Source organism: Kitasatospora sp. NPDC092039 (assembly GCF_044756065.1).
GTDB lineage: Bacteria > Actinomycetota > Actinomycetes > Streptomycetales > Streptomycetaceae > Kitasatospora.
In genome coordinates this window covers 1-56,013 of sequence record NZ_JBIVSD010000033.1, presented here as the reverse complement: position 1 = coordinate 56,013, position 56,013 = coordinate 1, and the positions used below count along the sequence as shown (strand labels likewise).

Below are 56,013 nucleotides of genomic sequence, written 5' to 3'. Positions count from 1 at the left end.
CCAGCACCAGCACACCGCAACCCTCACCGAACCCCGTCCCCTCGGCCCCCTCACCGAACGACCGGCACCGACCATCAGGCGACAACGCACCCTGCCGGCCCATCTCCACCAAGGTCGCCGGAGTCGCCATCACCGTCACACCTCCGGCGAGCGCCATGGAGCACTCGCCCCGCCGCAACGACTGCACCGCCAGGTGCAGCGCCACCAGCGACGACGAACACGCCGTGTCCACCGACACGGCCGGCCCCTCCAACCCCAGCACGTACGCCACCCGACCCGACGCGACACTGGTCTCGTTGCCGGTCAGCATGTGCCCTTCGAATCCCACCGGGACCCGGGAGGGGGCGGGCCGGTAGCCGTTGGCCATCACGCCGGTGAAGACGCCGGCGGGGCTGCCCTTCAGCGCCTCGGGACGGATCCCCGCCCGCTCCAACGCCTCCCACGACACCTCCAGCAGCAACCGCTGCTGCGGATCCATCGCCTCCGCCTCACGCGGCGAGACACCGAAGAACCCCGCGTCGAACAGATCCGCGTCGTGCAGGAAACCCCCGCCGCGCGTGTACGTCCGCCCGCTCTCGCCCGCGTCCGGACCGGCGTCGTGGAGGTGCTCCAGGTCCCAACCGCGCCCCTCCGGGAGACCGGAGATCGCGTCGCGCCCCTCCGTCACCAGCTGCCACAGGTCCTCCGGCGACCTCACCCCGCCCGGGTACCGGCACCCCATCCCCACGATCGCGATCGGGTCGTCGTCGTGGGAGCGGGGGCCGCGGACGGGTGCGGCGCCGGCGTCGGTGCGTTCGTCGGCGAGTTCGGTGCGCAGTCGCTCCGCCAGGAGGGCGGGCGTGGGGTGGTCGAAGATCAGGGTGGGCGAGAGGAGGACGCCGGTGGCGGCGGTCAGCCGTTCCAGGAGGTTGACGGCGTCCAGCGAGTTGAAGCCGAGGTCCTTGAAGCGGCGGGAGGTGTCGACCAGCCCGGGATCCGGGTGGCCCAGCACGGCCGCGGCGTGCTGGCGTACGAGGTCCCTCAGTTCGCCGTGCCCGTGTCGCGCCGGCTCGGGTGCCGGGGATCCGGTCTCCGCACCGGGCACGCGCCGGTCCGCGGTCACCGACTCCCGCCGGTCCGCCGCCGCGGGCTCACGTCGGTCCGCCCCCGCGGGCTCCCGCCGGTCCTCGCCGTCGAGCCAGTACGACTGCCGCTGGAACGGGTAGGTGGGCAACCGGAGCCGGCGCCCGGCGCCCGGCCGGAGCGCGGGCTGCCAGTCGACCCGCACACCGCGCACATGGAGCCGGGCGACGGAGTCCAGCAGACGGCGCGGGCCGCCCTCGCCCCGCCGGAGCGTTCCGGTGACCGCCGCCGCGGCACCGACGGTCTGCTGGAGCGCCACCGTGAGCACGGGGTGCGGGCTGACCTCGACGAACGTCCGGTGCCCGGCTTCCAGCAGGTGCCGGGTGGCGGTCTCCATCCGTACCGGTCGGCGCAGGTTGCGGTACCAGTAGTCGGCATCCAGTTCCGTGGTGTCGGTGATGGCGCCGGTGACGGTGGAGCAGAACGGGATCCGCGAGCGGTGCGGGGTGATCCCGGCGAGTTCCGCCAGGACCGTGTCCCGCAGGACCTCCACATCGCTGGAGTGCGAGGCGTAGTCGACCGGGATCGCGCGCACCCAGACGCCCTCGGCCTCGTACTCCGCCAGCAGCCGGTCGACGCTCTCGGGCGAACCGGAGACCACCGTGGACGCCGGACCGTTGACCGCGGCGATCTCCACCCCGTCCCAGCCCCGTTCGAGCCGGTCGCGGACCTGCTCCAGGGGCAGGGAAACGGTGGCCATGGCGCCGGTGCCCGCCAGTCGGCCGAGCGCGCGGCTGCGCAGGGCCACGATCTTCGCGGCGTCCTCGATGTCGAGGGCGCCCGCGACGCACGCGGCGGCGATCTCGCCCTGCGAGTGCCCCACCACCGCGTCGGGACGCACCCCGAAGGAGCCCCACACCTCGGTCAGGGCGAGCATCATGGCCCACAGCACGGGCTGGACGACGTCGACCCGTTCCAGCGACGGGGCGCCGGGCGTCCCGCGCAGGACGTCGAGGAGCGACCAGTCGACGTGCGGCCGCAGCGCCCGGTCGCACTCCTCGACCCGCTCCCGGAAGACGGGCGAGGATTCGAGCAACTCCTGTGCCATGCCGTCCCATTGGGAGCCCTGGCCCGGGTAGACGAAGGTGATCCCGCCTTCCGCACCGACGCTGCCCCGGACCAGTGCCGGATCGACTCCGCCGGGTTCGGCGGCGGCGGTCAGTGCCCGGAGGAACTCCTCGCGGTCGGCCGCGACCAGCACCGCGCGGTGCTCCCAGGTCGCGCGCGTGGTGGCCAACGAGCGGGCCACGTCGGCGGGGGCGGCGTCGGGCTCCTCGGCCAGGTACGACCGGAGGCGGTCGGCCTGGGCCCGCAGCGCCTCCGGCGCGGCAGCGGACAGCACCCACGGCACCACGCCGGAACCGCCGTCCGCCGTCGCCCGGGCGCCCTCGGCGGAGGCGGGCGGCTGGGACAGCACGACGTGGCAGTTGGTCCCGCCGAGGCCGAACGAGCTGACGCCCGCGAGGCGGGTGCCGTCCGCCTCGGCCCACGGCAGGCCGTCCGTCACCATGCGCAGACGCAGCGCGTCCAGGTCGATCAGCGGGTTGGGGGTGCGGAAGTTGAGGCTCGGCGGCAGCGTCCCGTGCCGGAGCGACAGGGCCACCTTGACCAGGCCGACCACACCCGCCGCGGCCTCCAGGTGGCCGACGTTGGTCTTGACGGAGCCGATGTGCAGGGGGCTCCGGCCGGCCGGCCGGCCCGCGCCGAACACCGCGCCCAGCGCGGCGGCCTCGACCGGGTCGCCGACCCTGGTGCCCGACCCGTGCAGTTCGACGTACTGGACGTGCGCGGGGTCGACCCCCGCCCGCTCGCAGGCCCGCCGCATCACCTCCTCCTGGGCGGCGCGGGTCGGCACCGTCAGCCCTTCTCCGCCGCCGTCGTTGTTCAGGGCGCTGCCGAGCAGGACGCAGTGCACCAGGTCGCCGTCCGCGAGGGCCCGGCTCAGGGGCTTGAGCACCACCATCGCCCCGCCCTCGCCGCGTACGTAGCCGTTCGCCCGCTCGTCGAAGGTGAAGCACCGGCCGTCGGGCGAGAGCGCGCCGAGCCCGGCCATCGCATGCGCCGTGTCGGGCAGCAGGTTGAGGTGCACCCCACCCGCCACGGCGAGGTCGGAATCGCCGCGCCGCAGGCTTTCGCAGGCCAGGTGGACGGCGGCCAGCGAGGACGCCTGGCCGGCGTCGACGGTGAGGCTGGGGCCGCGCAGCCCGAGGGCGTACGAGACGCGATTGGCCGTCATGCCGCGCTGGGTGCCGGCGACGGTGTGCGGGGTCCGGGCGGCCGGCCCCTGGCGGTCGAGCAGAAGGGTGTAGTCGCCGGACGCCACGCCGAGGAAGACGGCCGTGTCGTGGGACCGGAACGTCTCGGGGCGCATGCCCGCGTCCTCGAAGGCCTCCCAGCTCAGCTCCAGGGCCAGGCGCTGCTGCGGATCCATCGCGGCGGCCTCGCGAGGGCCGATCCCGAAGAATCCCGCGTCGAACCGGTCCACGTCCGCCAGGAACGCCCCCCACCGCAGGGCGGACGGCTCGTCGCTCCCGGAGCCCTCGAGACCGCCCCGGCGATCACCGGGAGTTTCGGTGACGGCGCTCCGGCCGTCGCGCAGGAGGTCCCACAACTGCCGGGGCCCCGCGGCTCCCGGCAGCCGGCAGGAAATCCCGATCAACGCTATGGGCTCGTCCGGCACCGATCGGTTTCCCGCGGAATTCACGGAGGCCTCGGAATGCCCATGGCGGAGATCAGACATGACGCCCCCTGTTATCGCTTGGAACCGAACGACGGCACGACGGAACGGCTTCCGAAAACCGAGGAAAGGAATGGGAGCCCCGGAATGGCCCGTCAAAACAATGTGGAACACGGCACACGGCTCCCTGAACACTGACATACGCACCGCACCGACCGACAAGCCTGTTCGACGGTCGACCGTACGTTTTCGGCCCATCTGGCAGAAGACCACCGGTCGACGCCCGCCCCGGCCCCATCCGGCCGAAGATCACCGGTCAACGCCCGCCCCACCTGCCGGTACCCGGAACCTCACGGTCCGGCGCGGCCGGTCGCGGAGCCCGTCTCCAGCGACGACACCTGAGCGATCTCGGCAAGAAATCGATGGGACATGTTTGGGCACACATGGGACTCCCGCACCCGGGACATCAGCCCGTTCGTCCGTAGTCTGCGGGCATGACGAGCCCAGCCGCCGCCCCCGTTCCCGTCACGCACCCCACCCCGGCCCACGCCTCGTCCGTGCGGGAGATCCTCGAGCTCACGGCGCGGCCCGAGGTGATCTCGTTCGCCGGCGGCATGCCCGCCCCGGAACTCTTCGACGTCGCCGGCCTACGAGCCGCGTTCGACCACGTCCTGGCCACAGCCCCGCACCGCGCCCTCCAGTACTCGACCACCGAGGGCGACCCGGCGCTGCGGGCGGCCGTCGCGGACCGGCTGAATTCCCGTGCCCTGCCCACCCTGATGGACGACCTGCTGGTCACCTCGGGTTCTCAGCAGGCACTCACGCTGACCGCGACGGCGCTGCTGGCCCCCGGCGACACCGTCCTGGTGGAGAATCCCACCTATCTGGCGGCCCTGCAGTGCTTCGCCTTCACGGGGGCGCGCGTCGTCCCGGTCCCGTCCGACGAGGACGGCATCGACCCGCTGGCACTGGCCGACCTGGTGGCCTCCGAGCGGCCCAAGCTCCTCTATCTCGTCCCCAACTTCCAGAACCCCACCGGCCGTACGCTCTCCGTCGAACGCCGCCGGGCCGTCGCGGAGGTCGCGGCCCACCACGGCCTGTGGATCGTCGAGGACGACCCCTACGGCGAGCTGAGGTTCGACGGCGCACCGCTGCCGTGGATCGCCTCGCTCGACGGCGCGGCCGACCGCACCGTGACGCTCGGCAGCCTCTCCAAGATCATGTCCCCGGGCATGCGCCTCGGCTGGCTGCGCGCCCCGGCCGCACTGCGCCGGGCCTGCGCGACGGTGAAGCAGACCACCGACCTGCACTCCTCCACCATCGACCAGGCGGCCGCCGCCCGGTACCTCACCCACGCCGACCTCGACGCCCACCTGACGCGGGTCCGCGCCGCCTACCGGGAACGCCGCGACGCCCTGCTCGACGGCCTGCCCGACGCACTCCCGCACGAAAGCACCTGGAACCGGCCGGACGGCGGGATGTTCGTCTGGGTGCGCCTGCCGGACGGGCACGACGCCACCGCCCTGCTGCCCCGGGCCGCGGCCCACGACGTCGCCTACGTGCCCGGCGCACCGTTCTTCGCGGCCCAGGCCGACCCGGCGACCCTGCGCCTCTCCTTCACCGGAAACCCCGCCGGGACGATCAGGGAAGGACTGGCCCGCCTCGCCGAAATCTTCAGGTGACCGGGGAGGCCCCCTTGTGGCAGTGCGCCCCCGTTCTCCGGACCTCTCGCGCGCGACCCACCGTCACCTACAATGCGCCCATGACTGGCTTACTACGCCTACGGGTTGCGCGAGGAGCTTCCTTGACCAGTGACACGCCTCGACGACTGGGCACCATGACAGCCGTAGCACTCGCGCTGCTGGCGTCGGATTTCATCACCAAACAGATAGCACTGACAAATTTCTCGAGGACCGATCCGACCGAGACCCTCGGTGGGCTTCTGAAATTCACGCTGGTCTTCAATTCGGGTGGGGCGTTCTCCATCGGCGAGGGGGTGACCTGGTTCTTCACCACAGTGAAGATCCTGGTCATCGTCCTCATGCTGGTGATGTCCCCCCGCATCCGCACCCCCCTCTGGGCGGTCTCCTTCGGGCTGGTCATCGCCGGAGCGGCCGGAAATCTCATCGACCGCCTGTTCCGGGCCCCCTCCCCCCTGGAGGGACGCGTCGTCGACTGGATCCAACTGCCGCACTGGCCGGTCTTCAACCTCGCCGACTGCGGCGTGGTGTGCGGCAGCGCCCTGGTGATGTGGGCCTCGACCCGCGGCATCCGCCTGGACGGCACACTCGCCTCCACGGCGCCGACCGAGCCGGACGGAACGGAGCCGACCGCCGAGGGGAAGAACCGGTAGGACAACGGGCCTTCCGACCCGGCCGTACCGATGCCGAACGGGCGCGGACTGGGGCCGTACGAGCCGCGGGAACGGCCCCTTCGAACGGCTGCGACGGGCCGTCGACAGGGACAAGGGTGAAGCCAGGGAACGGGACCGGACCGGCCTCACGGTGCCGTTCCCGCCCACGGTCCCGGCGTTCACGCGGCGGCCCGTCCCCGGTGTCATGTTCCTCACCCGACCCCGCCCCCAACCTCGCGGCCCGGCTGGTCGAGCGCCGCCTGGAGCGCCTCTGCAGAAGGCCGCTCCTCCGGGAGCCGAGCCGACGGCCCGCCGCCGGCATGGCATCCGGCCGGAAGATCCCCACGGGCGCGCCGGCGCCCGCCACCACGGCGGGAGTTCTCAGCCCCGCCATCGCGACGGCGAACTCGCTCACGGGATGGTCTGCCGGCAGCATCCACGCGCAGGACCCGCACAACGGCCCAGCAGCAAGCCCGACACGGCCCAGCCGCGCACCGGGCCCCAACCGGCGGCATGCCCGGTCACCGTGAAGCACAGCCCGGCCCCCGGGGACGCTGTAGCAGTCCAGGAGGAGAGAACCCAGCGAACCCAGGGGCACGTCATCGCCGAAGATCTGCCCCAGCCGCACCCGGCGCGCCCCACCCCTCAGCACACCGTCTCCCGAAGCCTGCGGCTTGCCGGGCCCCTTTGCGCCCGAGCAAGGAGGACCGCCCGGCCAGGGCGGCTCCCGCCCGCGTGGTGGTCGCATGGTGGTCGCAGACCTTCGCCTTGCGGGGCCGCCCCCACGCCGACATCCGGCCCAGAAAATGCGGACAGAGCGGAAGAAAGCTCATAAATTGAACGATGCTCACGCCCGACCGCGTCAACCCCGTGACGCGAGGTCACCCACCGCGGGACACCCCAAGCGGTCAACGATCTGGCCGCCGATCGGGCCATGTACGCCAACTCCAGCCATACAGCGGCGAGTTGACGAGGTCAGCCGGCGCCCGGCTGCGCTCCGCGGCCGGACGAGATGCGACCGCCCTGCGACCACCACCCCGCGACACGCACAAAAAGGCCGTCCCCATCCTCAGATGGAAACGGCCTCCGACCTGCGAAAACGCTGGTCGGGACGACAGGATTTGAACCTGCGACCCCTTGACCCCCAGTCAAGTGCGCTACCAAGCTGCGCCACGTCCCGTGGTCTCGGTGCCTGCAGCGGGGCCTGGGGGCTCTGCTGTGGGCTTCTCGACCTTGTCTCCGGTTGTCCCGGCGACGTGGAAAACAATACAGCACGTCGGGGGGTGCTCGCTGCCAGGTTCGGGGGTGGGTGGGGTCAGGGGGTGGGGTGGCGGGCGTCGTAGGTGAGGAAGGCGGGGCGGCGGGCGGCGAGGAGGAGGACGGCGGCGACGCAGGCGAGGCCGCCGGTGATCACGGAGGTGGCGGGGTTGGTGAGGGCGGCGACGGTGCCGGACTCGAAGTCGCCGAGGCGGGGGCCGCCGGCCACGACCACGATGAAGATGCCCTGGAGACGGCCGCGCATCTCGTCCGGGGCCGCGACCTGCATCATCGTGTTGCGGAAGATCATGCTGACGGTGTCGGCGCAGCCCGCGACCGCGAGCAGCAGGAGGCCGAGCCAGAGGTTGTGGAGGGCGCCGAAGGCGGCGATGGCCAGGCCCCAGGCGGCGACGGCGGCGAGGACGGCGACGCCCTGGCGGTGCACGCGGCCGACCCAGCCGGAGAAGAGCGCGCCGACCAGGGCGCCGACGGCGGGGGCGGAGACCAGCAGGCCGACGGTGCCGGCGTCGCCGCCGTAGAAGGTGACCGCGATGGCCGGGAAGAGGGCGCGCGGCATGCCGAAGACCATGGCGGCCAGGTCGGCGAGGAAGCTGGTGCGCAGGTTGGGCTGCTCGCGCAGGAAGCGGAGGCCGTCGAGGACGGAGGCGCGGCCCTTGCGGTCGCCGAGCGGCCGCATGGCGGGCAGGCGCCACATCGCGTAGAGGGTGCCGGTGAAGGCGACGGTGTCGATCAGGTAGGCGGCCTGGGGGCCGTAGGCGCCGATGAGGACGCCGCCGAGCATCGGGCCGACGGTGAGGCCGAGGTTCATGCTCACGGTGTTCAGCGCGTTCGCGGCCGGGAGCTGGTGGCTGGGGACCAGTCGGGGGATCATCGCCGAGCGGGCGGGCGAGCTGATCGCGAAGAAGCCGGCCTGGACGGCGACGGCGGCGTACAGGACGGCGACCAGGCCGAGGCCGGCCAGCGCCTGCGCGGCCAGGACGGCGGAGACGGCCGCCAGACCTGCCGAGCCGATCAGGCCCAGTCGGCGCCGGTCGACGGTGTCGGCGATCGCGCCGCCGTAGAGGCCGAAGGCGACCAGCGGGACGAGCGAGAAGATGCCGACCAGGCCGGTCGCGAAGGCGGAGCCGGTCAGGTCGTAGACCTGGACGGAGACGGCAACGGCCGTCATCTGCTGGCCTATGGAGGAGACGGCCTGCCCGGCCCAGACCCGGCGGTAGTCGGCGTGGTCGCGCAGCGGGCTGAGGTCGGCGAAGGCCCGCCGGTACCAGGGTGAGTCGGCGGCCGCCTCCGGCTCCGGTCCGCCCCCTGACGAAGGAGTGGAGAGTGGCGCAGAGGAGGCGGAGGAGGGAGACGTGGAGGCGGAGGAGGGAGACGAGGAGGCGGAGGAGGGAGACGAGGGGGCGGAGCCGAACGGGGCGGGTGAGGGGGACGGAGTGGAATGTTGATTGTTCGACATAACCCCCCATGCTCCGCTCCACCCCGGGACGCCCCCGCACCGGGGCCCGCCCCAGCGGTCCCGCCGCCCCCCACCCGCTATCGGTTCAGCACCTGCTTCTCCCCCGCCTCCACCGCGAAGTCCAGCCGGTTGCCCGGCGGCGGGAACGGGCAGATGAAGTGGTCCGAGAAGGCGCACGGCGGCAGGTAGGCCCGGTTGAGGTCGAGGACGGTGCGGCCGTCGGCGTCCGGCGCCGGCAGGGTGATGAAACGGAAGCGGTAGGTGTCGATGCCGCTGGTCGCGTCGGCGATCACGCCGCTGAGCCGCCGGCCCGACCGGCTGACGGTCAGGGTCCGGTGCTCGCCCGCCACGGTGAAGGCGATCTGCCCGGACACGGCCAGCGGACGCTCCCGGCCGTCGGCGTTCGGGACCACGACCGACCGCGCGTCGCCGTCCTCGAACGGGGTGAAGACGGCGGACACGGCCCACTCGGGCGCGTACGGGTAGGCGGAGATGCCCGCGAACGCGGCCCGGCGCGGGGAGGCCGGGTCGAAGACCCGCAGGGCCAGCTCGCCCTCGCGCTCGATCGGCACGAGCAGCAGGGCGCCCAGGGTGGCGGTGTCGGCGGCCGGGTCGCTGTCCGGGCGGAGCAGCGCCTCGCCGTCCACCGGGGCGTCGGCGCCGTCGACCGTGATGCCGTCGGACGTCTCCGCCCGGACCCGTACGCCCTCAGCGTCGGCCCACCAGCGCCCGGGCAGGCCCGGGACCTCGGCGGGCTCGGGCTCCAGCCAGTGCGTGCCGGTGAGTGCGAGCTGGCCGTGCGGCGCGCTCACCGTCGCCGCCCGGCCGTCGCTCCAGTGCTTCCAGTCCTCCGCGGCAGTCGCCGTCATCGGTTCACCCTCCCGGTCGGTCCGCGGACGGCCCGCGGTTCGGGCCGCCCGTCTCGGTCATCCACAACACCGTCCACGCGGACGGATCATTCCCGTCGACCCGAAGCCGCCGAAACCGCAACACTGCTGCGGCGCGCCGAAACGGGGCACAACACGAGGCAACGCCAGGCAACACCACGGCCCCACGACCACCTACCCGTCGCGGCGCTTCAGCGGCCGGAACAGCCCCTCCTGCACAACGGACACCACCAGCCGGCCGTGCCGGTCGAAGATCTGCCCGCGCGCCAGGCCGCGCGCGCCGTGCGCGATCGGGGACTCCTGCTGGTACAGCAGCCAGTCGTCCGTCCGGAACGGCTGGTGGAACCACATCGCGTGGTCGAGCGAGGCCATGTCGAAGTTCCGCTCGCCCCACAGCGGCTCGACCGGGGCGCGGACGGCGTCCAGCAGCGTCATGTCGCTGGCGTAGGTGAGGGCGCAGACGTGGATCAGCGGGTCGTCCGGCAGCGGGCCGTTGGTGCGCAGCCAGACGCCGCTGCGCGCCTCGACGCCCTCCAGCTCCTCCTCCGTCCAGCGCAGCCGGTCGACGTAGCGGATGTCGAAGGGCTGGCGGCGGCTGATGAACGGGGGCAGCTCGCCGAGCCGGGAGCCGACCTCGTCCAGGGCACTGGGCAGGTCCTCGGGGGCGGCGACGGGCGGCATCGGGTACTGGTGGTCAATGCCGCCCTCCTCGGGTCTGTGGAAGTCCGCGGTGAGGGCGAAGATCGACCGCCCGCCCTGGATGCCGAGCACCCGGCGGGTGGTGAAGGAGCGGCCGTCGCGGATCCGGTCGACCTGGTAGACGATCGGCACGCCGGGGACCCCGGGGCGCAGGAAGTAGGCGTGCAGCGAGTGGACCGGGCGCTCGTCGTCCACCGTGCGCCCCGCCGCGACCAGCGCCTGCCCGGCGACCTGGCCGCCGAACGTCCGTTGCAGCGCCTCCTCGGGGCTGCGCCCGCGGAAGATGTTGAGTTCGATCTGCTCAAGGTCGAGCAGATCGACAAGGTCGTCGACGGGGGTTCCCATGCGCACGCTTCCTCTCGGACTCCGAACGAATTCTCCAGCTCACTCGAATTCTCCGGCGACCCGGGTCATTCCCGCGCATCGGTCCGAAGCCTCCAGTTCACTCGAACGAGTAAACGAGTAAACGGGTAACCGCGTGAACGGGTAACCGAGTGAACGGGTAAACGCGTGACCGAGCAACGGAACCCCACCCTCCCCCTACTCCCCCAGCCCCGACTCCCGCACCGTGATGTTGAGCCGCCCGACCAGGCCCAGTGCCGGATCGGCCGTCCCCGGCAGCGTCCGCACCACCCCGTGGTACGCGAACCGGGCCGGGCCGCCGAACACCAGCAGGTCCCCGCTGCGCAGTTCCAGGTCGGTCCACGGCCGGGTCCTGGTCTCGGTGTTCCCCAGCCGGAACACGCAGCCGTCGCCCAGCGAGAGCGAGACCACCGGCGCGTCCGCCCGCTCGTCGCGGTCCTGGTGGAGGCCCATCTTCGCGCCGTGGGCGTAGTGGTTGACGATCGCGATGTCCGGCTCGTACGACGCCGCGCCCGCGACCTCCCCCAGCGCGGCCCCGTACGCCTCGGCGACGGCCCTGCGCGCCAGGTCACGGAGCAGCGGCGGGAACGGTTTGACGGGCGCGCCGTCCTCGGCGACCCGCCGGTACCCGTACGGGTACCAGTGCAGGCCGAGGCTCACCATCCGGACGGACATCAAGCCGCCGGTGGGCATCCGCACGGTGTGCAGGCCGGCCGGCGGACGGGCCCACTCCCGGCACGCGGCGACCAGGCGGCGCTGCGCGTCGAGGTCCAGCCAGCCGGGGAGCAGGACGGCGCCGGGGGCCGGCTCGGAGCGCTCGCGCGCGCCCGCGGACCCGCCCGGATCGCTGAACAGCTCGCCCTGGATCACCCCACCATCCTCCCGCACCGCGGCTACCCCGGCCCAGCCCCGGCGCCGGCCGCGGGGGCGCCCCCGAGCAGCCCCAACTCCCGGGCGCAGGACGGCCAGGCCTCCCACCCCTGACGGCGGACGATCTCCTCGCCGACGGTCGTCTGCTCGCGTCGGCTCGCGTGGTCCGGCCGGTCGGCGAAGCGCGGACCACCGGCCTCAGCCCAGGTGGACGGCCGGATCTGCAGGCCGCCGTAGAAGCCGTTGCCGGTGTCCGCCCGCCAGTCGCCGCCGCTCTCGCAGTCGGCGAGCTCGTCCCACACCAGGTCGGCGACCCGGACGGCCGCCCGGGCCCGTACCCCGCCCGACGGGACGGCCAGCAGCACCGCCACGGCGGTGCCCGCGCTCACCACGAACCGGCCGAGACCTGAGCGTTCATCACATGAATGTGGCATGGCAGCCGACCCTAGGCGCACCGCCCGCCCCTCGCCCACGCACTCGGCCGAACGCCACGAACGTGGTAGAGCTCGAAAACGCCGCAAGCCCCGCAAGCACCGTGAATGACGTCAACGATGCGAAACACCGCACAACGCCCCACAGAGCCGCGTAACCCGCGTAACCCACGCAACGCCGACGGCCGCTCCCCCGACCGGCGGGAGGAACCCGCGCGGCGGAGAAGCGGCCGTGGAAGCCGAGCACATCACCACGTCAGCACATCGCCGCCCGAGCGGGCAGCACCGCAGGGCGGCGCCGACGTACCGCCGGAGCCCGCGCAGCCGATACCGGCTACGCACCGGGCCCCAGGCGCACGGGCGGACCTCAGATGCTGAGGGTCTGGCCCGGGAAGATCAGGTCCGGGTTGCCACCGATGACCTTGGCGTTGTTCTGGTACAGGTCGTGCCAGTCCAGGCCCTGCGCGGCGGCGATGGAGCTCAGGGTGTCACCGGCCTTGACGGTGTAGCCGCCCTTGGCGGCCGGCTTGGCGTCGTTCGAGCGGTTCCAGGACTTCGCGCCCTGGTCGGCCTTCGGCGCGGACTTCTGGGCGTCGGCCTTGGGGGCGGCCTTCGGCGCGACGGCGTCGTTCTTCGGCGCGGTCTGGGCCTTGGGGGCGGCCTTCGGGGCCTCGGCCGGCTTGGCGGCGGCCTTCGGGGTCTGCGCCGGCTTGGCGGCGGTGGAGCCCGCCGAGGTGTCGACGGCGGCCGGGGCGCCGCCCTTGGTCAGGCCGGCCTTGACGGAGCAGACGGGCCAGGCGCCCGGGCCCTGCGAGGCGAGGACCTTCTCGGCGACGGCGATCTGCTGCGCCTTGGTGGCCAGGTTGGCCTGCGGGGCGTAGGCGGTGCCACCGAAGGCGGCCCAGGTGCTGGAGGTGAACTGCAGACCGCCGTAGAAACCGTTGCCGGTGTTGATGGCCCAGTTGCCGCCGCTCTCGCACTGGGCGACGGCGTCCCAGGTGGCGACGGAGGCGGCGGAGGCCGAGGTGGCCGTGACGAGGCCGGCCACCGGCAGGGCCGCGACAGCGGCGCCCGCCACGACGGCCATCCGAACGCGGTTGCGCTTGGTGGCGGTGGAGGTGGTGGCAGCGGCGGTCTCGTTACGGAAGGTCATGAGGTTCCTCTCGACAGCCCCGGGGCGGGCATGCGGAACCAGACCCCGCGAGGGGCCGCGTTCGCTTGCCGCGTCCGTCGGACGGCCGTGCACGTATCGGACGTGCCGCTGCCGCCCCGGTCACCCAGCCGCTCGCCGACGACCTGTTCGAGCGATCGTGTCGGCGGGCACCTGCCGCGCCCGGCGGACCGGGGGGCCGTGCGTCGGGGGTGAACCCGGGTGGCGCTCGTTGCGCCGACCAAGAAGCTACGAGCCGGTCGACGGAGAAGCCAAAACTTCAACGGTCCGCCCAGCTCAGCCAAGGGTTACCGGCGGTAACGATCAGGGATTCATGCCCGAAATGTCGGTTTTGGCCATTGTTTCCTAGATCAAACATCCGGATTCCGTGATTCACCTCACCGTTTGTTTCCGGCAGTCCCGGCACCCACATCGACAGATTGCGACCACGACAACACGCCACGCGGTCGGATCCGGGGCAATTCCCGTCAGCCTCGACGGGCACCCGTGACGCCCGACACAAGGGCCCGTTGGGCATGGCGACCTCCCCGTGTCCGCCCGCGAACCGCCATCCACACCCATCCGAGGAGACCCTGTGCCGCGCATGCTCGACGTCAGCGACGAGGTCCGGTCCGAGATCGGCGACGACGAGGCCGACCGCCTGCTAGGCGGCGACCGCGCTCCCGACAGCTACGAGTGCACCTCCTGCCGGACCCCCGGCGACACGCACGTGGAGCCCACCAGCACCGTGCTGTTCGTCGGCGAGGAGACCGCCGTCCTCGCCTTCGCGCACGCCCGCTGCATCCCCTCCCAGGTCGTGCCGGTCGCCGAGGAGCAGCTGGTCGGCGCCGTCCGCAGCATCAGCCAGTCCCAGCCGGGCGGCGGCCCGGACCTCGCCGGCCCCGGCGTTCCCGGCACCCCCGGCGTTCCCGGCCCCGGCGTTCCTGGTGCCCCCGGTTTCCCCGGTGCCCACGCCGTCGCGCCGAGCGCCCCCGCGCCGGCCCCGGCCGCACCCGTCGGCCCCGCCCCGACCCAGCCGAACGCCCCCGGTCAGGCCGCCATTCTCGGCATCACCTGCGGACTGGTGCTGCACGGCAAGGTCGGGCACGCCTCGCTGGTGGTCGAGCCGACCGGGCCCGTCGGCCGCCCCGGCAGCACCTCGGGCGAGGACGAGTTCCTCGACCTGCTCCAGGACGCCGGCTTCCAGCCCGTCACGGACCTGGACGAGACCCCGGACCAGCTGCCCGGCTGGTCGGTCCTGGTCGCCATGGGCAAGCTGCACGCGATTCTCCAGCCCGCCGCGGCCGGTGGCAGCACCGGCTGGTGGCAGGCGCACCAGCCGCTCCAGGTCACCGACGCCTGGCGGATGGCCGCGAGCCAGCTGTCCGAGGTGACGATGTACGCCGTCCCGGCCGGCATGGTCGGCCGCCAGCCCCGCGAGGACCTGCTGCGCCAGGCGCTGGAGCGGGCGGTGGCGCTGGGCCAGGTGGTCGCCGCCTCCCTCCCGCTCGCCGGCACCTGATCCGCCCTCGCGTCCCCGCGCCCCGCATCCCCCGCCTCCGCGCCCTGACCCGCCGGAAGGCGGCCACCCACCCCCGTGGCCGCCTTCCGGCGAACGCCTGCCGCCCCCGCGGCCCGAGCCGACCTGACCCGCACCCCGCCCCGCCCCGCCCCGGCGTGCCCGCTCTCCCACCCGGCGTGCCCGCTCTCCACCCGGCGCGGCCACCCGCTCCGCACTCCGGCGTGTGGAAGCGCCCCCGCTCCCACCCCCGCATCCCCCGCCCCTCTCACTCGTTGGCCCCTACGTGTACAGCTACGACGTCTCCGCGTCCCCCGGCCGGTCCGCCACCGCCTCGCGCTCGATCCCGGGCATGCGCCCGTCGTACGACGCCGAGCACCCGCACTCCGCCACGCCGATCTACGACGAGCTGTACTCCGAGTACCGGCGCCTCTTCCGTGCCCTGCCCGGCGACCGCTCGGGCGAGGAGGACCTGAAGTTCACCGGCTTCGCGGTCCGCGACCGCTACCCGGCGGTCGGCGAGCAGCGCCCGTACCCGCCCCAGCAGCAGGCCTTCCACACCCTCGCGGGGCAGGCGCCGGGCCTCCCCCAGTTCATGCCGAGCCACCAGCACCACGGCTCCGGCCCCACCGGCGGCCAATCCCACGGCCACGCCACCGCCCAACCGCACGGCCAGGCCACGGCCCAACCGCACGGCCAGGCCACGGCCCAACACCACGGTCACGCCGCCGCCCACCCGCACGACCACGCCACCGCCCAACCGCACGGCCAGGCCACGGCCCAACACCACGGTCACGCCGCCGCCCAACAACACGGCCACGGCGGCGGCCACCCCGGTGCTCACGCCAACAACCACTCCCACTCCCACACCGGCGGTCCCGCCACCGGCCACCACCACGGCCACGGCCATTCCGTCGGCCACCCCGAGCCCGCCACCTCCACCGCCCCCACCGGCGACGCCCCCGGCCGCGCCGCCGCGATCCCCGCCCAGGACCAACCCGCCGTCCCCACGGCCCAGTTCACCAACGGACAGGGCTGGGTCGCGGCCGGCTACCTGGGCGCGGCCCCACACCCGGTGCCGGTCCCCGCGCCGGTGCCCCCGGCGCCGCCCGCGCCCGCCCCGGTGACGGGTACGGTCACCGGCCTCGTCCCCACCCGGCCCTCCGGCGGCCGCCACCGCCAGATGCTCTCCCTGCCCCCGGGCCCCGCCGTCGACCTCCACTGACGCCCGGCCCACGCCCCGCACACGTATCCCGGCACCGCTCCACTGCGCCCACCGAACCCGGCCCGCACCACCCCCAAGAACACCGGAGGGCCCCGCCACCACCGTGGCGAGGCCCTCCGGCCGTCGGGCGGTCAGCGGACCGACCGTTCCCTCTCCCCCACTACTTCCGCTTGCGCTTCTCCCGGACCCGCACCGAGATCGAGATCGGCGTCCCCACGAACCCGAACTCCTCCCGCAGCCGGCGCTCGATGAAGCGCCGGTAGCCGGCCTCCAGGAAGCCCGAGGCGAACAGCACGAAGCGCGGCGGACGGATGCCCGCCTGGGTGCCGAACAGGATGCGCGGCTGCTTGCCGCCGCGGATCGGGTGCGGGTGGGCGGCGACCAGCTCGCCGAGGAAGGCGTTCAGGCGCGCGGTCGGGATGCGGGTCTCCCAGCCCTCCAGCGCGGTCTCGATCGCCGGGACGAGCTTCTCCATGTGCCGGCCGGTCTTGGCCGACACGTTGACCCGCGGGGCCCACTGCACCTGGACGAGGTCGCGCTCGATCTCGCGCTCCAGGTAGTAGCGGCGCTCCTCGTCGAGCTGGTCCCACTTGTTGTAGGCGACGACGACGGCGCGCCCGGCCTCGACGGCCATCGAGATGATCCGGGTGTCCTGCTCGGCGAGGGTCTCGCTGGCGTCGATCAGGACGACCGCGACCTCGGCCTTCTCCAGCGCGGAGGCGGTGCGCAGCGAGGCGTAGAAGTCGGCGCCGGCGGTCAGGTGGACCCGGCGGCGGATGCCGGCGGTGTCCACGAACTTCCAGGTCTTGCCGCCGAGCTCGATCATCTCGTCGACCGGGTCGCGGGTGGTGCCGGCCAGCTCGTTGACGACGACGCGCTCCTCGCCGGCGACCTTGTTCAGCAGGCTGGACTTGCCGACGTTGGGGCGGCCGATCAGCGCGATGCGGCGCGGGCCGCCGGGGGCGGCGTCGCCGAAGGTCTGCGGCGGGGCCTCGGGCAGCGCGTCCATGACGGCGTCCAGCAGGTCACCCGAGCCGCGGCCGTGCAGGGCGGAGACCGGGAACGGCTCGCCGAGGCCGAGCGACCACAGGTAGGCGGCCTCGGCCTCGGTGGAGGGGCCGTCGACCTTGTTGGCGCACAGGACGGTCGGCTTGCCCGCCCGGCGGATGATCTTGATCAGGGCCTCGTCGGTGTCGGTGGCGCCGACGGTGGCGTCCACCACGAACAGCACCGCGTCGGCCTGCTCGATGCCCAGCTCGGCCTGGGCGGCCACCATGGCGTCGATGCCGAGGACGTCGATCTCCCAGCCGCCGGTGTCGACCACCTTGAAGCGGCGGCCGTTCCAGCTGGCCTCGTAGGTGACCCGGTCGCGGGTGACGCCCGGCTTGTCCTCGACGACGGCCTCGCGGCGGCCGATGATGCGGTTCACCAGGGTGGACTTGCCGACGTTGGGCCGGCCGACCACGGCCAGCACCGGCAGTCGGACGTGCTCGGCGCCGTCCCCGGCGTCGAAGCCGTCGAGGTCGAAGCCCTCCTCGGCGGCGAGCGCCATGAACTCGGCGTAGTCGGCGGCGTCCAGCTCACCGTGGCCGGTGGCGGCGTGCTCTGCGGTCATGTTCGTCTGTTCCGTTTCCCGGCCCGGCCCTTCCCAGGGGCGTGCCGTGCGTACCTGCCCCGCTCGGGGCAGCGCGATGGTTGTCTCCGCGGCACCTCGACGGCCCGCGGTTCACTCGTCGGCCGGCCCGAAGGGGTTCGGACCGGCCCTGGTCGGACCGACGGCGGCCGGTCAGACCGCGGACAGTCCGGCCCGCTCCTCCACCAGCCCGGCGATCCGGTCGATCACCTGCTCCAGGGTGAGGTCGCTGGTGTCCACCAGGACCGCGTCCGCGGCCTGGGTCAGCGGGGCCGTCTTCCGGGAGGAGTCGGCGGCGTCCCGGCGGGCGAGGTCGGCGGCCATCGCGGTGATGGTCGCCTCGTCCACGCCCTTGGCGCGCAGCTCGGCGGCCCGGCGCGTGGCCCGGGCCTCCTCGGAGGCGGTCAGGAAGACCTTGACGGTGGCGTCCGGGAACACCACGCTCCCCATGTCCCGGCCCTCGGCGACGATGCCGCGCTCGGCGACCTCGGCGCAGCCGCGCTGGAGCTCCACCAGCCGGGACCGTACGGCCGGCACCGCGGACACGGCGCTGACCTTGGCGGTCACCTCGGGGCCCCGGATCGGGCCGGACACGTCCTGGCCGTCCACCGTGATGGTGGGGCCGTCGGCGTCGGTGCCCGAGACGATCACCGGCTTGCCGCACGCGACGGCCACCGCCTCCGCGTCCTCGACGTCGACCTCGTTGGCCAGCATCCACCAGGTCATCGCCCGGTACATGGCGCCGGTGTCCAGGAAGCTCAGGCCCAGCCGGGCCGCGACCGCCCGGGAGACGGTCGACTTGCCGGAGCCGGAGGGTCCGTCGATGGCGACGACGACCGGGGCGTGCGCTCGGTCGGCAGTGTCCACGGGGCGAACCTCTCTCTGAGCATGGGAGCCGGGGCCTGGGCGGGCGGGCGGCCGGGGATTGTCTCCCTCAAGGTTAATGGACCGCCGCCGGGACGGACTCCGCGGCCGTCCGGGCCGATCAACCGACCCAGACTAGTCGACCCTGAGCAACCGCCCCGACCACCCGACGCCGCCGATCACCCAGGCCCGACGGCCCGGCATCCCCGGCCCCCGGCCCCGCCCCAGCCCCCACCCGGAGCCGAGACTCAGTCCCGGACGCTCCAGCCACTCGCCCGCAGCGCCTTGGTCAGCCGCTTCACCGCCGTCGGCGCCACCGACAACTGGACGAAGCCGACCTGCTGCCCGGTCGAGTGCTCGATGGCGACGTCCTCGATGTTGACCCCGGCGTCGCCGACCTCGCCGAACAGCCGGCCCAGCTCGCCCGGCTGGTCGCCGAGCACGACCGCCACGGTCTCGTACCGGGTGGGCGGCGCGCCGTGCTTGCCGGGGATGCGGGCCTGGCCGGTGTTGCCGCGCCGCATCACCGCCTCGATCCCGGCCGCGCCCGCCTGGCGCTCGCCCTCCTCGGCGGCCTCCAAGGCGCGCAGCGCGGTGACCGTCTCACCGAGGTCGCGGGCGACGCCCTCCAGGACGTCGGCGACCGCGCCCGCGTTGGCGGAGAGGATGTCGACCCACATGCCGGGGTTGGAGGCGGCGATCCTGGTGACGTCGCGCACGCCCTGGCCGGAGAGCCTTATGGCGGTCTCGTCGGCGTTCTCCAGCCGGGCCGCGACCAGCGAGGAGACCAGCTGCGGGGCGTGCGAGACCAGGGCGACCGCCCGGTCGTGCTCGGCGGCGTCCATCACGATCGGCACCGCGCCGCAGAGCGCGACCAGCTCCAGCGCGGCGTTGAGCGTCTCGGTGTCGGTGTCGGCGGTCGGGGTGAGCACCCAGGGGCGGCCCTCGAAGATGTCGGCGCGGGCGGCCAGCGGGCCGGAGCGCTCACGGCCTGCCATCGGGTGACTACCGATGTAGTGGACGGTGTCGCAGCCGAGCTCGGCGACCTCGCTACCCGGGCCGGCCTTCACGCTGGCGACGTCGGTGTACCAGTGCGCCAGGTTGCGGCGCTGGCAGTCGGCCAGCACCTTGCCGACCAGCGCGGGCGGCACGGCGATGATCGCCAGGTCCACCGGGCCGTCGGCCGGGTCGGTGATGCCCGCGCCGAGCGACTCGGCGGTGCGGGCCGCGTCCGGGTCGGCGTCCTCCAGATGGACCGTCAGCCCGCGGGCGGTGAGCGCGAGCGCGGCGGAGGTGCCGATCAGTCCGGTGCCGACGACGACGGCAGTGCGCATGGCGGGTCGCTCTCCTCATCACGATTCTCGAAGGTGCCGGGACCGTCCGGGAGCACCCGCGGCCCATCCTCCCTCATCCACCCCGCCGAAGTCCCCACCCTCCACCCGGCAACCGGTACGGCGGTCCCGGCAGCTTCCGGCGCCGGCAACCGCCACCGACCCGCCCCCGTCCCACACAGTGCACACGCCGCACCCGGAAATCCTGCGACGCCCGCGCCGAAGCCGGGCAGACTGGCCGCCCGGAGAAGGCGGGCGACACCACGAGCAGCACCGCGAACAGCAGCACGGACACCACAGGCACCACCACGAGCGCCACGCGGCGGGCGCCACGCGAACGAAGGGGTTGCGCATGGACGATCAGCACAGCGGCCGGAGCGGGCAGTCGAAACCGCCGGCCGTACCGGCCCACCCGTCGGTCCTGCACTCCGTCGTGGTGTACGCCGAGGGTGCGGTGTGCCGCCGACGCGCCACCGTCCCGGTCCCACCCGGCGGACGGCTGCGGCTGACCGGCCTGCCCGCCGCCCTGGACGGCCGCTCGCTGCGCGCCCGGGTGCTCTCCGGACCGGCCGGCGCCGCTGTCACCGAGGCCCGCCTGGAGCTGCTCGCCGAACTCCGCGAGGAGGACGAACTCCCTGAGCTGCAGCAGGCGTTGGACGAGGCCAACGAGCACCGCAGCGCGCTCGCCGAGCGCCGGCGGCTGGTCCTGGCCGCGATCGCCGAGACCGCCGCGCTGCGCGCCGTACCGCCGCAGCGCCGCCGCGACGAGCCGCTGCGCCGCACACCCGCCGACGCCTGGCTGGAGCTCGCCGACTTCGTCGACGAGCGGCTGGCCCGGCTCCAGGAACGCGCCGAGGAGCTCACCCGGGAGCTCGAACTCGCCGACCACGAGCGCGACCTGGCCGCCGACCGGCTGGAGCGGGCGTCCACCGCCGACCGGGCCGAGCCGGTCGGGACCAGCACCACCGTCCTGCTCACTCTGACCACCCCGGGCACCGCGGGCACTCAGCCGACCTCCGCCCCAGCACTCGAACTGGAACTGGAGCTGGAGCTGGAGTACGGCGTCCCCGCCGCCCGCTGGGTGCCCGCCTACCGGCTGTCCTACCGGACCGGCGCCGACACCGCCCACCTGGTGCTGCGCGCCGCCGTCGCCCAGCGCACCGGCGAGGACTGGACGGGCGTGCGCCTCGCCCTGTCCACCGCCGACCTCGACCGCCGCACCGACCTGCCCCGGCTCGCCTCGCTGCGGATCGGCCGCAGCCAGCCCGCCCCGCCGCCCTCCGGCTGGCGCGAGCCCCCGGCCGGCCTGAACGACCTCTTCACCGGCTACGACGCGGCCGGCGCCGACCGCCCCGAGCCCGCCACCCGCCGTCCCGTCCCCGGCGGCGCCGCCCGCTCCGCCCGGCTGGGCGGCGCCCGCCCGGGCGGCCCCCGGGCCGAGGCCTTCGCCGCCGACGAGCCGATCGCCCCCGTCGCGTACGGCGGCGGCCTGCTGAACGCCGACCAGCCGATGCCCGCGCCCCCAGGCGCACCAGGCGGCTTCGCCGGCTACGGCGGCCCGGCCGGGGCGCCGGCCCCGGCCGCCGCCCCGGTGGCACCGCTGCCGCAGGCCCCGGGCGGCCTCCCGCCCGCGGAGGCCCGCCGCCGCGTCGGCCACGCCGCCCCGCCCCCGCCGCCGCCCGGCGTCGTCCCGGACGCCACCCTGCTCGACTACCCCGACCTCGTCCTGGCCGGCCCCGAGGAGCCCGCCGCCCGCCGCGGCACCCTCCACCCCCGCCCCGAACGGATCGGGCAGACCTGGCCCCTGCCCGCCGGCGGCACCGCACAGCTCCGCACCCTCATCCTGCCCCGGCACGCCGTCCCGCCCCGCGAGTCCGCCGGCTCCTTCGACCACCGCTTCGACGCCGCCGCCCCCGCCGACATCCCGTCCGACGGCACCTGGCACACCGTCACCGTCGGCGAGATCCCGCTCGCCGTCCGCCCCGAGTACGTCACCGTCCCCGCCGTCGAGGAGAAGGTGTACGCGACCCTGGTGCTGGCCAACCGCACCGACCGGGCCGTCCTGGCCGGCCCGGTGGAGGTCACCGTGGACGACGAGTTCCTGCTCACCGCCGCCCTGCCCACCCTGGCGCCCGGCGCCACCCGGCGGCTGGGCATCGGCGTCGCCGAGAGCATCGAGGTGGCGCGCCGCACCGAGGTGCACGAGTCCGCCACCGGCATGCTGAAGGGCAACAGCACCGTCCTCGACCACCGGGTGCACGTCCAGCTGGCCAACCGGCTCGCACGCGCCGTCACCGTGGAGGTCCGCGAGCGGGTGCCGGTCACCTCCGACGCCGAGATCCGGATCGAGGAGCGGGCCGACTGGCACGCCCCGACCGTCCCCACGCCGGACTGCCCGCCCAGCACCCGGCTCTGGCGGGTCGACCTGCCCCCGGGCGGACGCGCCGAGCTGGACGGCGGCTACCTGATCAAGATCCCGGCCGGAAAGGCCATCGTCGGCGGAAACCGGAGGAACTGAGCGATGACCGTCGAGACCCTTCCCCTCCCCGTCACCGCCGTGACCTGCCTGGAGGACCGCAGCCAGGTCGAGCGCGGCACGACGGTCGGGCTCGCCGCGGGCGTGCAGCGGCTGCGCCTCGGCCCGCTCACCGCCCTCGCCGTCGACCGCACCCTGCGCGCCGAGTCCGCCACCGACGGCGTCCGCGTACTGGACGCCCGGCTGGTGCGCGACTGGGCCCCGCGCGCCCCGCTGCCGCCCGGCCCGGAGGACTCCGAGCTGCGCCACCGGCTGCACCGGCTGGACGCCGAGACCCGGCTGGCCGACCAGACCCGGGCCCGGCTGGAGGCCCGGCTGGCCCTGCTCGCCCAGCTCTCCGCCGACCTGCTGCGCGAGATCGGCGAGGGCGCCGGCCTCGGCGAGCTCGAACCCAACCGCTGGGCGCGGGAGCTCGGCCGGGTGGACGCCGAGCGCGAGCGCCACGGCGAGGAGCTGCGCGCCACCCACTCCCGGCTGCGCCGCCTGGAGCAGCAGCGCTCGCAGGCCCTGATCGCGCTGGACCAGGCCGAGGAGGACCCGGCCGAGCTGACCGCCCACCTGGAGCTCACCGTCGAGGCGGCGCGCCCCGGCCCGGCCGAGCTGACCGTCTCCCACCTGGTGCCCTGTGCGCTGTGGCGCCCCTCCTACCGGGCGACCCTGGACGGCGGCGAGCTGCGCCTGGAGTCGGAGGCGGTGGTCTGGCAGCGCACCGGCGAGGACTGGACGAACGCCCGGCTCACCTTCTCCACCGCCCGCTCCGCCCTCGCCACCGCCCCGCCCGCGGTCGCCGAGGACGTCCTGGTGCTGCGCGAGCGCACCGACGAGGAGCGCCGCACGGTCGAGGTCGAGCTGCGTGAGGAGGCGGTCGCCACCCTGGGCCCGTCCTCCGCGGTGCCGGGCGTGGACGACGGCGGCGAGGTCCGGGTGCTGCGCGCCCCCGCCCCAACGACCGTGCCCTCCGACGGCCGCGCGCACCGGGTGCCGCTGGGGGCCTTCACCGCCGCGGCGGCCGGCGAGTACGCCTGCGCCCCTGAGCTGTCCCCGCTGGTCACCCAGGTGGTCCGGTTCCGCAACGCGGCCGGGCACCCGCTGCTGTCCGGCCCGGTCGAGCTGGTCCGCGGCAGCGGCTTCACCGGCCGCGGCGAACTGCGCTTCACCGCCGCCGGCGCCGACGCCGAACTGTCCTTCGGCAGCTCGGACGACTACCGGGTGGTCCGGGAGGTCGAGGAGCGCCAGGCCACCGCCGGCCTCACCGGCCGCCAGACCACCACCCGGACGGTCCGGCTGCACCTGTCCCGCTTCTCCGGCCCGGAGGAGCACGACGAGCGGATCGTGACCGTGCGCGAACGGGTGCCGGTCTCCGAGGTGTCCGCGGTCGAGGTGCGGCTGCGCAAGGAGGAGTGCTCGCCGACGCCGGATTCCTTCGACACCGAGGGCATCGTCCGCTGGGACGTCCCGCTCGCCCCCGGCGCCCGGCGCACCCTCACCCTGGTGTACGAGGTGTCCGCCTCCGCCAAGGTGGCCGGGCTCTGACCGCGGGGGCCGGCCGACGACGGACGCCGCCGGAGGCGGGCCGGCGGCGGACACCCCCGTGCCGATGACGGCCGCTCAGGTCCAAACCGGAGACAACGGGTAGAAAAGGAAGCATGATCCTCCATCTCGCCCCCCTGGACGACTGGCTCGCCGACCCGGGCCGCCCGTACGCCACCGCCTCGCTGCTCACCGACGGGTTCATCCACTGCTCGGCGGACGAGCCGACGGCGCTGGCGGTGGCCAACGCCTTCTTCGCCGACGCTCCCGACCCGCTGATGGTGCTGCTGATCGAGGAGTCGCTGGTGGAGCCGATGGTGAAGTGGGAGGCCCCGAACGGCGCCCCGCCGCCCGGGGCCACCCCCGGCGTGCTGTTCCCGCACATCTACGGGCGGCTGAACCGCACCGCCGTGGTCGGCCTGGAGAAGGTCGAGCGCGGGCCGGACGGCCGCTGGGCCTCGCTCAGCCCCTGGAGCTGACGGCGCGGGCGGGGCCGGGCGAGGTCACCTCCCCGGGCCCGCCCTGCCGGTCCTCCCCGGGCCCGCCCTGCCGGTCCTCCCGGGCCCACCCTGCCGGTCCTCCCCGGGCCCGCCCCGCCGATCGTCCCCGCGTCCGCACCGGCCCGTCGGCCCGCCGGCCGACCGGGTCCTACAGCCATCCCCGTTCCCGGGCCGCCATCCCGGCCTGGAAGCGGGTGGTGGCGCCCAGCGAGCGCATCAGGCTCTGGAGCCGGCGCTGGGTGGTCCGGGCACTCCAGCCGAGCGAGCGGGCGATCGACTCGTCGGTGAGCCCGGCCGCCAGCAGGCCCAGCAGCTTGCGGTGGTCGGCCTCCGGCTCCGCCCCGGCGTCCTCGGCGCCGACCGCCGCCTGCAGGCGGACGGCCCGCTCCCACTCCGCCTCGAACAGCGTGTCCAGCGCCTGGAGCAGCGCGGAGGGGTGGATCACGTACGCGGCGTCCAGCACGCTGTCGCCGACGCTGATCGGGATGATCGCCATCCGGTCGTCCGAGATGATCATCTTCATCGGCAGTGTCGGCCGGACCCTCGCCTCCTCGCCGTCCGCGACGCCGACCAGGATGTTCTTCTCCAGCCGCCCCGGCCAGGCCACCGCCTCCCGGTCGTAGACCGTCCGGAACTTCACGCCCTCGCGCAGCCGCCGCCGCTGCAGGGTCAGCGGCGCCACCGGGTCCTGGATGTACGGCGGGCGGTCGAAGCCGCGCACCTGGTACTGGCTGGTCTCGGTGATGTGCTCCAGCCGCTGGGCGATCGCCTCGCCGCCGGTCAGCACCTCCACCGAGTGCGCCGGGTCGGTGTACCGCGAGGCCTCCCGGAAGGCGTCCATCAGCCGGTGCATCTCGGCCCGGGCGTAGCGCAGTTCCGACTCCCGGTGGCCGATCAGGGTGCCGATCGCGACGTCCGGGGGCACCGGCAGGTAGCGGTGCCGGTCCACCGGAGCCCGGGTGGCCATGCCCTGCTGCGCCAACCTGTCCAATGCGCGCACGCTCTGCTGGAACGTCAGCCCGCAGCTCTCCGCCAGCTCCTCGGCCGTGGACTGCGGGTTGGCCACCAGCGCCGCGTAGACCTGCCCGTCCGGCTCCGCCAGTCCCAGCGCGCCGAGGGCCTGTCCGCCGACCCGCCCCAGTGCTGCATCGGACACGACGCCCTCTCCCCCTGCTCGCCCGTTATCCGGTGGCCGGTTTCCCTCGGCCCGCACCACCCCGGCCGGCACGCCCCGTGCTGGCGCAGTCCCGCCACGCGGCGGGTGGTGCTCCGGTGGCCATCCTCGGCCACGGATCATGACGCTGACAAGGCCGTGACCAGCGGTTGCGTCCCGGCTCACACGACCTGTCCGGAACGTGGACATCCGTGTGCGGACGTTCACACCGCCCGCGAACGGCCTCCCGGGAACGGCCTCCTCCCGGGAACGCCGGAGCCCCCGGCCGCGAAAGGTGCGGCCGGGGGCTCCGGCGGAGCGTACGGGCCCGGGGCCCGTCGACGGCAGGCCTAGAGACCGACCTCGCGCATCAGCTGGCCGACCTCCGGGTTGGTCAGGCGGCGCAGCCAGCCCGACTTCTGGTCGCCCAGGGCGATCGGGCCGAAGTGGGTGCGCACCAGCTTCTCGACCGGGAAGCCGACCTCGGCCAGCATCCGGCGGACGATGTGCTTGCGGCCCTCGTGCAGGGTCACCTCGACGAGGTAATTCTTGCCGACGTTGGAGATGACCTTGAAGCTGTCGGCGCGGGCGTAACCGTCCTCCAGCTCGATGCCCTGGGCCAGCCGCTTGCCCAGGTCGCGCGGGATCGGGCCCTGGATCGCGGCCAGGTAGGTCTTGGTCACGCCGTACCGCGGGTGGGTGAGGCGGTGGGCCAGCTCGCCGTGGTTGGTGAGCAGGATGATGCCCTCGGTCTCGGTGTCCAGGCGGCCGACGTGGAACAGCCGGGTCTCCCGGTTGGTCACGTAGTCGCCCAGGCACTGGCGGCCGTCCGGGTCCTCCATGGTGGAGACCACGCCGGCCGGCTTGTTCAGCGCGAAGAACAGGTAGGACTGGGTGGCGACGGTCAGGCCGTCCACCTTGATCTCGTCGTTCTGCGGGTCGACCCGCTTGCCCTGCTCGGTGACGCGCTTGCCGTTGACCTCGACCCGGCCCTGCTCGATCAGCTCCTCGCAGGCGCGGCGGCTGCCGATGCCGGCCCGGGCCAGCACCTTCTGGAGGCGCTCGCCCTCGGGCTCGCCGAAGGTCTTGGGCAGCTTGACGGCCGGCTTGTCGTGCCGGGCGAGGACGGCGTCCTCGATCTTGGCCTGGAGCTCGCGGGAGCGCTGCGGCTGGCGGCGCGGGTCGCCCGGGGCGCCCTGGCCCTCGCGGCGCGGGCGCGGGGCCGGGCCGGGGCGCCGGCCGGCGAAGCCGCCGCGGGCCGGGGTGGCGTTGGGGCCGCCGCCGTACTCGGGGCGGTCGTACCGGCGCTCCTCGGGCCGCAGCGGGCGGTCCGGGTAGCGGCGGTCGTCGCGCCGGTCGTCCCGGCGGCCCTCGCGCCGGTCGTCACGACCGTACGAGCCGCCGCGCGAGCCCGCGCCCGAACCCGAGCCGCCGCGGCCACCGCCGCTGCTGCCGCCGTACGAACCTCCGCGCGAGCCCGAGCCGCCGCGACCGCCGCCGCTGCCGCCGCCGTAGGAGCCGCCGCCCCGGCCCCCGCCCTGTCCGCCGCGACCGCTCCCGCCGCCGCTGCTGTTCCTGCCGTTGCCACTGCTACGCATCAAAGTGTCCGTACGTCGTTCCGTCTGGGATGTGCGGTCGTTTCGGCCGACCTCACCGCCCCCTACCGATCGGGCCCGGCCCGACCGGCCTCGCCACTGCCGTCCGCGGCCTGCGCGGCAGCGGCGGCGACCGCCTCCGCGATCATCGTGCCCTCCAGGGACTCCGCTTCCACGTCGTCGACCTCGGGCAGGAAGGGAGCGAGCTCCGGCAGCTCGTCCAGGCCGCGGAGCCCCATCCGTTCCAGGAAGTAGTTCGTCGTCCGATACAGGATCGCACCTGTTTCGGGCTCGGATCCGGCCTCTTCCACCAGTCCTCGCTGTACCAGGGTACGCATCACGCCGTCACAGTTCACACCACGGACGGCGGAAACCCGCGATCTGGACACCGGCTGCCGGTACGCGACCACCGCCAGGGTCTCCAGCGCGGCCTGGGTGAGCCGGGCCTGCCGGCCGTCCAGGAGGAAGCGGTCGACGGCCGCGGAACGGCTCTCCCGGCTGTAGAACCGCCAGCCGCCGGCGACCAGCCGCAGGTCGAAGCCGCGGCCCTGGGCGGTGTACTCGGCGGACAGTTCGCGCAGCGCGGCCGCCACCTCGGCCCGGGGCCGCTCCAGCGCCTCGGCCAGCCGCTCCTCCGCCACCGGCTCGTCGACGACCATCAGGACGGCCTCCAGGTCGGCCCGCAGCCCGCCGTCGGCGGCCCCCTCGGCTGCGGAGGCGCCGGGGACACCGGGGACACCGGAGGCACCCGAGGCACCAGAGGCACCAGAGGCACCGGAAGTCGACGGGGCCGACTTCTGGTGCACGACACGCGCCTCCGCCGCCGGGTCGTCCGCCACCGGCTCCACCGCCTCCACGGCCTCCACCGGGTCCGGCAGCAGCTCGAAGGCCGGCTCCAGCCACTCCTCGTCCCGCGGCCGCCCCGGCAGCCCCAGCGGCCGCCGCACCGGCCGTCCGCCCTCGTTCCCGCCGCTCATCGCCGTCCGTCCTCCCCGACCCCGCCCGCCGGCCGGTCGAACTCGTCCGTCACCTCGACCGCCGCCCGGCCCTCCTCGGCCACCCAGCGCACCAGCAGCTCGCCGAGCGCCTCCGGCTGCTCGAAGGCGAGCACCCGCTCCCGGTACAGCTCCAGCAGCGCCAGGAAGCGGGCGACCACCACCAGGTCGTCCGGCGCGTCCTCGACCAGCCGCTGGAACGAGGCCTCGCCCAGCTCGGTGAGCAGCCCCACCACCAGCCCCGCCTGCTCGCGCACGCTCACCGGCGGGGTGTGGATGTGGTCCACGTAGACGACCGGCGCGGGTCGGGGCGCCATCGCCCTGGCCGCCAGCTCGGCGAGCCGCCGCGGCCCAACGGTGATGACCACCTCGGGCAGCAGCTCCGCGTGCCGGGGCTCCAGGGCGGCGGTCCGGGGCCGGCGCAGCAGCTCGGCCGCCCAGCGCTCGCCGAACAGCGCCGCCGCCCGCTTGTACGCCCGGTACTGGAGCAGTCGGGCGAACAGCAGGTCACGGGCCTCCAGCAGCGCCAGGTCCGCCTCGTCCTCGACCTCGGCCACGGGCAGCAGCCGGGCGGCCTTGAGGTCGAGCAGGGTGGCGGCCACCACCAGGAACTCGGTCGTCGCGTCCAGGTCCCAGTCCGGGCCCATCGCCCGGATGTACGCCATGAACTCGTCCGTCACGGTGGCCAGCGCCACCTCGGTGACGTCCAGCCTGTGCTTGGCGATCAGGCTGAGCAGCAGGTCGAACGGGCCCTCGAAGTTGTCCAGCCGTACCCGGAAGCCGCCCCGCGACTCGTCCTCGGTCGCGCTCGCGGCGGTGGCGGCTGGTTCGGCGGTCCTGGGCATGACGGTCCATCTTCGCCCGTCCTCGTCCCTGCCTCGGCTCCGGGGCCACCCGACACGCCGCTCCACCGGGCCCGGAACCGGTGCCCACCGGCTCCAACGAGCCCGTACGGGGCCCTCAGGCGCGCCCGTCCCGTCGATCCGGCCCCACCGGACCGGCCACGGTGTCCCGCTTGCCTCAGACGGCCCCCCAGGCCCAGGAGCGCCCTACGGCGGCCGTCCCGAGGCTCTCGGCCCCCCGCGGCCCCACCCGGGGCCCTGCGGCGTCCTGCCGCCCGACCGGCGGCCTCCCCACGCCGGGCCAGCGGCCCCCCTCGACGCCCGGCGGAACCGCCGGCCGCCCTCCGCGCCGCTTACCGGCCGCGCAGCCGCCGGACCAGGATCGAGGCCTCGCCCCGCTGCTCCAGGTCCGCCAGGACGACCGCGATGGCCTCCCGGACGATCCGCCCGCGGTCCACGGCCAGGCCGTGCTCGCCGCGCAGCACCAGCCGGGCGTGCTCCAGGTCCATGAGCTCCTCGGCGGACACGTACACCGTGATCTTCTCGTCGTGCCGCTCGCGCCCGCTGGGCCGGCGCGGCGCGCGGCCGCGCGGCCGGGCGCGCCCGGCGGCACCGGGCTGCTCCTCGACGGCGCCCTGGTGCGTCCGGGGCGCCGGGGCCGAGCCGGCACCGCGGCCGCCCGAGACGGTCTTCCCGGCCGCGGCGACGCCTGCGACGGGTGCGGGCCCGGCGGCCGTGCCGGCCCGCTGGACGGGCGGCTGCGCGGGCGCCGGCACCGTGGCGGCCGCCTGCTGCTCCGGCGTCACCTGCCGGTCGTCCTGGGCGCCCTGGGCCGCCGAGGCGGCCTCGGCGCCGTCCGGTTGGCCGTTGACGGTCCGCGCGGTCTCCGGTCTGGCTGCCTCGGCGGCCGGACGCGGCGCGAGGGAGGGCGACAGCGCCATCCCCCCCGTGGTCCGGAACAGCTCGTCGGCACCCGGGAGACTCACTCGGCGGGGCGGCACCGGTCGAGCACCTCCCTGGCGAGCTGGCGGTAAGCGGCGGCACCGACCGAGTTGGTCGCGTACGTCGTGATGGGCTCGCCGGCGACGGTGGTCTCCGGGAAGCGCACGGTCCGCCCGATGACGGTGTGGAAGACGTGCTCGCCGAACGCCTCGACGACGCGCGCCAGCACCTCGCGGCTGTGCACGGTGCGCGAGTCGTACATGGTGGCCAGGATGCCGTCCAGGCGCAGGTCCGGGTTGAGCCGTTCGCACACCTTCTCGATGGTCTCGGTCAGCAGCGCGACACCGCGCAGCGCGAAGAACTCGCACTCCAGCGGGACGATCACGCTGTGAGCGGCCGTCAGCGCGTTGACCGTCAGCAGGCCCAGCGAGGGCTGGCAGTCGATGATGACGTAGTCGTAGTCGGGCAGCAGCGGCTTCAGGGCGCGCGCCAGCGCGGACTCCCGGGCCACCTCGCTGACCAGCTGCACCTCGGCGGCGGAGAGGTCGATGTTGGAGGGCAGCAGGTCCATCCCCGGGACCGCCGTCTTGAGCAGCACCTCATCGGCCGTCAGGCCCCGCTCCATGAGCAGGTTGTAGACGGTGACGTCGAGCTCCATCGGGTTGACGCCGAGGCCGACCGAGAGCGCGCCCTGCGGGTCGAAGTCGACGAGCAGCACCCGGCGGCCGTACTCGGCCAGCGCCGCGCCCAGGTTGATGGTCGACGTGGTCTTGCCGACGCCGCCCTTCTGGTTGCACATGGCGATGATCTGGGCGGGGCCGTGCTCGGCCACCGGCGCGGGGATCGGGAAGTACGGCAGCGGGCGGCCGGTCGGGCCGACCCGCTCGCGGCGCTGGCGCGCGGCGTCGGGGGCCAGCGTGGCGGCGTACTCCGGGTCCGGCTCGTACTCGGCGTCCGGGTCGTCGTAGGCGCCGTAGGCGAACTCGCCGTAGGCCAGGCCGTAGGCCGCCAAGTCGGCGTCGTGATCGGTCACCGTGGTCACCTGTGCTGTGTTCTGGCGTGCTTCGAAGGTACGGAGTGCGACCGAGCCGACCTCGGCCGAGCCCACGGAGGGCTGCCGGGCCCCGGGCTCCTCACTCGGCTGGCCGGCGGTGAGTTCCGCCAGTCCTGGCTGACCACCCCCGGGAGCAATTGTCGACTCATTCACAAGTCGTCTTACCTCCTTGGGCATCCAGGACTCTATGTCGATTCGTCAGCGTGGCAGCATGCCGACGGTTTGCGACTCTAGGCCGTTCAAGGCGTTCGCAGCAACACAATCCACGGTAGTGGGCAGGATGTGTCGACTATCGAGCGGGCTGCTGTCAAGGGATGAGAGGGTCACCGGCCCCAACGTTTCTGCGGGCGGGTGACATGACCGACGGATATTGACGACAGAGCGACCTCCCCGGTCGACCCGCTGATCACGGGCACGGCGAAGCCCCCGGCCCGAAGTGATCGGGTCGGGGGCGAACGACCGCCGGGCGGTCAGGTGGTTCAGGCGAGCACGCTCTCCAGGGAGACCGACTCCAGGCCGAAGGCCTCGGCCACGGCCGGGAAGGTGATCTGGCCCTCGTGCACGTTCAGGCCCTTGGCGAGCGCGGCGTCGCGGCGCAGCGCCTCCTTCCACCCGCGGTTGGCCAGCTCCAGCACGTACGGCAGGGTGGCGTTGGTCAGCGCGTAGGTGGAGGTGTTCGGGACGGCGCCCGGCATGTTGGCCACGCAGTAGAAGACCGAGTCGTGGACCTTGAAGGTCGGCTCGTCGTGCGTGGTGGCGTGCGAGTCCTCGAAGCAGCCGCCCTGGTCGATCGCGATGTCGACCAGCACGGAGCCCGGCTTCATGCGGGAGACCAGCTCGTTGGTGACCAGCTTCGGGGCCTTGGCGCCCGGGATCAGCACCGCGCCGATGACCAGGTCGGCGTCGAGGACGGCCTTCTCCAGCTCGAACGAGTTGGACATGATGGCCTTGATCTTCGTGCCGAAGATGCGGTCGGCCTCGCGCAGCTTGTTGATGTCGCGGTCGAGCAGGGTCACGTCGTAGCCCATGCCGATGGCGATGGTGGCCGCGTGCCAGCCGGAGACGCCACCGCCGATGACGACGGCCTTGGCCGGGTGGGTGCCGGGCACGCCGCCGGGCAGGGTGCCGCGGCCGCCGGCCGGACGCATCAGGTGGCACGAGCCGACCTGCGGGGCCAGCCGGCCCGCGACCTCGGACATCGGGGCGAGCAGCGGCAGCGCGCCGTTCGACAGCTGCACGGTCTCGTACGCGATGGCGGTGGTGCCCGAGGCGATCAGCGCGTCGGTGCCGGCCCGGTCGGCCGCCAGGTGCAGGTACGTGAAGACGGTCTGGCCCTTGCGCAGCCGGTGGTACTCCGAGGCGATGGGCTCCTTGACCTTCAGCAGCAGGTCGGCGGTGGCCCACACCTCGTCGGCGGTGGGGAGGATGGTGGCGCCGGCGGCCACGTACTCCTCGTTCGGGATCGAGGAGCCGAGACCGGCGTTGTCCTCGATGTAGACCTCGTGTCCGTTGCGGACCAGCTCATGCACGCCGGCGGGCGTGATGGCCACGCGGTACTCGTGGTTCTTGACCTCGCGGGGGATGCCGACCTTCACGACTGAACACGTCCTCTTGCCATGGGGGTCCCGACCGGAGAAGACCGGTGGGCGACGCGCACGTGGGGAAGCCTCCGGGCAGCCCGGGGCGGGGATCGCTGCGCGACTGAGTCCGAGTGTAATGAAGCCCAGTCGGCGTGTCAGCCTTCCAAAGTGAATAATTTTCCCGCACACATTGGCAGGTTCGTAGGCTTCCCCTGCGACTTACCCGCCAAAGACGTCCTAACCGGGCATCTTCGACAATACCTCCGAAACGCCCGTCACCACCCGGCGTCGACGCGTTCCCGCAGGTCCGCGAGGGCCGTTGCGACGGCCTCCCGGCCCCGCTCGTCGCCCAGCCGCCGCAGTACCGCGAGCGCGGCCCGGTACTCCCGGTCGGCCTCGTCGAAGCGGCGCTGCGCGGTGTGCGCCTCGGCCACCCGGGCGAGCAGCCGGGCCTCGGCCGCGTGGTCCCCGAGCGCCTGCCGCAGACCGAGCGCCCGCCCGTACCAGTCGGCGGCCCGCACCGCGTCGCCGAGCGCCCGGTGGCAGTTGGCGGCGCTCTCCAGGGCCCGGGCGCAGAGCGGTTCGTCGTCCGCCTTCCGGGCGTGCTCCAGGGCGGCCCGGTAGTGGGCGGCGGCCGGCTCCCAGCGGCCCGCCGAGGCCTGGAGGTCGCCCAGGTTGAGCAGCGCGGCCGAGGCCCGGCGGGGCCGGGCGCCGCGTTCGGCGACGGTCAGCACCAGCTCGTGCAGCCGGTAGAGGTCGGCGGGGGCGGCGGCGCCGGTCAGCGGCAGCGTCCGCAGCAGCGCGGTGACCAGCCGCCCGGCCGAGCCGTCCAGGTCGCCCTGGCCGATCGCGTCGGCCACCGCGCCGAGCAGCAGCTCCCGCTCGCCGAGCAGCCACTCCCGGGCGTGCGCCGCCGAGCGCAGCCGCAGCGGGGCGGGCAGCGGCTCCGGACCGGGAGCGGCCGCCGGGTCCAACAGTGCCCGGGCCGACTCGGTGAGCCGGACCAGCCGCTCCAGCAGCCGGGCCCGGGCGAGTTCGGTCTCGGCGGGCCGGTCCTCCTGCTCGCGCAGCCGGACCAGCCGGGGGTAGAGCCGCCCGGGCACCCGGTAGCGCGGGGTCCCGTCGGCGGCCGGCGCCTCCTCGCCGAGCAGCTCCCGCTCGGCCAGCGCGGCCAGCGTCGCGGCCGCGTCCGGCACCGGGCAGCCCACCAGGGCGGAGGCGGTGCGCGGGTCCGCGGTCTGCGACGGGGCCAGGGTGAGGGTGCGCAGCATCCGCGCGTGGGCGGCCGGCAGCCCACGGTACAACAGGGTGAACGCGCCGAGCAGCGGGTCGTTGTCGGGGACGGGCACCGGCTCGGCCGGCTCGGGGCCGGGCTTCACCCAGGCCGCCGGGTCGCCGGCCGACCCGGTCACCGCGGCGGCGGCCGCCTTGGCGGGCCCGGCCGGAGGGGTACCCGGGGGCTTCGCCGCCCGTTCCCCCTCCTTCTCCTTCTTGTTCTTGTTCGGCGCCCCGGCCCGCTCCCTCCCCCTGTCCTTCTCCTTCTCCTTCACCGCGGCGGCCTCCTTCACCGCGGCGGCCGGATCCGCCGAGGCCCTGGCGGCTCCCGTCTCCTCCCCCACCACCCGGTTGAGCTCGCGCGCCGCGTCGGTGACCGCGGTCTTCGGGTTCCCGCGCAGCCATCCCGCCATCAGCCGCAGCGCGGCCGGCCGGGCGGCACAGGCCTCGGCCAGGTCGGCCCCGCCGACCGGGTCGCAGGAGATCCGGGTGCCGCCGACCAGGTCGGCCAGCAGCTCGCCGGAGGCCTGCCGGTCCAGCCCGCCGAGGATCACCGGGTCGATGTCCTCGATCCCGGTGAGCGGCCCGGCCGTGGTGGCGAGCACGAGGCAGCCGGGCTCGTCGGCCAGCAGCGGCCACACCTGCCCGGCGTCCCGGACGTCGTCCAGCACGAGCAGCACCCGCAGCCCGGCGAGCGCCTCGCGCAGCGCCACGCAGCCGGGCTCGTCCCGCCCGTCCTCGCCGGCGCCGGGCAGCGGCACGGCGGTCCGCGGGTCGAGCTGCTCCAGCAGCAGCCGGGCGGCCCGGGCGGGCGGCACCCGGCCGCCGTCCGGGGCGGACAGCCGGACGAACAGCACGCCGTCCGGGAAGTCCGCGGCGACGGTACGGGCGAAGCGGGCGGCCAGCGCGGTCCGTCCGGAGCCGGGGCGCCCGGCCAGCACCAGTACCGGGCAGCGCCCGCTCGCCGGGCGGGCGGCGGCCGCCCGCAGCGCGGCCAGTTCGGCGCGCCGCCCCACGAACAGCGCGGGCCCGGCCGGCAGCCGCTCCAGGCCCGGGACGGCCCCGGCGGGCGCGCCGGGGCCGGGGTCCATCGTCGCCGTCTTCCTCGCCACCCGTGCCACTCCCGACGTCATCCCGCGCTCGGCATCCGACGCTCGGCTTCCGGTGCCCGGCCCCCGAGCTCAGCGGGGGCGGCCCGGTACGGGCGCCCTGTCTGCGAAGCGTAGTTCGACCGTCCGGCTCAGCCGAGGTGACATCCGGTCGTACGAATCGGCAAATCACCCCAACGACTCAACGCCCGCCGCGACGCGCCGGGCGATGCCGGGGCGGCAGGGGGCGACGCGCGGGCCGCGGGCGCGGCTCAGGCCTCGAAGGGACGGGCCGGCCAGGGCGAGTCCGCCGGGCGCAGCGCGTCCAGCCCGTCCGGGCCGGTGAGCGCGGCGTGCACGGCGAGGGCGCCGGTGACCAGGGTCGGGTTGTGCAGCTTCCCGGCCTGGATCAGCCGGATCAGCTCCGGCACCGGCACCCAGGCGACCTCGATCTCCTGCTCCTCGCCCTCGGCCGCGTAGCGGTCGCCGTCGGCCGGCGCCAGGTCGGTGGCGACGAACATCCGCAGCGCCTCGTCGGTGCCGCCCGGGGAGGTGTAGTAGTCGGCGAGGATCCGCCAGGTGCCGGCCTTGCAGTGCGCCTCCTCGTACAGCTCGCGCTGCGCGGCGCGCCACGGGTTCTCGCCGGGCACGTCGAGCAGGCCGGCCGGCAGCTCCCACAGCCGCTGGCGCACCGGGTGGCGGTACTGGCGCAGCACCAGCACCCGCTGCTCGTCGTCCAGGGCGAGCACCGAGACCGAGCCGGGGTGGGTCTGGTAGTCGCGGCGGGCCCAGCTGCCGTCGGGCATCCGGACCTCCTCGCTGCGCACGCCGGTGACCTTGCCCTGGAACGGCGTCCGGCTCGCCCGGACCTCCCACTCCTCGGCCACGTCGGCGATCACCTGGCGGCTCTGCTCGTCCATCGCTCTCCCCTTTTCGTCAGTACGACACAATCTAACGCCGGACGGCGGCCCCGCGGGAATCGCGGGGCCGCCGTCCGGTGAACGACCGCTGTCTACGGCGGCCGGGGACTACTCGGAGTCCGCCGTCATGATCTCGATGGCCGCCTTGACCAGGCCCGCGAACAGCGGGTGCGGGCGGGTCGGACGGGACTTCAGCTCCGGGTGGGCCTGGGTGGCCACCAGGTAGGGGTGCACCTCGCGCGGGTACTCGACGTACTCGACCAGGTCGCCCTTGGGCGAGAGGCCGGAGAACACCAGGCCGGTCTTCTCCAGGTCCGCGCGGTAGGCGTTGTTGACCTCGTAGCGGTGGCGGTGGCGCTCGTCGACGTACTGCTCACCGCCGTAGACCTCGCGGACGATCGAGCCCTCGGCGAGCTTGGCCGGGTACAGGCCCAGGCGCATGGTGCCGCCCAGGTCGCCCTTGCCGTCGACGATGGCCAGCTGCTCGGCCATGGTCGAGATGACCGGGTGCTTGGCGGCGGCGTCGAACTCGGTGGAGTTGGCCTCCGGCAGGCCGGCCAGGTTGCGGGCCGCCTCGATGACCACGCACTGCAGGCCCAGGCACAGGCCCAGCAGCGGGACCTTGTTCTCGCGGGCGTAGGTGATGGCGCCGACCTTGCCGTTGACGCCGCGGTCGCCGAAGCCGCCGGGGATGCAGATCGCGTCCACGTCGCCGAGCTGCTCGCGGGCGCCCTCGGGCGTCTCGCAGTCGTCCGAGGTGACCCACTTGATCTCGACCCGGGCGTTGTTGGCGAAGCCGCCGGCGCGCAGCGCCTCGGTCACCGACAGGTAGGCGTCCGGCAGGTCGATGTACTTGCCGACCAGGGCGACCTTGACGATGTGCTGCGGCTCGTGGACGCGGCGCAGCAGGTCGTCCCAGGTGGTCCAGTCCACGTCGCGGAACGGCAGGTCCAGGCGGCGCACCACGTAGGCGTCCAGGCCCTCGCCGTGCAGCACCTTGGGGATGTCGTAGATCGACTTGGCGTCGATGGCCGCGACCACGGCCTCCTCGTCCACGTCGCACATCAGCGAGATCTTGCGCTTGATCGCCTGCGGGACCTCGCGGTCGGCGCGCAGCACGATGGCGTCGGGCTGGATGCCGATGTTGCGCAGCGCGGCCACGGAGTGCTGGGTCGGCTTGGTCTTCAGCTCGCCCGAGGGGCCGATGTACGGCAGCAGGGAGACGTGCACGAAGAACACGTTGTCCCGGCCGACCTCGTGGCGGACCTGGCGGACGGCCTCCAGGAACGGCAGCGACTCGATGTCGCCGACGGTGCCGCCGACCTCGGTGATCACCACGTCGACGTCCTCGGTCGCCATCCGGCGGATCCGGGACTTGATCTCGTTGGTGATGTGCGGGATGACCTGGACGGTGTCGCCCAGGTACTCGCCGCGGCGCTCCTTGGCGATGACGGTCGAGTACACCTGGCCGGTGGTGACGTTCGCCGAGCCGTGCAGGTTGGTGTCCAGGAACCGCTCGTAGTGGCCGATGTCCAGGTCGGTCTCGGCGCCGTCGTCGGTGACGAACACCTCGCCGTGCTGGAACGGGTTCATGGTGCCCGGGTCCACGTTGAGGTACGGGTCGAGCTTCTGCATCGTCACGCGCAGGCCGCGGGCCTTGAGCAGCGCGCCCAGGCTGGAGGCGGTCAGCCCCTTTCCGAGCGAAGAGGCGACACCCCCGGTGACGAAGAGGTGCTTGGTCGTCACGGCGCGGCCGTTCGCTGCCTTGCCGGAATGGGGCTGTGCCAAGAGGGGGCTCCCGTGGGTCGCGTGTCGAAGGAGACGTGGGCGGGAGCTCGGGGTTCGCCGGGCGACGGGAGGCCGGCTCGGTGCGCGGCGCTCGTTGGGTCGTCGGTTCGGCTGGTCCGGGGCGTTTGATCCCGCCGGTCCACGGGATACCAGGGTATCAGTGCGTCGACCCGGTCGCCGTTCGGGCCACGCGCGCCGCGCCGGGAGCGCGCGCGGGGCGCACCACCGGCGCATCACGCGCCGCAGGTGTCACACCGGTCGCACAACCCACCGGACCGGGCCAGGGCGCGGTGCCCGTACGGACCATCCCGGCTCCTCCGGGCGGACCAGGCGGAGCTGATCCTTCCGGACCATCCTGCGCCACGCCCTCGCGATGCACGGCATTTCCGCCGAATTGCGGCGCCACACCGGGCTGCGCCCGCGTGCTTCGCCCCTTTCGTCCGTCGTAAGCTGCTCGGACGCATCGCCGACAGCACGAGCACGCGGAGGGCGTGGGAGGGTCAGGACGACTCCCGGTCCCCGATGCGCGACCGGACCTCCCCGTATTCCCGCTCATCCCCACCCACTCCAGGGGCTCGACCGAGCCCCGCGGACACTCCAGCAGGGCCCGCCACCACCCCCGGCGGGCCGGACGTCCCGGGGTGGACCTCCGGCCCCGCAACCCGCTCGCTCCCTCCGCTCGCCGATGCCCTGACCACATTGCGAACTGGAGATCCACGTGGCCGGCCGTATCGAGGACTACGCACTCATCGGGGACATGCAGACCGCTGCCCTGGTCAGCAGGGACGGGGCGGTGGACTGGCTCTGCCTGCCCCGCTTCGACTCGCCGGCCGTGTTCGCCGGCCTGCTCGGCACCGATGAACACGGCTTCTGGCGGATCGGCCCGGCCGAGGCCGGCCCGACCGAGGTCTCCGCCCCGGCCGCCACCGCGCCCCCCGCCGACGGCCGGGCCCGCATCGCCGACACCGACCTGCGGGTCCCCCCGCCCACCGCCGCCGTCCCCGCCGTGCCGGCGGACCGCCGCCGCTACCGGGGCGACTCGCTGATCCTGGAGCAGGAGTGGGACACCCGGGGCGGCACCGTCCGGGTGATCGACTTCATGCCGCCGCGCCCGCTGGCCGGCAAGGACGCCGTCCCCCAGATGATCCGGATCGTCGAGGGCGTCTCCGGCGCCGTGCGGATGCGCTCGGCCGTGCGGATGCGCTTCTCCTACGGCCGGATCGTGCCCTGGGTGCACCGCGTCGAACAGGCCGACGGCGGCCACCGCACCGTCGCCGTCGCCGGCCCCGACTCGGTCTGGCTGGACGGCGAGGCCGAGACCTACGGGCGCGACCTCACCACCTACGCCGACTTCACCGTCACCGCCGGCGAGCGGATCGCCTTCGCCCTCACCTGGCAGGCCTCCCACCTCGACCCGCCCCGCCCCCCGGACGCCGAGGAGATGCTGGACGCCACCGCCGACTTCTGGCACGAGTGGGCCGACCAGTGCACCTACCAGGGCCCCTACCGGGAGGCCGTGATCCGCTCCCTGATCACCCTCAAGGGCCTCACCTACGCCCCCACCGGCGGCATCGTCGCCGCCCCCACCACCTCGCTGCCCGAGGACATCGGCGGCGAACGCAACTGGGACTACCGCTACACCTGGCTGCGCGACGCCGCCATCACGCTCTCCTCGCTGCTGCGCACCGGCTACCGCGAGGAGGCCCGCGCCTGGCGCGAGTGGCTGCTGCGGGCGGTCGCCGGCGACCCGGAGAACCTCCAGATCATGTACGGCATCGCCGGCGAGCGCGAACTCACCGAGTCCTCGCTGGACTGGCTGCCCGGCTACGAGGGCTCCCAGCCCGTCCGGGTCGGCAACGGCGCCGCCGGCCAGCTCCAGCTCGACGTCTACGGCGAGGTCGTCGAGGCGCTGCACCTGGCCCACATGACCGGCCTGGTCCGCAACGACCACGCCCACCACCTCCAGCTGCGCCTGATCGAGTACCTGGAGGAGCACTGGCAGGAGCCGGACGAGGGCATCTGGGAGGTCCGCGGCCCGCGCCGGCACTTCGTCCACTCCAAGGTGATGGCCTGGGTCGCCGTCGACCGCACCATCAAGCTGCTGGAGCAGACCCCCGAGGACGCCCCGGCCGGCGGCCACCTGGAGCGCTGGCGCGAGTTCCGCGCGCAGATCCACGCCGACGTCTGCGAGAAGGGCTACGACCCGGAGCGCAACACCTTCACCCAGTACTACGGCGGCCGGGAGCTGGACGCCTCGCTGCTGCTGATCCCCCAGGTCGGCTTCCTGCCGCCGGACGACAAGCGGGTGATCGGCACCATCGAGGCGATCCAGCGCGAACTGTCCACCGAGGACGGCTTCGTGCTGCGCTACCCGACCCACGACGAGAGCGGCAACAACGTCGACGGCCTCTCCGGCCACGAGGGCGCCTTCCTGGCCTGCTCGTTCTGGCTGGCCGACGACCTCGCCATGATCGGCCGGGTCCAGGAGGCCCGCGAGCTGTTCGACAAGCTGCTCTCGCTGCGCAACGACCTCGGGCTGCTCGCCGAGGAGTGGGACCCGCGGCTCAAGCGGCAGGTCGGCAACTTCCCGCAGGCCTTCAGCCACGTGCCGCTGATCGACACCGCCCTGCGGCTGACCGCCTGCGGCGCCGCGTACCTGTCCGCCCAGCCGGACGGACCGGCCGCCGACCGGGTCGAGCGGGCCACCGTCTGACCGTCCGGGGCCGTCCCCTACCCGCGCTGTACCAGCTCGTCGTAGGTGCTGAGCACCTGGGCGACGGTGGCGGACTCGTCCGGCCAGGTCTCGGCCTGCTGCCGGCCGGCCGCCACCAGCCGCTCGCGGCGGGCCGGGTCGGCCAGCAGGTCGCGCACCGCCCGGCCGAGCGCCGCCGGATCGCCGGAGGGCACCAGCACGGCGGCGTCACCGACCAGTTCGGGGATGCCGCCGACGGCGGTGGCGACCACCGGCACGCCGGCCCGCACCGCCTCCTGCACCACCAGCGAGCGGGCCTCCCAGCGGCTGGAGACCGCCACCACGTCGGCGGCGGCCAGCAGGTCGGGCACGTCGGTGCGGTGGCCGAGCAGCCGTACCGGCAGCTTCTCCGCGGCCACCCGCTCGCGCAGCGCACCCGCCTCGGGGCCGTCCCCGGCGAGCAGGACGAGCGGCTCCGGGGTCAGCGCGGACAGCTCCCGGGTGGCGTCCAGCAGCAGCCCGAAGGCCTTCTGCGGGACGAGACGGCCGACCGCCAGCACCAGCGGGCGGTCCGGGCCGTCGCCGAGCAGCGCGGCGCGCGCCTCGGGGCGGCCGAGCCGGCCCTCGGGCACCGGCGGGGCGGCCACCGGGCCCAGCCGGGCGTCGGTGGCGCCCAGCTCCCGGGCCCGGGCGACCAGGTCGGAGGAGGCGCCGAGCACCAGGTCGGCGGCGCGCGCCACCCGGCGCTCCATCAACCGCTGCAGCCGGCGCTCCATGCCGGTGGCCAGCAGCGCGTGGTGCGAGGTGACCACCAGCGGGGTCTCCGGGCGCAGGCCCGGGAAGCGGCCCGCGGTGCGCAGCGCCAGGTCGGAGAGCAGCCCGGCGCGCAGCCCGTGGGCGTGCACCACGTCGGCGCCGGTGAAGGCCCGGCGCAGCTCGCCGATCGCGGTGGCGTCGCTGCGGGCGCCGGCGGTGGGGGTGATGTCGACGGTGTGGAACCTGGCCCCCGTACGGGAGAAACCGAACAGCGCGTCCGTACCGGCCGGCGCGCAGACCGTGACGTTCACTCCGTGCGCGACCAGGCCCTGGGCCAGGGAGCGCACGTGCGCACCGATGCCGCCGGTGCTGGCGGCCAGGACGAGTACCACGTGCAGCTGCCCCGGTTCGGGGACGGCCGCGGTGGCCCGGGCGGCGGAATGGTCCACGTCGTCTCGCATCCGACTCGATCAGGTTCGCGCGCCGCTTCGCGAGGATTGCCCGCCGGGCGGCGCTCGGGGCTGGGAAGCCAGTGTCCAGCCGCCACCATGCCAGGTCGGCGGCCCTCTTGGACAGTCGGCGCCACGGGGCGCGTCGCCGGTGTCCGCAGGGGGCCGCCGGCTCCGGCTAGCGGCGGCGCGGGGCCCGGGCGGCGGCCAGCAGTTCCTCGGCGTGGGCGCGGCCCAGCTCCGAGTCCTCCAGACCGGCCAGCATCCGGGAGAGTTCGCGCACCCGCTCCTCGTCGTTCAGCACCTTGACACCGCTGCGGGTCACGGTGCCGTCGTTGGTCTTCTCCACCACCAGGTGCCGGTCGGCGAACGCGGCCACCTGCGGGAGGTGGGTGACCACCACGACCTGGGCCGACTCGGCCAGCTTGGCCAGCCGGCGGCCGATCTCGACCGCCGCCTTGCCGCCGACGCCCGCGTCCACCTCGTCGAACAGGTAGGTGGGGACGGGGTCGGCGCCCGCGAAGACCACCTCGACGGCGAGCATCACGCGCGACAGCTCACCGCCGGAGGCGCCCTTGGCGATCGGGCGCGGCTGGGCGCCGGGGTGCGGGGCGAGCAGCACCTCGACCTCGTCCACGCCGTGCGGGCCGTAGGCGACGGTGCGCCCGCCGACCTCGATCCCGGCCAGGTCGTCGACCTGGCTGATCGAGAAGGTCACTCGGGCGTGCGGCATGGCCAGTTCGGCGAGTTCGGCGGAGACCGCCTCGGCGAACCGGCCGGCCGCGTCGTGCCGGGCCTGCGAGACCTCGGCGGCCAGCTCGGCCAGTTCGGCCCGCAGCTCGGTCTCCCGGGCGCCGAGTTCGTCGATCCGGTCGTCGTCGCCGTCCAGCTCGGCGAGCCGCGCCGCTCCGGCCTCGGCCCAGGCGAGCACCTCGGCGAGGGTGTTCTCCTCGCCGCCGTACTTGCGCAGCAGCTGGGCCAGCACGGCCCGGCGGTCCTCGACGGCGGCCAGGCGCACCGGGTCGGCGTCCAGGTCGTCCGCGTAGCCGGCCAGGTCCCCGGCCACGTCGGCGAGCAGGTAGCCGACCTCGTTGAGGCGGTCGGCCAGGGCGGCCAGCCGCTCGTCGTGGTGGCGCACGGCGTCCAGGGCCCGGCGGGACTGGGCGAGCAGGGTGCCCGCGTCCAGCGCCTCCGGGTCGACCGGGTCGCCGGCCAGGGCGGCGTGGGCGAGGGTCGCGGCGGAGGACAGCGCGTCGGCGTGGCCGAGCCGCTCGGCCTCGGCGGCCAGCTCCACGTCCTCGCCGGCCACCGGCTCGGCGGCGGCGACCTCGTCCAGGCCGAACCGCAGCAGGTCGGCCTCCTGGGCGCGCTCGCGGGCCCGGGTGGTCAGCTCCTCCAGGGTCGCGGAGACCTCGCGCAGGGCGCGGTAGGTCTCCCGGTAGCGGGCCAGCGGCTCGGCCACCGAGGCGCCCGCGTACCGGTCCAGGGCGCCGCGCTGGCGGGCCGGGCGCAGCAGGCGCTGCTGGTCGGTCTGGCCGTGCACCGCGATCAGGTCCTCGCCGAGTTCGGCGAGCAGCCCCACCGGGACGGACCGGCCGCCGACGTGCGCCCGGGAGCGGCCCTCGGCGGAGACGGTCCGGCTGATCAGCAGCGCGCCGTCGTCCAGTTCGGCCCCGGCCTCGATCGCGCGGGCCGCCACCGGGGAGTCGGCGGGCAGCTCCAGCCGGCCCTCCACGACGGCGCGTCCGGTCCCGTTGCGCACCAGGCCCGGGTCGGCGCGGCCGCCGAGCAGCAGGCCGAGGCTGGTCACCACCATGGTCTTTCCTGCGCCGGTCTCACCGGTCACGGCGGTGAAGCCGGGGGCGAGTTCGACCACCGCGTCGTCGATGACCCCAAGATCCCGTATCCGCATCTCGTCCAACACGGAGACGACCATACGAGGTTCCACCCCCGGCGCGCGACGAGCGACAACGGCGCGCGGCAACTCCGTGCCCCGAAGTTCATCCCTTCCGGGAGTCCTCCATCGGTGCCGGGACGGTGCACCAGGGCAGGATGAGCTGGACCAGCGGGCCGATGGCCAGCGCGTACGCGACGGTGCCGACCCCGGCGGTGCCGCCGAGCAGCAGCCCGACGGTGAGCACCGTCACCTCGATGCCGGTGCGGATCAGCCGCAGCGAGCGGCCGGTCCGCCGGTGCAGCCCGGTCATCAGGCCGTCGCGCGGGCCGGGGCCGAGCCGGGCGCCGATGTAGAGGCCGCTGGCCAGGCCGTTCAGTGCGATCGCCGCGGCCGTCAGCGCGATCCGGGCGGGCAGGGCGCCGGGGCCGCCGATCACCCGCAGGGTGAGGTCCATGGTCACGCCGATCACCAGCACGTTGGCGACGGTGCCCAGGCCCGGGCGCTGGCGCATCGGGATCCACAGCAGCAGGACGAGGGCGCCGCAGACGGTCACCCAGGCACCGACCGAGAGGCCGACGGTGCGCTGCAGGCCCTGGTGCAGGACGTCCCAGGGGTCGAGGCCGAGGCCGGCCCGGAGCATCAGCGCCATGCTCACGCCGTACAGCGCGAGGCCGACGAACAGCTGGGGGATCCGGCGGCCCAGGGCGCGGGTGTCGCCGAACACCCGGACGGCGAGCCCGGCCGGGCGGGTGGCGGCGGGCGCCGGGGCCACGGCGGTCGTGGAGGAGGCGGGGGTGGACCGGACGGCGGGGGTGGACCGGACGGCGGGGGTGGACCGGACGGCGGGGGTGGACGGGGCCGCGGTGGACGGGGTGGCCAATGGTGCTCCTGCGGTGGTGCTGCACCACCGGTACGGCCCGGCGGTGGCGGCCGGTACGGCCGCCCTGCCATGATGGCAAGGCCAAAACGGCCCCCTCCAGGGCCAATCCCGAGCGAGTGGACTGATTCGCCATGGCCGACTGGCACACCACCGTCACGCCGCCCGCGCTGGCCCGGCTGCTCGCCACCGCCCGGCTCCCCGAGCCGGCCGCCGCCCGCCGACCCGCCTACCGCACCCTCGCCGGGCAGATCCGGCTGCTGGTCACCGAGGGCCGGCTGCCGGTCGGCGCCCGGCTGCCCGCCGAACGCGAGCTGGCCACCGCCCTCGCGATGAGCCGCACCACCGTCGCCACCGCGTACGAGACCCTGCGCGGCGACGGCTACCTGCACAGCCGGCGCGGCGCGGGCAGCTGGACCGCCCTGCCCGAGGGCGCCCCGCCGCCCGGCGAGGCCCTGCACCCCGTCCCCCCGGACGAGCAGGACCGCATCCTGGACCTCGGCGTCGCCGCCCCGCCCGCCCCGCAGCCCTGGTTCGGCCGGGCCGCCGCCCGGGCCCTCGAACAGCTGCCGTACTACGCCTCCGGGCACGGCCACTACCCCACCGGCGTCCCGGTGCTGCGCGAGGCCGTCGCCCGCCGCTTCACCGACCGCGGCCTGCCCACCACACCCGACCAGATCCTGATCACCACCGGCGCGATGGGCGGCCTGCACCTCGTCCAGCGGGCGCTGGTCGGCCGCGGCGACCGGGTCGCCGTGGAGGCGCCCAGCTACGCCCACACCCTGTCGGCACTGCGGCTGACCGGCGCCCGGCTGGTCCCGGTGCCGTACACCTGGACGCCACGGCCCACCTGGGACCTCGACGAGTGGCGGCGGGTGCTGCGCGGCGCCGGGCCGCGGGTCGCCTACGTGATCCCGGACTTCCACAACCCGACCGGCGCGCTGGTCGACGAGGAGCGGCGCCGCGAGCTGCTGGCCGCCGCCCGGGCCGCCGGGAGCGTCGTGCTGGCCGACGAGACCACCGCCGAACTCGGCTGGGGCGTCCCGCCGGCCACGCCGCTGCCGCGCCCGACGGCGGCCCTGGACCGCTCCGCCCAGGTGGTCACCGTCGGCTCGGCGGGCAAGCTGCTCTGGGGCGGCCTGCGGATCGGCTGGGTCAGGGCCGCGCCCGCGCTGGTGCGCCGGCTGGCCAACGAGCGGGTCCACAGCGACGTCGGCACCCCGGTGCTGGACCAGCTGATCGCCGCCGAGCTCCTGGGCGAACCGCTGCCCGAGGTCCGCGAGCACCAGCTGGCCCGGCTGCGGGCCAGCGCGCACGCCTTCGCCGCCGCCCTGCCCGAACGGCTGCCCGCCTGGACCTTCACGATGCCGCCCGGCGGACTCGCGCTGTGGGTCTCGACCGGCGGCCTGTCCGGCGCCGCGCTGGCCCGCGCCGGGGAGCGCGGCGGGGTCCGGATCGCCTCGGGCAACCGCTTCGGCTCGGACGGCGCCTTCGAGCACCACATCCGCATCCCGCTCACCGTGCCCGCCGCGACCGTCCCCGCCGCCGTCGAACGCCTCGCCGCGGTGGCCGCCCGGGCGGCGGCCGGAGGCCGGCTCGAACCGGCCGACGAGGCCCAGCCGTTGGCGGTCTGACGACGCGTCAGCACTCGGCGGCCGAACGCGGCCGCCCGAAAGCCCTTGGCCGGTACGGGCGTCCGCGCCCGTACCGGCCAAGGGAGGCAGGCCGATCGGCCACCGCTAGTGGTGGTCGGCCCGGCCGCGCCAACCCGTCACCGGCAGCGCGAACTTGGCGACCAGCCGGTCGGTGAACGGCGCCCGGTGCAGCCTGGCCAGCCGCACCGGGGTCCGGCCCCGGCGGACCTCCACCCGCGCCCCGGCGGGCAGTTCGACCGAGCGCCGTCCGTCGCACCAGAGCACGCCGTGCGGGGTCTTCGGCTGCACCTCGACCGCCAGCACCGACTCCGGCGAGGTCACCAGCGGGCGGGCGAACAGCGCGTGCGCGGAGATCGGCACCATCAGCAGCGCCTCCACCTCCGGCCACACCACCGGCCCGCCGCCGGAGAACGCGTACGCGGTGGACCCGGTCGGCGTCGCGCACACCACGCCGTCACAGCCGAAGTTGGAGACCGGGCGGCCGTCCACCTCGGTCACCACCTCCAGCATCCGCTCCCGCGCCGCCTTCTCGATCGAGGCCTCGTTCAGCGCCCAGTCCTCGTGCACCACATCGCCGTTGGTGCGGACGATGACGTCGATCGTCATCCGCTCCTCGACCTCGTAGTCGGCGTCCACCACCCGCTCGACCACCACGGCCAGGTCGTCCCGCTCGGCCTCGGCGAGGAAGCCCACCCGGCCCAGGTTGATCCCGAGCATCGGCAGCCCGTGCGACCGCGCCAGCTCCGCCCCGCGCAGCAGCGTCCCGTCCCCGCCGGCCACCAGGATCAACTCGCAGCCGTCCGCCGCCCCGGGGCCCTCGGCCACCTTCTCGACGCCCTCCGGCAGGTCCAGGTCGACCGCCTCGGCCTCCAGCAGTCTGATCCGGAGCCCGGCCTTCAGCAGCCCGTGCACCAGGGCCTCGACGCTGCGCAGCGCCGCCTCCCGGCCGGTGTGCGCGATCAGGAAGACCGTACGTGCTTCATCGCTCATGCCGCTGCCCTCTCCCTAACGCCTGCCGGGTCGCCCTTGGCCCCGGTGCGGCCACGCCATACGACATGACGGGCCGGACGCTCGCAAGGCACCCTACCGGGGGCCCTCCGCCACGGCCCGGTCCGCCTCCGCGGGGTCCAGCCGCGGAGCGTCCCGGCGCAACCAGAGGAAGTACTCGACGTTGCCGGACGGCCCCGGCAGGGGGCTCGCGGTGACCGCGCGCACGCCCAGTCCGAGCTCCCACGCCTGCCCGGCGACCTGGCACACCATCTCGGCGCGCAGCTGCGGGCTGCGCACCACCCCGCCGCTGCCCAGGCGCTCCTTGCCGATCTCGAACTGGGGCTTGACCATCAGCACCAGGTCCGCGTCCTCGGCCGCGCAGGAGGCGAGGGCCGGGAGCACCAGGCCCAGCGAGATGAACGACAGGTCGCCCACCACCAGGTCCACCCGGGTGCCGCCGATCAGCTCCGGGGTCAGCTCGCGCACATTGGTGCGGTCCATCACGGTGACCCGCTCGTCGCTCTGCAGCGACCAGGCGAGCTGCCCGTAGCCGACGTCCACCGCCAGCACGTGCGCGGCCCCGGCCCGCAGCAGTACGTCGGTGAACCCGCCGGTGGAGGCGCCCGCGTCCAGCGCCCGGCGGCCCTCGACCACCAGGCCCTGCGGCACGAAGGCCGCGAACGCGCCGGCGAGCTTGTGGCCGCCGCGCGAGACGTAGTCGGGGTCGTTCTCGTCCTTGGCCACCACGACCGCCGCCGAGGTCTCCACCTGGGTGGCCGGCTTGGTCGCGGTGGTGCCGCCGACGGTCACCCGGCCCGCCGCGATCAGCTCGGACGCGTGCTCACGCGATCGGGCCAGCTTGCGGCGGACCAGTTCCGCGTCGAGTCGACGTCGTGCCACTGCCACTGGTGTTTCAGCTCCTACGGATCCTGCGGGTCATTCCTGGTCGAGCGCGGCCAGTGTGTCGACGAGCCGCTGGTGAACATCTTCGTACACCGCGACGTGTGCCTCCGCCGGGGCCCCGTCCAGAGCCTCCAACCGGGCCAGGCCGGCGTCCACCCCGGGGTGGCCGGTGGGGACCGGCTCGAAGCCCAGCGGCTCCGCCTCCGGCGGCAGGGCTCCCGGCGGCTCCGCGCCCCGGACGGGCTCGGGCGGGCAGTCGGGCAGGGGCGGTTCATTCGTCGCGGGCATCGGGCTTCTTCGCGCTGGTGGCCTTGCGGACGGTGGCCCTCCTGCTCGCCGACCGCTTCACGGGCGTCGCCGGCTGGGCCTCGTCCGGCGCGGCGGCGGCGGTCTTCCCGACCGTGGTCGTCTTCTTCGCGGCGGCCTTCTCGGCCGTGCTCCCCTTCGTCGTCGGCGTCTTCTTCGCCGGGGTCTTCCTGGCCGCGGACTTCTTCGTCGCGGCCTTCTTCGCCACGGTTTTCTTCGCCACGGTCTCCTTCGCCACGGTCTGCCCGGGCTCGGACTCCTTCGCCGTGCTCTTCGGCTCCGCGCTCTTCCCGGCGGCGTCGTCCTCCGGCACGGCGGCCCGCTGCGGGGCCTGGGCGCCCCCGGCCGCCGGAGCCAGGGGCGGCACCGGCGGATCGAACTCGACCGGCTCGTCCACCTCCACCCGCTCGGCGACTATCGGCTCGCCCGGCGTCCCGGCAGCAGACCGCTCCTCCTCGAACTCCCAGCCGCGCCCGAACAGGTCGGCGGCCCGCGGCGCCGGCACCGGCTCCTCGGGCTCGTCCGGCCCCGGCCCGGACGCGGCCGCCGGGGCCTCCTCCTCGACCTCGCGCAGCTTGGTCTCCAGGTACGCCAGCACCACGCCGACCTTGGTCACCTGGTCGCCGACCTTCTCGAAGACCTTCTCCGCCTCGGTGCGCGCCACGCCGACCGCCAGGTCCACCCCGGCGCGCCCGGCGGTGACCGCCTCCCCGGCGAGGGTCTGGAGGGTCTCCACCGACGGCGGGAACTGGCCGCCCAGCCGACGCTCGACCCCGGCCAGGTCGACCCCGGCCTTCTCCAGGACCGAACTCGCCGTCCCGACGACCTGCCTGCCGACCTCCTCCACCACCCCGGCGGCGGTCTCCACCACTCCCCGAACCGTCCTCGGCAGCATCCGGGTGCCTCCCAATCGCCTACGCGCGTCGCTGCGTCGCCCTCAGTACCCGGGCGTTTCCGGGCACCCCACTGACGACGCTACCGCCAAAACCCTCCTGAGGTACCGTGGCCCGCAGTCAGCACCGCAGCGACCGGGGGAGGGAGCCCGCCCCGTGGCGAACGCCGAGGAGTGCCAGGAGGCACTGGAGCAGCTCAGCCGCAACATGGCGAAGTCCACCGGCGACGTCCGCAAGGCCGCCGCCCTCGACCGCTCGCTGAGCTGCCGGATCACCGACCTCGACCTGACCTTCACCGGGCAGCTGCGGGACGGCCGGATCCAGGACGTGGTGGCGTCCCCGGGCGCCCCGGCGGAGAAGGCGGAGATCCGGCTCACCATGAGCAGCGACGACCTGGTCGCACTGGTCGGCGGCGGGCTCAACTTCGCCTCCGCGTGGGCGAGCGGCCGGGTCAAGCTGGAGGCGGGCTTCCGCGACCTGCTGCGGCTGCGCACCCTGCTCTGACCCCGGCCGCCGGGGCCGCGCCGCCGAGGACGGCGGGACCGCGCCGCAGGAGCGGTCCCCGACGGCCCTGGACCGGTGCTCAGAACCCCAGGTCGGCCAGCGCCTTGCGGCCGTCCACCGGCGCGCCGCCGGCGTCCAGCACCGTCCACGCCGCCGCGCACAGCGCCCGCAGGCCGTCCCAGCGGTCCCCGGTCCCGGACAGCCGCAGCACGCCGGAGCCGACGCCCGCGACCCAGCCGCCGCACCCGAAGCCGCCGTCCACGGCCGCCACCGCCGGGTGCGGGACGAGGAGCCCGCGCAGGTCCGCCGCCAGGTAGGTCGGCCGGTGCTCGACCGGGGCCGCCAGCAGCAGCTCCGGGGTGGTCACCCCGGTGAACACCAGCAGGCTGTCCACCCCGCCGTTGAACGCGCCCTCGATGTCGGTGTCCAGCCGGTCCCCGACCACCAGCGGCCGCTTCGCGCCGGTGCGCAGCACCGTCTCCCGGTGCATCGGCGGCAGCGGCTTGCCCGCCACCTCCGGCTCCACCCCGGTCGCCGCCCGCACCGCCGCCACCAGGGTGCCGTTGCCGGGCGCGATGCCGCGGGCCCTCGGCACCGTCAGGTCCAGGTTGGACGCCACCCACGGCAGCCCGCTCTGCACCGCGTACGAGGCCTCCGCGAGGTCCTTCCACCCCACCGACGGGTCGAAGCCCTGGACCACCGCGAGCGGCCCGTCGGCCAGCGAGCGGACGGCGACCAGCCCCAGCTCGGCGAGCGCCTCCTCCAGCCCCAGGCCGCCGACGACCAGCACCTTCGAGCCGGCCGGCACCTTCTCGGCGACCAGCCGGGCGGCGGCCTGGGCCGAGTTGATCACGTCGGCCGGCTCGGCCGGGACGCCCAGCTCGGTCAGGTGCTCGGCCACCACCCGCGGCGGGCGGGAGGCGTTGTTGGTCACGTACGCGAGCCGCATCCCGGCCGTCCGGGCGGCGTCCAGCGCGTCCGCCGCGTGCTCGATCGCGTGGGCACCCGCGTAGACCACGCCGTCCAGGTCCAGCAGCGCGGTGTCGTAGGCGTCGGTCAGCGGCCGCTCGCTGCCGCCGGGGGCGGTCCGTCGCACGGGGTTGGCCGTCTCGGTCATGGCTGCGCTACCTCATTCACTGCGTCGTCGTTCACTGCGTCGTCGTTCACCGCGCCGTCGTTCACCGCGCCGTCCGTCCCGCACGCCGTTGTGCGGCACGTCTCCCGTGAGGGGGTCTGTCGGGGCGTCCGCGGGGCCGTCCCCGACTGGTCAGGACCCGCCGTCGGCACCGTGGCCGGCGCCACCGTCGTCCCCCGCCCCGTCGGCCGGCTCCCCGGCGCCCGCCGGGGGTGCCAGGTACCCCGGTGCTCCCGGCAGCAGCGGGCCGTACGCCCCGGCGCGGGCCGCCAGGGTCGCCCGGGTCTGCCGCAGCGCCTGCCGGTAGTGGTCGCTGTCCGGCCGCATCGCCACGGCCAGCGCCAGGTGTTCGGCGGAGGTCTCGAAGTCGCCCAGCCGGGCCGCCGCGACTCCCCACCCGAACTGAGCGTAGTCGTCGGCCGGGTCGGCGAGCGCCACGGCCCGGAAGTTCTCCAGCGCCGCCGCGTACGCGCCAGCGTCGAACTGGGCGCGCGCCAGCGCCTCCCGGATGCTGCGCGAGTGCGGCTCGGCCGCCGCCGCCCGGCTGAGCAGTTGCTCGGCGGCCGCCGGGTGTCCCTGCGCCAGCAGCCGGGCGCCCCGGCGGAACCAGTCGTACACGTCCCCGGTGGGCTCGCCGGAGCGGCTCTGCCGCGGCACTCCGCCACCCGGCGGCCCCTCGCCCGCCGGGCCGTCGTCGCCCGCGTCAGGGCCCGGAGCGCCGTCCACCGGAACCTCCCCGTGGGTGTCGCCGACGGGCCCGCCCGACCCCGCCGGGCCGCTGTCCTCCACCCGTTCCTGCCCGTCGTCCATGCCGTACCTCGCCCTCGGTCGCACACCCGGCCCACGATCCGGCACGGGCATTCCGATCTCTCAACAACGCGTACCCGGTTACGATGCCCAGAATGAGCACACCCAGTGCAGAAGACGGAGTCGAGACTCCCGAGGGCGGCCCCGGCAACCCCGGGCACGTCGCCACGGCCGGCCTGTCCCTGTTCCCCTTCCGCGGCCTGCGCTACGTCCCCGACCGGGTCGGCGCCCTGGCCGCGGTGATGTCCCCGCCGTACGACGTCGTCGACCCGGGCCGCCGGCTCGACCTGGAGACGGCCGACCCGCACAACGTGGTCCGGTTGATCCTTCCCAGGCCCGAGCCCGAGGACGCCGGTGACCGCCCCGACCGCGACACCCGCTACCGGCACGCCGCCCGGCTGCTGGCCGCCTGGCAGCGCGAGGGCGTCCTGGCCGCCGACCCGGAGCCCGCGCTCTACGTCTACGAGCAGCGGGTGCCGGCCGCCGACGACTCCCCCGAGCTGCTGCAGCGCGGCCTGATCGGCGCGCTCGCGGTGAGCGGCCGGGAGGGCGGCGTGGTGCTCCCGCACGAGGACGTGATGCCGCGGCCGGTCGCCGACCGGGTCGGCCTGATGCGCACCACCCGGGCCAACCTGGAACCGCTGCTGCTCACCTACCGGGGCGACGGCGGTGCCTCCGGCGTGATCGAGCGGACCGTCGAGGGCGAGCCGCTGCTCTCCACCGCCACCAGCGACGGCACCCACCACCGGCTGTGGGCGGTCACCGACCCCGCCGAGCTCGCCGAGATCAGCCGCGACCTCGCCACCTGCCGGGCGCTGATCGCCGACGGCCACCACCGCTGGGAGATGTACCTGCGTCTCCAGCGCGAGCACCGCCACCTGCCGCGCAGCCCCTGGGACCGCGGCATGGTGCTCCTGGTGGACACCGCCCGCTACCCGCTGCGGGTCCGCGCCATCCACCGCGTGCTGTACCGACTGCCGGTGGCCGAGGCGCTGGAGCGGCTCGGCGACCAGTGGAAGGTCAAGGAGGTCCCCGGGCCGCTCTCCGCCGCGCTCCAGGCCCTGGCCGAGCAGAAGCGGCACGGCGGCAACGGCTTCGTGGTGACCGGCGGCGACGGCGTCTACTGGCTGCTCGGAGAGCCCGAGGAGTCCCTGCTCGACGCCACCGTGCCGCACGGCCGCCCCGAGGAGTGGCGCCACCTCGACGCCACCGTCCTGCACGCCACCCTGCTGGACCACACCTGGCACGTCCCCGACGGCCCGGACGACATCGGCTACCTGCACACCGCCGTGGCCGCCGAGCAGGAGGCCGCGCGCACCGGCGGCACCGCCGTCCTGCTGCACCCGGTCCGCGAGTCCGTGGTCCGCCGGCTGGCCGAACAGGGCGTCACCATGCCGCGCAAGTCCACCTCCTTCGGTCCGAAGCCGGCCACCGGGCTGGTGCTGCGCAACCTCGCGCTGGGCTGACACCTCCGCCCGGCCCGACTCGGGCCGGAACGCCGTGAGGCCCCGCCGTTCCCGGATTTCTCGGGGGACGGCAGGGCCTCACGGCGTTGCGCGGGAGTCCGCTCAGCTCTTGTCGGCGTCGGCCTCGGCGGCCTTCGTCTCCTCGGCCTCGGCGACCTCGGACTCGGTGTCCTCGGCCTTGGCGTCCCGGGCCTGCTGGGCGCGCTCGGGGACGACGCCGTCGAAGTCCTCGTCGATCTCGAGGTCGTCCTCGTCGTAGAACTCCTCGACGTCCTCCTCGTCCTCGAAGATCACGCGGTCGTCGGCGTTGTCGCCGCCACCGCGCTTCTTCGCCGGGGCGTCCGTGGACTCGGCCTCGTCCTCGTCCAGCTCCGGGTCGAGCGTGTCGGTGAACTCCACGCCGTCGATCTCGGCCAGCCGCTCCGAGGCGTTGGTGCTGCCCTCGGTGTCGGCCTCGGCGGCCTTCGCGAACCAGTCACGGGCCTCGTCGGCGCGACCGGCCGCGATCAGGGCCTCGGCGTACGCGTAGCGCAGGCGCGCGGTCCACGGGTGCACGGCGCTGGAGGCCAGCTCCGGGCTCTGCAGCGTCACCACGGCGGCGTCGTACTGCTCCATGTCGCTGCGGGCACCGGCCGCGACCAGGCGCATCTCGACCTGGCCGGCCTTGTCCAGCTGCTTCACCTCGGGCTCGCCGGCCATCGCCAGCGCCCGCTCCGGACGGCCCAGACCGCGCTCGCAGTCCGCCATCACCGGCCACAGGTCAGCCCGGCCGGTCATCCGACGGGCGGCGCGGAACTCGGTCAGCGCCTCGGAGTAACGCTGCGTCATGTAGGAGGCGAAGCCGGCCGCCTCACGGACGGCCGCCACGCGGGAGGCCAGACGGAGCGCGACGCGCGAGAACTGGTAGGCCTCCTCCGGCTCGCTGTCGAGCAGGCGGGCCACCATCACCAGGTTGCGGGCGACGTCGTCCGCGAGGGTCTTGGGCAGGCTCTTGAGCTCCTGGCGCACGTCCGCGTCCAGCTCGAAGCCGGTGACGTCCTCCGGGATCGGCAGGCGCTTGACGGGCTCGTAGTTGCCCCGGCGGTCGTCGTAGTCCCGACGGCCGCGGTCGTCCCGGCGGTCGCCGCCACGGTCGTCACGGTCACGGCGGTAGCCGCCGCCCTGGCGGTCGTCCCGGCGGAACCCACCGCGCTCGCCACCACGGTCGTCGCGGCGGAAGCCGCCGCGGTCGTCGCGGTCGCGGCCGTAGCCGCCGCCCGAGGGGCGGTCGCCGCGGTCGCGGTTGAAACCACCGGACGGACGGTCGTCACGGCGGAAGCCACCGCGGTCGCCGCCGCGGTCGTCACGGTCGCGGCCGTAGCCGCCACCCGACGGACGGTCGTCACGACGCGGACGGTCATCACGGTCGTCGCGACGGAAGCCACTCGGGCGGTCGTCACGACGGAACCCGCCACCGGCCGGGCGGTCATCACGGCGGAAGCCGCCACCGGAGGGGCGGTCGCCGCGGTCGCGGTTGAAACCACCGGACGGACGGTCGTCACGACGGAAGCCACCGCGCTCGCCACCACGGTCGTCGCGGTCACGGTTGAAGCCACCCGAAGGACGGTCGTCACGGCGGAAGCCACCGCCGGCCGGACGGTCGTCACGGCGGAACCCGCCGCGCTCGCCACCACGGTCGTCGCGGTCACGGTTGAAGCCACCCGAAGGACGGTCGTCGCGACGGAAGCCACCACCGGAGGGGCGGTCGCCGCGGTCGCGGTTGAAACCACCGGACGGACGGTCGTCACGACGGAAGCCACCACGGTCGCCGCCGCGGTCGTCGCGGTCGCGGCCGTAGCCGCCGCCCGAGGGACGGTCGCCGCGGTCGCGGTTGAAACCACCGGACGGACGGTCGTCACGACGGAAACCACCGCGGTCACCGCCGCGGTCGTCACGGTCCCGGCCGTAGCCGCCACCCGACGGACGGTCGTCACGACGCGGACGGTCATCACGGTCGTCGCGACGGAAGCCACTCGGGCGGTCGTCACGACGGAACCCGCCACCGGCCGGGCGGTCATCACGGCGGAAGCCACCGCCGGAGGGGCGGTCGTCACGACGGAAGCCGCCACCGGACGGACGGTCGTCACGGCGGAAGCCGCCACGGTCGCCGCCGCGGTCGTCGCGGTCGCGGCCGTAGCCGCCGCCCGAGGGGCGGTCACCGCGGTCGCGGTTGAAACCACCGGACGGACGGTCGTCACGACGGAAACCACCGCGCTCGCCGCCGCGGTCGTCACGGTCCCGGCCGTAGCCGCCACCCGACGGACGGTCGTCACGACGCGGACGGTCATCACGGTCGTCACGACGGTAACCACCGGAGGGGCGGTCATCGCGACGGTAGCCGCCACGGTCGTTGGACCAGCCCCCGCGGGACCGGGGCTCGTAGCCTCGGCCGTCGTCCGATCGGCGCTCGGGACGGTCCTGGGGCTGGTTCGACATCGTGGTGACTCCTTCTGCTGCTTCAGCTTCACCGCGGGGCCGAGCGATCAACTCCGCTGCCGCCACGCGGTTTCGACGCCGGCCTGCTGGCCCGCGTACCTTCTCCATTGTCCGACATGCCGGGTCCCTCCGCGTCTGGGCGGAAGTCCCGGTTCTGCCGGCCTTCTTCACGTTCGCAAAACACAAAAAGGCCGCGGCCCCAGCGAGTCGCTGGGGCCGCGGCCTTGAATAATTGTTCGGCGGCGTCCTACTCTCCCACAGGGTCCCCCCTGCAGTACCATCGGCGCTGTGAGGCTTAGCTTCCGGGTTCGGAATGTAACCGGGCGTTTCCCTCACGCTATGACCACCGAAACCCTATCGGGTATTCAGCGAAACACACTTTTCAGTTGATAAGTGTTTTCTTGTTCGCCGGTGATAACTGTTCGTTACCCGGGAACCACACAGTGAACGCGAGCGTCTGAGGACAAGCCCTCGGCCTATTAGTACCGGTCAACTCCACCCCTCACAGGGCTTCCATATCCGGCCTATCAACCCAGTCGTCTACTGGGAGCC

41 protein-coding genes, 1 tRNA gene, 2 rRNA genes and 1 pseudogene are annotated in these 56,013 nt (G+C 74.6%); 11 read left to right on the top strand and 34 right to left on the bottom strand.

What is annotated here, in order from left to right:
* Positions 1 to 3,862, bottom strand: a 3,862-nt coding sequence (locus ACIQI7_RS37355; RefSeq protein ID WP_401118860.1) for a type I polyketide synthase, incomplete at its 3' end; no start/stop codon positions are given.
* 431 nt (positions 3,863 to 4,293) lie between these two features.
* On the opposite strand from ACIQI7_RS37355, the gene ACIQI7_RS37350 reads away from it, so the two are divergent.
* Positions 4,294 to 5,481: a PLP-dependent aminotransferase family protein gene (locus ACIQI7_RS37350; RefSeq protein WP_401118857.1), complete on the top strand. Its 1,188-nt coding sequence runs from the start codon at positions 4,294 to 4,296 to the stop codon at positions 5,479 to 5,481.
* Between the two features lie 122 nt (positions 5,482 to 5,603).
* Positions 5,604 to 6,152: a signal peptidase II gene (gene lspA, locus ACIQI7_RS37345; protein WP_401118853.1), complete on the top strand. Its 549-nt coding sequence runs from the start codon at positions 5,604 to 5,606 to the stop codon at positions 6,150 to 6,152.
* A gap of 1,103 nt (positions 6,153 to 7,255) precedes the next feature.
* Here the strand turns inward: lspA and ACIQI7_RS37340 are convergent.
* From ACIQI7_RS37340 to ACIQI7_RS37310, 7 genes are all read right to left on the bottom strand, one after another.
* Positions 7,256 to 7,332 (bottom strand) — tRNA-Pro (locus tag ACIQI7_RS37340).
* Between the two features lie 135 nt (positions 7,333 to 7,467).
* A complete protein-coding gene (locus ACIQI7_RS37335) occupies positions 7,468 to 8,886 on the bottom strand; it encodes an MFS transporter (protein WP_401118850.1) in 1,419 nt (472 codons plus the stop codon).
* A 77-nt stretch (positions 8,887 to 8,963) separates the two neighbouring features.
* Positions 8,964 to 9,755 carry a DUF1684 domain-containing protein gene (locus ACIQI7_RS37330; RefSeq protein ID WP_401118847.1) on the bottom strand — a complete coding sequence of 264 codons (792 nt, stop codon included), beginning with the start codon at positions 9,753 to 9,755 and terminating at the stop codon, positions 8,964 to 8,966.
* A gap of 192 nt (positions 9,756 to 9,947) precedes the next feature.
* The gene (locus tag ACIQI7_RS37325) at positions 9,948 to 10,817 is read right to left on the bottom strand and encodes an acyl-CoA thioesterase (RefSeq protein ID WP_401118845.1); all 870 of its coding nucleotides are present in this window, start codon (positions 10,815 to 10,817) and stop codon (positions 9,948 to 9,950) included.
* Between the two features lie 195 nt (positions 10,818 to 11,012).
* Positions 11,013 to 11,702, bottom strand: a complete 690-nt coding sequence (locus ACIQI7_RS37320; protein ID WP_401118871.1) for an alpha-ketoglutarate-dependent dioxygenase AlkB family protein — start codon at positions 11,700 to 11,702, stop codon at positions 11,013 to 11,015.
* Between the two features lie 26 nt (positions 11,703 to 11,728).
* Positions 11,729 to 12,139 carry a transglycosylase family protein gene (locus ACIQI7_RS37315; RefSeq protein WP_401118843.1) on the bottom strand — a complete coding sequence of 137 codons (411 nt, stop codon included), beginning with the start codon at positions 12,137 to 12,139 and terminating at the stop codon, positions 11,729 to 11,731.
* Between the two features lie 364 nt (positions 12,140 to 12,503).
* A complete protein-coding gene (locus tag ACIQI7_RS37310; RefSeq protein WP_401118840.1) occupies positions 12,504 to 13,289 on the bottom strand; it encodes a transglycosylase family protein in 786 nt (261 codons plus the stop codon).
* A gap of 601 nt (positions 13,290 to 13,890) precedes the next feature.
* On the opposite strand from ACIQI7_RS37310, the gene ACIQI7_RS37305 reads away from it, so the two are divergent.
* The gene (locus ACIQI7_RS37305) at positions 13,891 to 14,808 is read left to right on the top strand and encodes a hypothetical protein (RefSeq protein WP_401118838.1); all 918 of its coding nucleotides are present in this window, start codon (positions 13,891 to 13,893) and stop codon (positions 14,806 to 14,808) included.
* A gap of 283 nt (positions 14,809 to 15,091) precedes the next feature.
* Positions 15,092 to 16,030, top strand: coding sequence for a hypothetical protein (locus ACIQI7_RS37300; protein WP_401118836.1), 939 nt, complete (start codon positions 15,092 to 15,094; stop codon positions 16,028 to 16,030).
* 160 nt (positions 16,031 to 16,190) lie between these two features.
* Here ACIQI7_RS37300 and der read toward each other — a convergent pair whose 3' ends face one another.
* The 3 genes from der to ACIQI7_RS37285 form a co-directional block, all read right to left on the bottom strand.
* Positions 16,191 to 17,645 (bottom strand): ribosome biogenesis GTPase Der, encoded by a 1,455-nt coding sequence (der, locus tag ACIQI7_RS37295; protein WP_401118834.1) that lies wholly within the window; start codon positions 17,643 to 17,645, stop codon positions 16,191 to 16,193.
* Positions 17,646 to 17,816: 171 nt separating this feature from the next.
* Complete coding sequence (gene cmk / locus ACIQI7_RS37290; RefSeq protein WP_401118832.1) at positions 17,817 to 18,530, bottom strand: (d)CMP kinase; 714 nt, start codon at positions 18,528 to 18,530, stop codon at positions 17,817 to 17,819.
* Between the two features lie 245 nt (positions 18,531 to 18,775).
* On the bottom strand, positions 18,776 to 19,861 hold the full coding sequence (locus ACIQI7_RS37285) for a prephenate dehydrogenase (protein ID WP_401118830.1): 1,086 nt from the start codon (positions 19,859 to 19,861) through the stop codon (positions 18,776 to 18,778).
* A gap of 349 nt (positions 19,862 to 20,210) precedes the next feature.
* Between ACIQI7_RS37285 and ACIQI7_RS37280 the strand changes: the two genes are divergently transcribed.
* The 3 genes from ACIQI7_RS37280 to ACIQI7_RS37270 all read left to right on the top strand — a co-directional run bounded on the left by ACIQI7_RS37280 (position 20,211) and on the right by ACIQI7_RS37270 (position 24,403).
* Positions 20,211 to 22,376: a DUF4139 domain-containing protein gene (locus ACIQI7_RS37280; protein WP_401118827.1), complete on the top strand. Its 2,166-nt coding sequence runs from the start codon at positions 20,211 to 20,213 to the stop codon at positions 22,374 to 22,376.
* A 3-nt stretch (positions 22,377 to 22,379) separates the two neighbouring features.
* Entirely contained in the window at positions 22,380 to 23,927 is a 1,548-nt protein-coding gene (locus ACIQI7_RS37275) for a mucoidy inhibitor MuiA family protein (RefSeq protein ID WP_401118825.1), read from the top strand.
* A gap of 113 nt (positions 23,928 to 24,040) precedes the next feature.
* Entirely contained in the window at positions 24,041 to 24,403 is a 363-nt protein-coding gene (locus ACIQI7_RS37270) for a DUF952 domain-containing protein (protein ID WP_401118823.1), read from the top strand.
* Positions 24,404 to 24,572: 169 nt separating this feature from the next.
* Here ACIQI7_RS37270 and ACIQI7_RS37265 read toward each other — a convergent pair whose 3' ends face one another.
* The 10 genes from ACIQI7_RS37265 to ACIQI7_RS37220 form a co-directional block, all read right to left on the bottom strand.
* Complete coding sequence (locus ACIQI7_RS37265; RefSeq protein WP_387758856.1) at positions 24,573 to 25,580, bottom strand: helix-turn-helix domain-containing protein; 1,008 nt, start codon at positions 25,578 to 25,580, stop codon at positions 24,573 to 24,575.
* 347 nt (positions 25,581 to 25,927) lie between these two features.
* Entirely contained in the window at positions 25,928 to 27,175 is a 1,248-nt protein-coding gene (locus tag ACIQI7_RS37260) for a pseudouridine synthase (RefSeq protein WP_401118819.1), read from the bottom strand.
* Between the two features lie 62 nt (positions 27,176 to 27,237).
* Positions 27,238 to 27,831: an SMC-Scp complex subunit ScpB gene (locus tag ACIQI7_RS37255; protein WP_401118868.1), complete on the bottom strand. Its 594-nt coding sequence runs from the start codon at positions 27,829 to 27,831 to the stop codon at positions 27,238 to 27,240.
* 314 nt (positions 27,832 to 28,145) lie between these two features.
* The gene (locus ACIQI7_RS37250) at positions 28,146 to 29,012 is read right to left on the bottom strand and encodes a segregation and condensation protein A (RefSeq protein WP_401118817.1); all 867 of its coding nucleotides are present in this window, start codon (positions 29,010 to 29,012) and stop codon (positions 28,146 to 28,148) included.
* A 350-nt stretch (positions 29,013 to 29,362) separates the two neighbouring features.
* Positions 29,363 to 29,950: a hypothetical protein gene (locus ACIQI7_RS37245; protein ID WP_401118814.1), complete on the bottom strand. Its 588-nt coding sequence runs from the start codon at positions 29,948 to 29,950 to the stop codon at positions 29,363 to 29,365.
* A 41-nt stretch (positions 29,951 to 29,991) separates the two neighbouring features.
* Positions 29,992 to 31,059, bottom strand: coding sequence for a ParA family protein (locus tag ACIQI7_RS37240; protein ID WP_369808367.1), 1,068 nt, complete (start codon positions 31,057 to 31,059; stop codon positions 29,992 to 29,994).
* Between the two features lie 425 nt (positions 31,060 to 31,484).
* Positions 31,485 to 32,600, bottom strand: a complete 1,116-nt coding sequence (gene ald, locus ACIQI7_RS37235) for an alanine dehydrogenase (protein WP_401118812.1) — start codon at positions 32,598 to 32,600, stop codon at positions 31,485 to 31,487.
* A 260-nt stretch (positions 32,601 to 32,860) separates the two neighbouring features.
* Positions 32,861 to 34,972 carry a tetratricopeptide repeat protein gene (locus ACIQI7_RS37230; protein WP_401118810.1) on the bottom strand — a complete coding sequence of 704 codons (2,112 nt, stop codon included), beginning with the start codon at positions 34,970 to 34,972 and terminating at the stop codon, positions 32,861 to 32,863.
* 248 nt (positions 34,973 to 35,220) lie between these two features.
* Positions 35,221 to 35,868, bottom strand: a complete 648-nt coding sequence (locus ACIQI7_RS37225) for an NUDIX domain-containing protein (protein ID WP_401118808.1) — start codon at positions 35,866 to 35,868, stop codon at positions 35,221 to 35,223.
* A gap of 108 nt (positions 35,869 to 35,976) precedes the next feature.
* Positions 35,977 to 37,614, bottom strand: a complete 1,638-nt coding sequence (locus ACIQI7_RS37220) for a CTP synthase (protein WP_401118806.1) — start codon at positions 37,612 to 37,614, stop codon at positions 35,977 to 35,979.
* Between the two features lie 760 nt (positions 37,615 to 38,374).
* Between ACIQI7_RS37220 and ACIQI7_RS37215 the strand changes: the two genes are divergently transcribed.
* Positions 38,375 to 40,369: a glycoside hydrolase family 15 protein gene (locus tag ACIQI7_RS37215; RefSeq protein WP_401118804.1), complete on the top strand. Its 1,995-nt coding sequence runs from the start codon at positions 38,375 to 38,377 to the stop codon at positions 40,367 to 40,369.
* Positions 40,370 to 40,386: 17 nt separating this feature from the next.
* Here ACIQI7_RS37215 and ACIQI7_RS37210 read toward each other — a convergent pair whose 3' ends face one another.
* The 3 genes from ACIQI7_RS37210 to ACIQI7_RS37200 form a co-directional block, all read right to left on the bottom strand.
* On the bottom strand, positions 40,387 to 41,565 hold the full coding sequence (locus ACIQI7_RS37210) for a glycosyltransferase family 4 protein (RefSeq protein ID WP_401118802.1): 1,179 nt from the start codon (positions 41,563 to 41,565) through the stop codon (positions 40,387 to 40,389).
* Positions 41,566 to 41,731: 166 nt separating this feature from the next.
* On the bottom strand, positions 41,732 to 43,489 hold the full coding sequence (gene recN, locus ACIQI7_RS37205; RefSeq protein ID WP_401118800.1) for a DNA repair protein RecN: 1,758 nt from the start codon (positions 43,487 to 43,489) through the stop codon (positions 41,732 to 41,734).
* Positions 43,490 to 43,553: 64 nt separating this feature from the next.
* Positions 43,554 to 44,174, bottom strand: a complete 621-nt coding sequence (locus ACIQI7_RS37200; RefSeq protein ID WP_401118865.1) for a YitT family protein — start codon at positions 44,172 to 44,174, stop codon at positions 43,554 to 43,556.
* A gap of 287 nt (positions 44,175 to 44,461) precedes the next feature.
* On the opposite strand from ACIQI7_RS37200, the gene ACIQI7_RS37195 reads away from it, so the two are divergent.
* On the top strand, positions 44,462 to 45,961 hold the full coding sequence (locus ACIQI7_RS37195) for a PLP-dependent aminotransferase family protein (RefSeq protein WP_401118797.1): 1,500 nt from the start codon (positions 44,462 to 44,464) through the stop codon (positions 45,959 to 45,961).
* 105 nt (positions 45,962 to 46,066) lie between these two features.
* On the opposite strand, the gene ACIQI7_RS37190 is transcribed toward ACIQI7_RS37195, so the two are convergent.
* From ACIQI7_RS37190 to ACIQI7_RS37175, 4 genes are all read right to left on the bottom strand, one after another.
* Positions 46,067 to 46,972, bottom strand: a complete 906-nt coding sequence (locus ACIQI7_RS37190) for an NAD kinase (RefSeq protein WP_387758836.1) — start codon at positions 46,970 to 46,972, stop codon at positions 46,067 to 46,069.
* Positions 46,973 to 47,065: 93 nt separating this feature from the next.
* On the bottom strand, positions 47,066 to 47,872 hold the full coding sequence (locus ACIQI7_RS37185) for a TlyA family RNA methyltransferase (RefSeq protein WP_387758948.1): 807 nt from the start codon (positions 47,870 to 47,872) through the stop codon (positions 47,066 to 47,068).
* A 36-nt stretch (positions 47,873 to 47,908) separates the two neighbouring features.
* Positions 47,909 to 48,163: a hypothetical protein gene (locus tag ACIQI7_RS37180; protein WP_401118793.1), complete on the bottom strand. Its 255-nt coding sequence runs from the start codon at positions 48,161 to 48,163 to the stop codon at positions 47,909 to 47,911.
* Positions 48,147 to 49,052, bottom strand: coding sequence for a hypothetical protein (locus ACIQI7_RS37175; RefSeq protein WP_401118791.1), 906 nt, complete (start codon positions 49,050 to 49,052; stop codon positions 48,147 to 48,149). The genes ACIQI7_RS37180 and ACIQI7_RS37175 overlap by 17 nt, the downstream gene beginning before the upstream one ends.
* 178 nt (positions 49,053 to 49,230) lie before the next feature.
* Here ACIQI7_RS37175 and ACIQI7_RS37170 point away from each other — a divergent pair, with 178 nt between their 5' ends.
* Positions 49,231 to 49,578 (top strand): alkyl sulfatase C-terminal domain-containing protein, encoded by a 348-nt coding sequence (locus tag ACIQI7_RS37170; RefSeq protein ID WP_387758830.1) that lies wholly within the window; start codon positions 49,231 to 49,233, stop codon positions 49,576 to 49,578.
* A 79-nt stretch (positions 49,579 to 49,657) separates the two neighbouring features.
* On the opposite strand, the gene ACIQI7_RS37165 is transcribed toward ACIQI7_RS37170, so the two are convergent.
* Together ACIQI7_RS37165 and ACIQI7_RS37160 are read right to left on the bottom strand one after the other, a co-directional pair.
* Complete coding sequence (locus tag ACIQI7_RS37165) at positions 49,658 to 50,695, bottom strand: HAD-IIA family hydrolase (protein ID WP_401118788.1); 1,038 nt, start codon at positions 50,693 to 50,695, stop codon at positions 49,658 to 49,660.
* Between the two features lie 150 nt (positions 50,696 to 50,845).
* Positions 50,846 to 51,523, bottom strand: coding sequence for a tetratricopeptide repeat protein (locus tag ACIQI7_RS37160; protein WP_401118786.1), 678 nt, complete (start codon positions 51,521 to 51,523; stop codon positions 50,846 to 50,848).
* Positions 51,524 to 51,615: 92 nt separating this feature from the next.
* Here ACIQI7_RS37160 and ACIQI7_RS37155 point away from each other — a divergent pair, with 92 nt between their 5' ends.
* Positions 51,616 to 52,986, top strand: coding sequence for a DUF1015 family protein (locus ACIQI7_RS37155; protein WP_401118783.1), 1,371 nt, complete (start codon positions 51,616 to 51,618; stop codon positions 52,984 to 52,986).
* 102 nt (positions 52,987 to 53,088) lie between these two features.
* On the opposite strand, the gene ACIQI7_RS37150 is transcribed toward ACIQI7_RS37155, so the two are convergent.
* The 4 genes and pseudogenes from ACIQI7_RS37150 to ACIQI7_RS37135 all read right to left on the bottom strand — a co-directional run.
* Positions 53,089 to 54,039 carry a tetratricopeptide repeat protein gene (locus ACIQI7_RS37150; protein WP_401118862.1) on the bottom strand — a complete coding sequence of 317 codons (951 nt, stop codon included), beginning with the start codon at positions 54,037 to 54,039 and terminating at the stop codon, positions 53,089 to 53,091.
* Positions 54,040 to 54,393: 354 nt separating this feature from the next.
* Positions 54,394 to 55,329: pseudogene (locus tag ACIQI7_RS37145) on the bottom strand (hypothetical protein); the annotation flags it as partial.
* Positions 55,330 to 55,695: 366 nt separating this feature from the next.
* Positions 55,696 to 55,812 (bottom strand): 5S ribosomal RNA (rrf, locus tag ACIQI7_RS37140).
* Positions 55,813 to 55,920: 108 nt separating this feature from the next.
* Positions 55,921 to 56,013: ribosomal RNA gene (locus ACIQI7_RS37135) — 23S ribosomal RNA — on the bottom strand; the annotation flags it as partial.

Excerpts from the sequence above, each read along its gene's own strand:
- ACIQI7_RS37350 (WP_401118857.1), top strand. The coding sequence starts at position 4,294 with ATGACGAGCCCAGCCGCCGCCCCCGTTCCCGTCACGCACCCCACCCCG.
- ACIQI7_RS37335 (WP_401118850.1), bottom strand. The coding sequence starts at position 8,886 with ATGTCGAACAATCAACATTCCACTCCGTCCCCCTCACCCGCCCCGTTC.
- ACIQI7_RS37330 (WP_401118847.1), bottom strand. The coding sequence starts at position 9,755 with ATGACGGCGACTGCCGCGGAGGACTGGAAGCACTGGAGCGACGGCCGG.
- ACIQI7_RS37325 (WP_401118845.1), bottom strand. The coding sequence starts at position 10,817 with ATGGGAACCCCCGTCGACGACCTTGTCGATCTGCTCGACCTTGAGCAG.
- ACIQI7_RS37315 (WP_401118843.1), bottom strand. The coding sequence starts at position 12,139 with ATGCCACATTCATGTGATGAACGCTCAGGTCTCGGCCGGTTCGTGGTG.
- ACIQI7_RS37310 (WP_401118840.1), bottom strand. The coding sequence starts at position 13,289 with ATGACCTTCCGTAACGAGACCGCCGCTGCCACCACCTCCACCGCCACC.
- ACIQI7_RS37305 (WP_401118838.1), top strand. The coding sequence starts at position 13,891 with ATGCTCGACGTCAGCGACGAGGTCCGGTCCGAGATCGGCGACGACGAG.
- der (WP_401118834.1), bottom strand. The coding sequence starts at position 17,645 with ATGACCGCAGAGCACGCCGCCACCGGCCACGGTGAGCTGGACGCCGCC.
- ACIQI7_RS37285 (WP_401118830.1), bottom strand. The coding sequence starts at position 19,861 with ATGCGCACTGCCGTCGTCGTCGGCACCGGACTGATCGGCACCTCCGCC.
- ACIQI7_RS37280 (WP_401118827.1), top strand. The coding sequence starts at position 20,211 with ATGGACGATCAGCACAGCGGCCGGAGCGGGCAGTCGAAACCGCCGGCC.
- ACIQI7_RS37275 (WP_401118825.1), top strand. The coding sequence starts at position 22,380 with ATGACCGTCGAGACCCTTCCCCTCCCCGTCACCGCCGTGACCTGCCTG.
- ACIQI7_RS37270 (WP_401118823.1), top strand. The coding sequence starts at position 24,041 with ATGATCCTCCATCTCGCCCCCCTGGACGACTGGCTCGCCGACCCGGGC.
- ACIQI7_RS37260 (WP_401118819.1), bottom strand. The coding sequence starts at position 27,175 with ATGCGTAGCAGTGGCAACGGCAGGAACAGCAGCGGCGGCGGGAGCGGT.
- ACIQI7_RS37255 (WP_401118868.1), bottom strand. The coding sequence starts at position 27,831 with ATGGTCGTCGACGAGCCGGTGGCGGAGGAGCGGCTGGCCGAGGCGCTG.
- ACIQI7_RS37250 (WP_401118817.1), bottom strand. The coding sequence starts at position 29,012 with ATGCCCAGGACCGCCGAACCAGCCGCCACCGCCGCGAGCGCGACCGAG.
- ACIQI7_RS37245 (WP_401118814.1), bottom strand. The coding sequence starts at position 29,950 with ATGGCGCTGTCGCCCTCCCTCGCGCCGCGTCCGGCCGCCGAGGCAGCC.
- ACIQI7_RS37225 (WP_401118808.1), bottom strand. The coding sequence starts at position 35,868 with ATGGACGAGCAGAGCCGCCAGGTGATCGCCGACGTGGCCGAGGAGTGG.
- ACIQI7_RS37210 (WP_401118802.1), bottom strand. The coding sequence starts at position 41,565 with ATGCGAGACGACGTGGACCATTCCGCCGCCCGGGCCACCGCGGCCGTC.
- recN (WP_401118800.1), bottom strand. The coding sequence starts at position 43,489 with ATGGTCGTCTCCGTGTTGGACGAGATGCGGATACGGGATCTTGGGGTC.
- ACIQI7_RS37195 (WP_401118797.1), top strand. The coding sequence starts at position 44,462 with ATGGCCGACTGGCACACCACCGTCACGCCGCCCGCGCTGGCCCGGCTG.
- ACIQI7_RS37190 (WP_387758836.1), bottom strand. The coding sequence starts at position 46,972 with ATGAGCGATGAAGCACGTACGGTCTTCCTGATCGCGCACACCGGCCGG.
- ACIQI7_RS37180 (WP_401118793.1), bottom strand. The coding sequence starts at position 48,163 with ATGCCCGCGACGAATGAACCGCCCCTGCCCGACTGCCCGCCCGAGCCC.
- ACIQI7_RS37165 (WP_401118788.1), bottom strand. The coding sequence starts at position 50,695 with ATGACCGAGACGGCCAACCCCGTGCGACGGACCGCCCCCGGCGGCAGC.
- ACIQI7_RS37160 (WP_401118786.1), bottom strand. The coding sequence starts at position 51,523 with ATGGACGACGGGCAGGAACGGGTGGAGGACAGCGGCCCGGCGGGGTCG.
- ACIQI7_RS37155 (WP_401118783.1), top strand. The coding sequence starts at position 51,616 with ATGAGCACACCCAGTGCAGAAGACGGAGTCGAGACTCCCGAGGGCGGC.